The sequence below is a fragment of the Mastigocoleus testarum BC008 genome (assembly GCF_001456025.1).
GTDB lineage: Bacteria > Cyanobacteriota > Cyanobacteriia > Cyanobacteriales > Nostocaceae > Mastigocoleus > Mastigocoleus testarum.
Map to the genome: position 1 here is coordinate 57,672 of NZ_LMTZ01000108.1, position 43,172 is coordinate 100,843.

Consider the following 43,172-nt stretch of genomic DNA (forward strand, 5'->3'; position numbering starts at 1 on the left):
TTAATTTTGTTGCATTAATTTTAACTAATTCTCGTAATGCTTGGGTAACAGCACTGTTAGCATGTTTCGTCTATGCAATTAATCGGGGTTGGCGCATTTTAGTTGCTGCTGTAACTGGATTTACAAGTTTTGTATTATTAGCAGCTTTTGCACCTTTAGCGATCGCCAAATTCTTTCGCCGGATTGTACCAGAATTTTTATGGGCGCGTTTGAATGACCAAATGTATCCAGATAGACCAGTGGAGCTAATGCGTACTACTCAATGGCGATTTGCTTGGTCGTTAACTCAGGAGCGCCCTTGGACTGGTTGGGGATTAAGGAATTTTACTGCACTGTATCAAGCCAAAATGCAAATATGGCTCGGTCATCCCCACAATTTATTTTTGATGCTATCTGCAGAAACTGGTTTACCTGCAACTATTATATTTTGCAGTTTGATTATTTGGATTTTGGTTGCAGGAATTAAAGTATTTATCAAATTTATTAACTACCAAAAGGAAGACCGGCTAATATTTTTTAGCTATCTTGTGGTTTTGGGTGGGTTAATTTTATTCAATACCGTTGATGTTAGTCTTTTCGATTTACGTCTCAATACAATCTTTTGGTTGTTAATGGGTGCTGTTAGTGGAGTAACTTACAGGTATCAAAGAAATTAAGTAATAGTTAGAGAATAAGTAAAAATACTTCTAAGAAAAATCCCCCTCTAAGAAAATAATTAGGGGGATTATTAAATTCATAAAGGTAAGGCTGTTAAAGAAATCAAAGTATTACTACCAGGACTTACACAACTGGCATATTTTTCCTGTAGGGTGTGTGACGCTGTGAAAATATCTGAACGTAAGAATCAGACTTATAGCGTCACGCACCGACCACCAATTGTGACACTTGCGTAAGTCCTGACTACTTTCATTGGAGTCAAATAATTGTATTACCTGGAAGAATAGTGTCTGTTAAATTTGCACCAGTCAAGTCCGCTCCATTTAAGTTAGCTCCAGTGAAGTCAGCTTTGCTCAGGTTTGCATCAATAAGCAGAGCATTCATAAAGTCACCGTTGACTGCAATACCATCAACAAATGAGATCCCCGACAGGTCAGCACCAATTGTATCTGGGTCTTCACCATCACTTAATATGGCATTTGTTAAGTTTGCTTTTTCTAAAATAGCGTCTTGCAGATTCGCATCATCTAGTTGAGCGCCAGTTAAATTAACCTCTGTTAGGTCAGCTCCACTGAGATTGACTCCAGTCAGATCGGCTCCTGCGAGGTTTGCACCCTTTAATTTGGCTCCAGTCAGATCGGCTCCCGTGAGATCGACTCCACCTAAGTCGACTCCCTCTAGGAAAGCGTTATCGAGTTCAACTCCTCCGGTAAAACTAGCTCCAGTTAGGATCGCATTATTAAGATTTGCATTACTCAGGTCGGCTCCATTAAAGATAGCATCGGTTAAATCTGCATTTTCCAGAAAGATACCTTCCGCTGAAACGTCAGTAAAGTTAGCACCGTTGAGAACGGAGTCAGCCAAACTAATACCATCTAGGATAGTTTTTGTATTAGCGTCAAAGTCACGGAAGTCAGCACCACCAAGATTTACATCTTCAGCACTAAAGTTAGTTAAGTCAGCACCTCGAAAGCTGGAGTTTGTTGAAGTTTGTCCTCCTACTGGTAGGGTATCAGTCCATTGGACGCCACTGAGATTTGCCTTATCAAAAATAGAATTGTTGAGATTATTATCTGTGAAGCTAACTCCCGTAAAATCAACCCCTGTAAAGTTTGTGTTAACTATGATGTTAGCTTCAAAGCTAGCTCCTTGTAAGTTTGCGTCTGTAAAAATAGCATCTGTCAGGTCTGCAGCTTTGAGATTGGCTTCAGTTAAATTTGCTCTGCTAAAGTTAGCCCCTGTTAAATTTGGTCGATTTTCCTGTTCGCCGCTTAGTTCGGCTTTGAATAAGTTTGCGTCCTGTAATTTAGCGTTAGATAAATCGATTCCGTTAGTACTAATCTCTGATAGATTTGCTTCCCGTAGGTTAGCACCACTCAGATTAACATTCTCTAATGTTGCTTTAAAAAGATTTGTTGTTGGGAAGTTTGTATTGGGTCTAAAGTTGGCGTTACTTGCGTTAACGTTTAACCAACTTGTTTCTTCAAAGTTAGTTCCCCTAAGCAAAGTGCCAACAAATGAGACATCAGTTAAAGTAGCCTTAAAAAAGGTAGAACCATTTAGATTATCACCATCAAAATTATTTCCAACCAGATCTTGTTCGCTAAAATCGAGAACTGCCATGGCTAAATACCTTTAATTGTTGATGTTAGTTCGGACAATCAAAATAGGGAACTAAAAAGTAAAACATCCACTTGTTACAGTGGACGTTTAAGTGATTCAAAAGCATGGTTAAAAATAACCTATTAGGAATAGTAACTTGATGTTGAGCTCATATGCCAAATAAATCAGCCTTCCGAACTCGAATTTTATCGATTTATTATTACAATAAAATGTGTTTACTAAGCAAAGTAATAAATTTTCAAATCCACACTTTATAAGAGTTTTCAGGTTTATTGTTTGAAACAATCACATATACATCTAAAGCAAATTAATATACATTACACTTCAGATTTAACTAAAATAAATATGTGAAAAGACTCGCTTCATCTTACTTAACGCGCTATTTGCGATCGGTTTTATCTCGCTCTAGCACAAGTAAATTTTAATTACCTCACAAAGCTCCCATTAGCAATTAAATCACTATTAAAAAATTAGAGCTTACAACTTAATTGTTGTTTGACGATAGAAAAAATGAATAGTATTTATTGGAGTATTCTTATAGATAAATTATAAAGTAGATTAGGTTACGGCAAAAAAGAATTTTATTGTTGGAATAATTCAAAATCCGCCGTAATCTAGCGATGCTAGCTAGGTGATGCATCTGTACCGATTCAAGTTACTCATCGTTTGTCTCAGTGACAGCGAACTGTTTTTCTAGCTGCAAATATTTGGGGACGCCAATTAATTCTTGGAATTCTTGGAATTTTATAAAATCGGGAAAATTCGCTGTAGTTCCTTCTGCTTTCAACTGACTCAGACAAGCAGTCATCGTTTTTGTGACTGCTAATAAACCAGATAACGGGAAAAATACTATTTTAAAACCCATTTCTTGCAACTCAGAAGCTGAGAGTTGGGGAGTTTTACCACCTTCAACAATATTCGCTACTAAAGGTACATTGGGAAAAGCTGCAGCAATCTTTTGTAATTCATCTTTAGACTGGGGTGCTTCAACAAATAATACATCTGCTCCAGCTTTGATATATTCCTTCCCACGACAAATAGCAGCTTCGAGACCCAAAGGTGCGCGGGCGTCTGTGCGAGCAATCACTACCAAACAGCTGTCAGCACGGGCTTCTACTGCAGCACGAATTTTATTCGCATGTTCAGTTTCAGATATTACTCGTTTGTTTTCAAAATGCCCACATTTTTTGGGAGATTCTTGATCCTCTAAAATTACTCCCGCTAATCCCAATTGCACAGCATCCCTAACAGTCCGCATGACATTTAAGGCGTTACCATAGCCAGTATCCAAATCAGCAATTAGGGGAAGACTTATGGATTGGGCTATTCTTCCCACACTGTAGAACATTTCAGTCGCACTCAAAAAACCGTAATCTGGTAATCCTAAAGTCGAAGCAGCGATTCCAAAACCACTTGTTGCAGCAACTTCAAAACCAACCTGTTCCACTAGTTTGGCGCTCAGACAGTCATATACCCCCGGAATTACCAAAATTTCTGGACTTTCAAGTAATTTTCGTAGTCTATTAGCGGCAGATATCGGCATTTTGATTGTGAATATTTTGATTTATTTTGAAATATTTTGAATAATATTTAAGATATAGCGCTACGCGCAAGTCGAAAGTCGAAATATGACATGCTGTCACCTTGCGGATCTCCCGACGCCGCAGACTCTAGCTTGGCGTGTCCGTATGACAAATAGAATTTACAAATTTACAAATTTCCTAATCTTATTACGTGGTGCTACGAAATTACCCAGTACTATAAATTTGGATCGGTTACTTAATCTAAATTACTTAATATTTACTTTTTGTAGATAGTTTTGGGAATTTTATCAGTAACAGCAAACTCAGCATAAGCAAGAATTTTACTTTACTTTAAGTTAATCGGCTCAACTGGCAAAACCATGCAGAAGTTAGCACCTTCTCCCAGCTTGCTATGTAGTATTACCTTTCCATCATGAGCTTCTGTAATAATCTTGACAATAGATAATCCTAACCCAGTACCTTGGGAATTATAAATACTACTCGCGCGAGCAAAGCGTTCAAAAATCCTTTCGTGCTCTTGCTCATCAATCCCTTCTCCCGTATCGCGCACCCAGAATTTTACTGTATTTTGAGTAATTGAAGAACCAATTGTAATTTTATCAGTACTTTTTGTATGTTGGATTGCATTTTGTACCAGGTTCATAAAAGCTTGTGTTAGCCGTTCGGGATCTACTACAATATCTCCTACGGCAACTCGATCTACGCGCCAATTACGTTCTCCCGAAGCTTGAGCCTTAGCAAATAATTCTTCGCTGAAACTACTCACATCAACTGTTTCTACATTTAAAAAGTCTGGACGTTCCGCTTTCGCAAGTATTATTAGATCTTCTACAATTGAGCTCATTCGATCCAATTCATCGAATACCAACGTGACATTTTTTTCCACTTCTTCCGGAGCGTCATTACATATTAGCTGCAAATAGGCCTGAATAATAGTAATAGGGGTTCGTAGTTCTTGTCCTGCATCATTAATAAAATAACGTTGAGTAGTGAAAGCTGCTTCCAATCGATCCATCATGTCATTGAAAGTGCTTGCTAGATCTGCAAGTTCATCTTTGCCATATACTGGAACCCGTTGACTTAAGTCGGATTCACTAACAGAACGCACAGTGGTACTTAAAGAACGTAAAGGAGCTAATACCTTTCCAGAAGCAATCCAAGCAAGCATCAAAGCCCCTAACATAACCACGCTCATCACTTGAACGACAACTGTGGTCGCTTCAATTGTTTCTTGACGTTCGTCAGCTACAGTGTGAGCGATGACAAATACTCCTAAGTTCTTACCTCGTATTTTTACTGGTTGAGTTATGTAGATTAGACCACCTAATTTGGGGTCGGCTAATTCTTGCTCGCCTCTTTCTGGTTTAACTAATTTAGCCCAACGACGCATTAATACTGTATCTCTATCGAAAATTTCCGGTCGTCCTCGGGGATTTGATTTATAAAATTTTCCATCAACGAAAGTCATAAAAAATGTTTCATCTTCTGGAAGTTGTTCGCTCAAAAATAGATCGAAAAAATTTTTTAGTTCTTTATGGGAAGATGGACGCACAAAACGAGGATCGAAAACTTGACTTTTGCTGAAATTTGGGTGCTTTGCTAAATCTGATGCAGATAGCGAAGTATTAGCTTCATTTTCTATCAACGTATTAAATACAAGTATTCTTTTGACCAAGTCCTTACGAACTCGCTCATCAACGCGAATATACAATAATTCGCGAAATATTGGGATTGAGACAATAGAAATAATAGTGATAGTCAAAACATACCACACGAGAATGCGGGTTCGAGTCGCCCAAAATAAGCCCCGCTTGGGAGCAGAATCTTTTGCAATTTGTCTGTTATTAGACTTACTTGTAAATAACGCTGAATTTAAATGCAATTCCAATAATCCTATTTTTTCTTATAGTTTTTATGCTCCCACCAAGTATAAGTTTCCGACATCCGGTAGAATTTATAGCCTATGGGTAATATTTAATACCATAATACTTGTTAGGAAATCAATAAGAGGTAAATAACAGCGGAAAATCGTCAAACTCACTACTCAAAAGCTGGTTCGGTATATAGATTAATGTATTTTTTATACTGAAATTAGCGACTCAAAAGACAAAAAAAGAGATTAGTAAATGCACTTAAAAAACACAATTAAGTGCATCTCTTTAGTCACTTCGTGCCAGAAAATACTGCGAGTAAAATGCCCTATGGCTAATTCTATATGCCCAGCGCAGAATTTTTATGAATCTTTATTTTTAGAAATCTTTGTCAATAAATACCGTCGCACTTTTTGCAGATTCTAAAATTGTAATCAGTCCGCTACCAGGATGGACTGCACCACCAACCCAGTATAATCTTTTAGTATTATGAGAACGAATAGGAGGACGGAAAGGACCTAGTTGATTCCAGTTGTGGCTGAGATTAAAAACTGCACCGAGATGAACTTTATAGTCATCGACCCAAGTTTCTGCTGTATAACAAGTTTCGGTTACAATATGTTTTTCTACATCTTTGAAACCCAATAGATGCATCCTGTTGATAATGAAATCACGATATGATTTTTGTTTGCTTCCCCAATTTACATTATGGGAAGTATTGGGAATTGGGACTAATACATATAAGGTGCTGTGACCTTCAGGTGCGTTACCCGGATCGATGATGCTGGGATTACACACATAAAAAGAAGGATTTGTTTCATCTAGCGCCGAATCATCTAACCAAGGTTTTTGTCGTCTGCGAATGTGTTCGGAAAGATAAATTTGGTGGTGGGGTAAATCTTCATAGCGTTTATTTATTCCCAAATACAACATAAATGTGGAACAAGAAAATTGCATGTGATCGAGTTTTTTGTCAGTATAGCGGCGATCGCGGACTGAATCTGGCAGTATATTTTTCACAGCATGAGCAAAATCTGCATTTACCACTACCGCATCAGCTTGAATTTTGTTTCCTTCTTTTAGTTCAATACCCCGAGTCTGACCATTTTCAATCCAAACTTGTTTAATAGGACTTTGTAAATTAATGGTGACACCTAGATCTGTTGCAGCTTTACCCATCGCAGCTGCAAGATTGCGAAAACCTCCTTCAGGATGCCATACTCCATCAGCAAATTCCAAATAAGGAATCAAACTAAAAACGCTTGGGGAAAGAGTTGGATGCATTCCCAAATATTTGGAAGGGTAGCTCAAAGCATAAACTAAGCGATCATCTTGAAAAAAGCGCCAACAATGCTGATATAAACTTTCCCAAGGACGAAACGGTATTGCAGCAAGAATTTCATCAAGCCGTAAATAACCTAAGATAGAACGCGGTGGAGTACCCAAATAAGCGTCATAACTAGCATCGTATTTGCGAATATGTTCTTCATACCAACGTTCAAAAGCTGCGGGTAGATCGGGACGCATCGCTGCTAGTTGGGTTTTGAAAGCATCCAAATCGGATGTTAGATCGAGTTGAGTATTATCCCAAAAGCAAATCCGAGTATTGGGTTCTAAACGTTTAAAGCTAATATAATCAGATAACTTTAACCCCGAATCTGCGAATAAATCTTCGTACAAACGGGGTACTTGTAAAATTGTTGGTCCAGTATCAAATCCATAAGCTCCGTCATTAAAGCCGCGCATTCTACCACCGACTCGATCTGCTGCTTCGAAAATCTGTACCTTGTAGCCCAAATGAGCTAACCTCATGGCTGTGGCTAAACCGCCAGGTCCTGCACCGACAATAATGATTTGTTTGGATTGCTTGTTTGACATTTTGCTCGGATCGAGATCTAAAAAATTATAGACACGAAAGAATTACAAATAGAAAAATTCCTTTCCATCTACCTATAACTCAACTTTAACCGAGCAGGAGTCCTACACCTAAATTGTACTCAATTAGGTGTGCGGAGGAATGCCGGGACAAAAACGGTGCATCCTCCGACAAAATCAGCCTTTAGCCGATAGAGGAGAGAGGATAGCGCTGTTTTTGTCTATCTCCTTTTGAGAAGTGAGTCGATCCAGTCTTCGACCAAAGATGTAATAGTCTTATCTCTATCCGCCGCATAAGCCCGTAACTTATTTAATCTTTTCTCAGACATCCTGAGACTTAATCTCTTCTTTTCCATATTTTGAATAAGCTCATTCATGTGAATGAGGAATCGATCCCATCCAATACTAAATAATGGCATCTATCCTTACATGAAAACGATTTCTCTACTTGAACACCAGAATAAATAATTATTATTCCGAGAAAATACCATTAATTAAATATTAAATATTAATATAAAAACAATAAAAACTACTTACAAGCACTAATAATTACTTTGTTTTTGCTGCTTTAATTACAGTTTTTATTTTTATAGATAAAGTTGCCAAAATGGCAACCTCAACCAAAATTGGCAGGATATCTTATATAAAGATAAACGACTTCAAGGGTGTTGTTGTCAGGGTGTATCACACCATTTCAATAAATAGTTGATACATTGTCTACCTTTCTCAAAAATAAAGATTAGTCACAAAATCATCTAAATACTAAAATTTAGATAATTGTAAAACAATAATCAGGTTTGACATTTGCCGCGATGAGAATATCAAATATATACGAATGCTGTTCTTGACCCACACGTTAGCCCCCAAAATAAAGTACAGCATGGTTTATATAAATTCTCTACGCTTCAGCGACAAATGTCAGGGTGGGAGTTTGAAAGCGATTGATATGCTTCCTCCCACCTTTTTTTTTATTCATTAATACTGTCTAATATTTATGATTTTTATGAACAATAAAATTTGAAATAAATTATGTTTGACTCATAAGATTTAGACGTTGTCATGCAACGTCTTTTTTTTAGAAAATAAGATTCGATTAAATAAAATCAGTTCCCATTAAAAATTCAATAATTTCTTCATTAACGACCTCAGAAGCACCTGATGAAGCATCGTGACGACAATTTCTTAAAACTTTCAACTGAGAGTTAGGTAAACATTGATTTAACTTATAACCATGAGCAATAGGAAACCAACTATCTTGCTCTCCCCACAATATTAATGTGGGACAATCTACAGAGTTTAGGTTATTTTGTATCTTGCTTAATAAACCAGTTTTGTTGAACTTACAATTTTTGATTTCTCGATCTGCTATTTGTAGTTCTTCAGCTGCTTTGGTTAAAGTCCCGGGAAATTCAATAAACGGATAAGTTATCCAATAAATATCCTCAGGAGTTAATATTGATGGGTCAAACAGCACCTCACGTCGTTCAATCGCCATAACTTCTCTAATCAGGGGTGCGAATAAATACGTCAAACGCAAACGATCTATTATTTGAACTACTTCTAATGGGGTGTGGGAAAATAATCTCATGCCCCAATGAGGCAAAGCTTCTGTAAAGATTGGGACATTCACCACCACTAATCGCCCAATAATTTGAGGATGCTCTTGAGCAAGCGCTAAAGCAATCAACGCTCCTAAAGATTCTGCAACTACCGTCGCTGGTTCGTCACATAATTCCTTAATAATGCGCTCAAATTCAATCGCTTGGTGACCTTCAACCTCTCGACGATCTTGGGGTTTTTCCGAAAAGCCAAAACCTTTAGCATCAAAGCAAATTACCCGAAAATGTTGGGACAATGGCTCAATACTTTTACGCCAGTTGTAGCTCCAACTACCAATACCATGTAATAAAATTAGTGGCTTCCCTACTCCTTTTTCTCCGTAAGCTACTTGCATGGGATAGCCACTAGCATCAGTAATCGTTAAGTATTGTCTACCTTTGGGAAAGGTTTTTTGCCACCAATCTTGCATTTATTTAAAAAAATAATCTATTGTGTGTGCTTTATTTGCCTGTAAATAATCCTACCAAAAAGCTAGTTATCATTACTGTTAAGGAAACTAAACCGATAGTGAGAAGTAATAAGCCAGCTACCAACATTACAATAAACCATACGTTACGATCCCTTTTGCGACCGGGAAACTGTAAATGTTCTTCAACTAACTTGAGATTATAGTCGTTAGCTCTCCAGGTAAAATCAAACAGATCCCCCAAAACTGGTACTGCCCCGATTAGGGCATCTAAAATAATATTCAGGACCATCTTAGCTAGCATTCCAGCAGGAGCACCCAAACGTGCAGCTTCTACAACAATATAAGCGGAAAGTAAAATTCCTAGGAAATCACCACCTACGGGTAGTAGTCCTATAATCGGATCCAAACCAAGACCAATACCTGTTCCCGGAATTACGATCGCACTATCTAAAATACGACTTAGAGCACGCAAGCGTTTGAGAGCGCCTGCTTTACTATTTGGGTCTATAGTGGAAAATTTTGATGGAGGTAAGGACATAATAGGATTTGATCAGTGTATCTCCCCCACAGAGCATATCTTACATCATACTGAATCGTTAAACTGAATTTCTAAATATTACATAACAAAGTTTTCTACAATAGATTCGCGTACCACTTTAAGAATAAGAATTTAATAACCTGTAATTCTAAAGTTTGGAATGGTGCGTTACTGCAAGTGTTCTTCAAGTAGCTTAAGATTATATTCGTTAGCTCTCTAGATAAAATCAAACACGTCTCCTAAAACTGGTATTACTCCGATTAGGGTATCTAAAATAATATTTAGAAGCATTTTAGCTACTATTTCAGTAGAAGCACCTAAACGTAAGGCTTCCACAACAATATAAGCAGAAAGTAAAAGCCCCAAGATATCACCACCTACAGGTAGCAGCAATCCTATAATCGGATCCAGACCAAGACTAATACCTGTTCCCGGAATTACGATCCCACGATCTAAAATACGACTTAGAGTACGCAAACGTTTGAGAGCACCTGCTTTGCGATTTGAATTTATAGTGGAAAATTTAGATGGAGGTAAAGACACTATAGGATTTTCTCAGATCGTATATTGCACCTCTGAGTATAGAGGACGAAAATTTCAAAATCACCGCAATAAAGCTACATTATTTTTACTTTATGCAGACATATAACACAATACGGTTCAGATAAGACTAAATCGGTTGCTATAGACGTTGCATGCAACGTCTCTACATGCCCAAAATAATTATGGTTCAACCTTAACTGAACCGTATTGACATATAACAACCAAATGTATCTCTCAACGCCAATCATCAATAACAAAGACATCAGAGCGATTGTAAGCAGGTTGATTTGGTTTATGCATAGCCACAGCTAATCTATCAATTTTAAAACCAAGAGCAAGTATTTTTTTATAGGCGCGATCGCGTTCCGTACTCATTCCACAAATTAAACGAGATAGTTTTTGTTCCATAGCAAATTTTTCACACTCTCGTAAGAGTTGCTCGAACCACTGCTCAGTCTCTTTACCTGGACGCACAGCTGCAAACTTCACGTAACAAGTATCTTTACCTGCTTCTGTATTTTCTCCACAGTGACAAATTGCAAAACCTAACAAGGTATCATTACCCCAAAGCAGAATAGTATCGCCTAAATTTTTGCTGTTTACTGTAGTTATTTCACTTCTAACATCCAAATTATCGTAAATTGTATCTGTTAATTCATAACAACTTTGGAGAGATTCCATTTGCTCCAAATTACTTAATTGAGAATATTTAATTCTTTGCAAAGCTTGTTGGTAAGGTTGAGGTTGTTTGGAAGTAAATGCAATCAGAAAACGGGGGTAAAAACCAAATTTTTGATATAAGCACAAATGCTTAGGGCTGTTAGCAAATGTACAAAATCCTGCTTGTTTAATGTTCCAAGATTCAAAGCATGCGATCGCAGGTTCAATTAATTTTTTCCCAATACCTTGCTCCCAAAAATCTGGATGTACAATAAGGGGACCAAATAGTCCAAAACTACCCCAATTAGTAGCTATATTAACTCCTACTATTTGTCCATCAATTTCTGCTGCAAATGCTGCTTCTGGATTGTTATACCAACGATTCATATAGTTTAGATCGCTACCATAATTCTCCGGAATTGGATGTTTAACAAATTTACCAAAAGCAACCCGAAAAATATAGTTAGCTTGCATTAGTTCGCTTTCTTTGAGCAGACGAATAGAAATTGACATCTAAAGGAAGTGGGATTATTTAGTAATTAGTAATGGGCAATTTAGTAATTTTTTGTTATTTATTAACAAAGTTAATAAGCATTATAAGCTGTGTCACAGACACATAATATTCCAAATAAATAGATATGCTATAACGAATAAGGTGAAAGGAAAGAGGATAAATATTTTTATTCATACATTAAGGAAGAAACTTAGTTATTCCTTTCGACTTAACAATTATTAAAAACTTTTTGTTAAAATGATTTACATAAGTTAATTTCTGGTTGGAAAAATACACTTACCCTAGCATGACCCAAATAAAAACTAATATCCAGTCTGATGAACCAAAAGTTACTCGTCTATTTTCTCATTTAGAAAAGGATGGTAACCAACTAAAACATCACCCCGGTAGTGTTTTTGGAAGTGCGGCTTTGCTTGCAGGGAATACAGTTGGGGCAGGAATTTTGGCGTTACCAGCGGTCACTTTACCAAGTGGTATAGTTCCATCTACGGCACTGTTATTTGCAGTTTGGCTATATGTATTGATCTCGGGTCTTTTAATTGCAGAGGTCACCTTAAATAGGATGCGTGTAGAAGGACGTCCGAATTTAGGCTTCTTGTCAATAGTTGAAGGTACACTGGGTACATTTACTGGTAGGTTGGCTGGGGGTGCGTTCTTATTCTTTCATTACAGTTTGTTAGTAGCATATATAGCTCGTGGTGGTGATATTCTCTTGGGTGGAGCCTCTCACTTATTGGGTATGGATGGGGCTTTACCGACGTGGGTAGGAGCAATAATGTTTACCTCGCTTTTTGGTAGCATTTTGTATCTTGCAAGAGACAGATTTGTAGAGAAGTTAAATAGTATCTTTGTTGTTATTGTTGTTTTCTCCTTTTTAGGGCTAGTTTTTCTAGAGGGAACGCAGATTCACCCAGTACGTTTCTTATTTCAAGATTGGCGAGCTTTACCTGGGGCTGTTTCCGTAATGTTGGTGGCGATGTTTTTTCATAGCGTCGTACCAGTCATCGTTAGCCAATTGGAAGGGGATATACAAAAGATTCGCAAGTCAATTGTTATTGGCTCTTCGATCCCTCTAGTTATGTTCTTGGTATGGAATGCTGTAATTTTAGGAAGTATTAGTCCTCAAATCGTGGAGAATATTTCCTCGGGGGAAACAGTTTTCGACCCCTTACAGTTCCTCTACACCCATGGAGCACAGAATATTTTGGGAGTACTAATTCCTGTATTTTCAGAGTTTGCGATCGTAACTTCTTTTATTGGCTTTTTCTTTGGTTTACGGGATTTTTTCCAAGACATGAATTTGTTTGAGATTAATCAGCCCGTTCCCCGTTTACCAGTAATCTCATTGGTGATGTTTCCGCCGATGAGTTTATCACTAATTAATCCCAACATATTTTTTGGTGCTCTAGATTATGCAGGAAGTTTTAGTATCTCAATTTTAGGGGGAATTCTTCCAGCGTTGATGAGTTGGAAACAACGGGAAACTGATCGCGATTCAAATAACGACCATCAAATTCTTGCTCCTGGTGGAAAAATTACCCTAGTTTTAACAATTGCGATCGCGCTGGTAATTATAGTTAGGCAAATTTTACTAATGAGTCCCCAGTTTTAAAGTTCTAGTTGCTTGTAGAAATTTAATTTGCTTGTAGAGGGGTTAAGGAGGATTTACCCCTCCACTAGTTTCAATATTTCTGACTTCGGTGAGAAACAAACCACCAGAGAACAATGCATCACTAAGTAATATTTATAACTTAATCAATAAGATTAGTTGATTGAGATAAACTTATCCCATACTTCTTCCCCATTGATTGTAAAAGTATTTGTAGCAGTAAATTTTTTGATTAGGAAATAACCTTAACAACAAGGATGACGCTTTCTTAATACCCTCTTATACTTATAGCTGTCAAGACTAACAAGCATCAAATAACCTTGCTACTTGACTATAGTTCATTAGTACTATACTTTGGTTTTGGCGAGACTAAACTTCGCTAGGTTTCTTCACAGTATGGACTGTTTAAGTATCAGTGAGGAGTTTTTGTTCGCTGAAACGCCATAAATCAAGTTGTAACTTGTAATGTCTAAGGGTGAGGTTATATGGGACACAGATCCAATTTCGTTATTATCCAAAACAGGGAAATAAACATTTACTATTCTCATTGGGGTGCAATTTCTATTCCCAAAGATATTTTTTATGGTCCCCAAATTACCATTGACTATATTAAGTCTTTGCAACCTGTAGAAACCTTATTGGATGACCTATGGTGTGAAGGTGCAGTACTCGTAGATACTCATGAGAAACAGCTGATATTTTGGGGTGGTGATGGTTATGAGTATCCAGCAGTTCGTAAATATTTCATTTCCCTGCTCCAGTTAAATTGGGAAGGTTGGGGAATTCGCTGGGCTGAACAGGGAATTATTGATATAGCCCAATATTTAAGAATAGATATTTCGCAAGTACAAACAGATATTGATTATTATCACTGGAAAAATTATCGAGGTTGGTTGGAAAATAGCAAAACCGATTGTACTGAGACTCTTCTCACAGTTAAATATCATCCAGAACTGATTTTAGATTATAGATTTGATAATTATCTTACTGAGTTACTTTCCACCGGTTCAAGTTTATTTGAACTCCTTCAAAGTTGTGACCCAGTAGCAATTCCAGATGAAGAGAAAGTATGCAGTGGAGCATATTTAAATTTGTTTGAAAAAGAAATTTGGGTATGGTGGGGTAGACCAACAGATGAAAGAGTTGTAAGTAAAATATTAAGACACTGGGATGGTTGGACAGTCAAGCGTCACACAGAAGGTTTACCTTTTCAAGTAGAACTTTCAGGTCGTAGTTCAGATTTTATTCGGATGGAAGCAGAAACAGTAATTGAGCAAATATTAGATGACATAACTAAAAATGATAGATTCGACCCCAGAAAATGGATTGATACTATTGCATCTAATTGCGTTAATATCGAATATGCAGATATTTGGATCAATCCCGATACATTGAATAATTCTCAGCCAGAAATCACCGAGCGGGAAAAACAACAAGTTTTGCAGAGGATAATTAAATTATTGGAAGATTGAGCATTGAAAAATTTAAGGAATAGATAATGGGTAATGGGTAACAGGTAATTGGTAATAAAAACCTATCCATTACCCTCATCCCTTCTTGATACTCCAAAACTTCATAAATTTTTGATTAGCTATCGGTCAAAACAGTAAAAGGATGGGTTATCATCCATCAGTTTGAGCTTTAGATGCTTGCAGATTAGTCAGAGTTTTCCAGGTGTTTGCACTGGTATCGAAACATTTCCAAGTTTCCTTGCTTGGGTCTTTATAGCAAAATAAACAACGGTCATCAGCATCGAAGTCATCAGTCAAGTAGTAGACAATTCCGCGAAAAGGATAAGTTTTTCGACTCAGTCGTTTTGCAACTGCTTGATTAGGACATTCGACCACGAATACCGGTTCTGCTTTTAAATGAGCTAGAGAAAAAAAACACATTCTTAAGATAGCCCGAAGCCAACTTTCCGAATGCTCAAAATAGTCATCAATGATTTTATTCGTTAGAGCTTGCTCCAAAGATCGATCTTTTTCTTTAGAAGCATGAAAATCAGACATAGCAGCACCTATTGCTACACCATTGGTTCGAGATTAAACTAAAAGTCCGGCGAATGACAAGGGTATGAGGTAAAACAGGACATCGCCGGTAAGAGTAGCAAGGCAAGCAAACAGTGAATTGAAGACAAACATTCAGCATAAATGTTAAAAATTAAAATATTTGGACTTATTTGCTTATCCAAAGCTACCCATTCTCTATTCTTACCAAGAAAGTACTTAATTACCAACCGTATTCGAAATAGTTTGTCATCAAATATAAATTAAGTTTAGAGAAATCTCGATTTATTGTTGTTTGTAATTGGTAATTAATAAAATCGCTATTTCTTTTGAAGGTGCATCAATTCATGCAACCTAGCAAACCGTATCAGGACATGAAAGGCGACAACTTCTCAGGAAAGTATACGTTTCAATTATTCCAGTTAAGCAACCAATTTAAAGGACATTCAGTAGACAATTAACCCAAATAATGATAATCATTCTTGCAAATGTCTTTTTTTTTGTAAGTCCATTAAATTTTATTTAATATATTGATGGCAAACTTTAAGTCTTTTCAATTCTTCAGGGTGGGTAACAAAATAATCTTGAAGCCAAATACAACCATCATTAATTAGTTGCTCTAAACTAACCACAGACCACAGACGAGCAGTACCATCACGGGAACCAGTAACGATTTGTTTACCGTCAGGACTAAATGCAATACTATGTATCTGGTCACCATGTCCTACCAATTCTTGTCGCATAAAATTACTGTCTTTATCCCACAAGCGAACGGTGCCATCATAATAAGCTACTGCAAGTAACTGTCCGTTATTAGGAATGAAAGCAATATCTTTAATGCCATATTGGTAGATTTCTAATGCTTTGATAAATTTACCATTCTTATCCCACAAACGGATATTACCATCGCGGGAAGCTGCAGCGATGTAGTTTCCATCAGGACTAAACGCTAGACTTACTACCCAGTCTTTGTATCCTTCTAATACTTTGATAAATTCACCATCTTTATTCCACAAATGAGCAGTTTTATCGCGAGAACTAGTTATAAATTGTTTTCCATCAGGACTAAATGCAACACTTTCTACCCAGTCTGTATGTTTTTTTATTTGTTTGAGGAGATTACCGTTGTTATCCCATAAATGAATATTATTATCCCTAGAACCAGTTACAATTCTTTTTCCATCAGGACTAAATGCAATACTCAAAACTTGGTTATCATGACCATTTAAGACTTTAACCAATTTCCCTTCTAAGTCCCATAAACGAATCTTACTATCGCTTGAACCGGTAGCAATTTGATTTCCATCAGGACTAAAAGCAATGGTGTAAACTGATGGCGTTTTTTTTGTCATTGGCGATTCTGGAATTTGCCATTCCCTAATCAACTTCCTATTTTTATTCCATAAGTAGACTTTACCATTAGCTGATCCAGTAGCAATTATTTCTCCATTGGGACCACCAAAAGCAACAGTAAATATTTGACTGTCAATCTTTTGGAAAATATTTTTTGGCTTATTTTTAAATAATTCCCATATTCTTGCAGTCGTGTCATGTGATGCACTAATAATATGTTTGTTATCAGGTGTAAAGACAACACCATATACCCATTTTGTATGTCCTCTTAATACTTCTTTACTCGTATATAATTCCTGATCATCATCTTTCTTCCATAAGCGAACGGTATTGTCACTGGAAGCTGTAGCAATGTACTGACCATTGCGACTAAAGGAAACACCATTAACTATACTAGTATGTCCTTCCAATTCTTGAATAAAATCCTTTTGTAATTTCCGGTTTGGATCCCACTTCCATAGACGAACAGTTTTATCCCCAGATGCAGTTGCAATTAACTGACTATTTTTACTAAAATCAACACTTTTAACTTCATCTTTATGACCAATTAATTCTTGGATAAGTTTACCTTGCTCATCTAATAATTGAACATTACCTTTTTTTGAAGTTGTGACAATTACTAATCGATTAAGGGGAAATACAACGTCAATTACCTTTATTTGTTCATCTTTTTTCTGTAGAAGTGAAAGTGACGATTTTTTTTTATAATTCTGTGAATTCCAGGAGGTAATTTTATAGGTTGATTCATAGTCGTATTTATTCTCATATGAGACAGTAACAATGCGTTTACCATCAGGACTAAAAATAGCTCTGCTTACTTTATAATTTTGCTCATGTTTGAGTGTCCCAATTTCACTACCAAATAAGTCCCATATTTTAGCCGTTGTATCAGTAGAAGCAGTAATAATGTATTTGTTATCAGGACTAAAATTGGCTCTAAACACTACACCTTCTTTTTCTTTATGTTTAAGTAGAGCTAATTTTTTACCATTTCTATCCCATAACTGAGCAGTTGTGTCTGTAGAAGCAGTAACAATATATTTGCCATTAGGACTAATGCTGACGCTGTTTACTTCCCCTGTATTCTCTTGATGTTTTAATTGATTGCGTTCCTGAATATTATCTAATATATGTTGTAAAGCTGAAATAGGACTACTAACTGGATAACTCTCAAAGGAATGAATATCTTTGGTTAGTTTTTGTAATTTGTCCCCAGCTTGTATAGCAGATTTCAAAGCTTCTATTTGCCGATAAGCGAATAAATGTGACGCAAGATTTCCTAATGATTGTATAGTGTTGAACTCAAGGATTGCTTTTCTATTTTGTTCTGCTGAGTTGACAAATAAAGCAGAAATCATTATGGAAAAAGATAAAAATAGAACTCCAATTTTACTCCGTCGATTAGCTTTTTTATTTGCTTGTAGCAAAACTTCTTGAGCTTTTTTTCCTGCTTCTTTTACTTCTTTGTTTTCGTATGCTTGGCTTGCTGCTAAAAACTTATAGTCAATGATGCTAAGATTTTTATTTCTTGACCAATTTAAAGCAACCTGCAACGCTTGTCCTCTTAATAAGCGGGATTCATCTTTGTAACCCGATGCTAACCATCTATTAAAAGATTCTGAATAAGGTCTGAGATTTGCTAATTGCTTATCAACCCAACTCAAATTAAAAATATGTTTATAAATACGATTATAAATTTTCAAACTACCATTACATTTAATAACTAACCCCGATAAACATAATTCAAATTGTTCGGGACTATTATTTCTTGCAACTTCTCCATTTTGTAAAATTCTTTGATAAATTCCTAGCAATATACTAGAAGAGCTTTCATCTTTCAAAATCCTGTCTCTAATAGTTCTTAAATGTTCTGGTTCGTCTTGATACTCCCAATTATCAATAATCAAATTATTGATAATTTCACTCACTCTATGTTCCTCTAAAATTCCACTATTATCAGAAATATTATTGACAATCAAATTACATAATTTTTGTGTCAAAAATGGCTGACCATTTGTCCAGTACCATATTTGTTTTAATACTGCTTTTGGATTCTCTACTTTTCCTAACAATCCTTTAATTAAAGATGAAGAAGTAACTTCTTCTAAACTAAAAGGAGTCAATTCAATTGCTTGGCCAATATTAAATGGTGTACGTTTTCTATCCGCAATCAAATCTCTGGGTGTTGCAACTCCTAGCAAACAAAAAGTTAGACGATTATAAATCGGATTATCTGCACGCAGGTTATAGCATCCACGGATAAAAGCGAAAAAGTCATCGCAGGGAAATTTTAAACTAAGAATACTATCAATTTCATCGATAAAAATTACAATATTTTGATTTATTATTTGTAGCAATATCCCTTCAATAAACTTACTTAGTTGTCTAATGGGAGAAATATTTTTTTGTTCATCTAACCAAGTATCTAAATCAAAATCTAAATTAACTTTTTCTATCAAAGTATCAATAAAATCAGCATACCATTGTTCTGGTGAAGAAAAATAAGTATCAAACATGGAAAGGTCTATGCTGACACAAATTATTTCATCTTTTTGTAGTCTACGCATTGTCTGTACGCGCAAACTTGATTTACCTGTCTGACGTGAATTCAAGACATAACAAAATTTTCCTGCTTTGAGACTTTTATAAAGGTTATCGTCTGCTGGTCTTTTAATATAAGTAGAAGAATCTTCTGGTAAAGTCCCCGAAAATCTATATTCGTAAGCCATACCTAAAATTTTTTGATTGTAGTGTTGATAAATAAACTTAAATCTTTTAAGACAAAGTTAAACGACTGCTGAAATATTGACGATATAAATTACAGCGTGGTGTGACATAATTCCCTTGTAGTTTTACTAACCCCATTTTGTGTAACTTAAACGCTAGTTCCGGAGCTATATCTACAGGTTTTGATGAATTTACGCTCATTAATAATGCATTTGCAAGTTGGGGATATTTTCTTAAAGTTTGGAAATGTTTTCCTAAATGATTTTGAAATATTCCCCCGTCTGTAGGAGCCATTGTTAATAGTTTTTCAAGGGTCAAATTTTGATTTTTAACAGAATCAAAAGCTCTGCATATTAACGCTGGATGTCCTCCCAACATTGCTGTCAAATCTTCAACAACAGATACATCCCAATGCAACTCGTATTGCTTTGCTAAATAACGTACTTGTTCTGGGGTAAATTCCAATAACTCAAAAGGTAAACCCACACCAGCTAAGGGAGAAGAGTTAATATCCATCCCACCATATACTTCCGTAGAATGTACAAGTACCAACCGCATTTTTTTCCAAAGTTCACCAATATGGTCACTTTGCTTACTTTGGTCGTTCCAAGCTCTTAATAAACGACAAAAATCAGTAAATATTGCTGGTTGCTCAAATACCACATCCAAATTATCTAATCCCAGCACTAGGGGATTTTGAATTTCTGTCAGTATATATTTCTGAAAGTAACGAGTACAGTTTCTGTTAATTCCATACCTAGGTTTCCAATACTCGTCTAAATGGTCTTCTAGGTCAAATATGTCGGTTAAATTAACGCAAAACCATTGTAAAAAATCTTGATAATCACTCAATATTTGACTATCTGCTTGCTGGAAATCTAATTTTCTTGCTTGATAACCTTCCTCTCTAGCAGTATCAAGAATTCTTTCTAGCAATAGGGTTTTACCCATCTGCTCAGGTGCTTTGATACGTATTAAAGCTCCAGGTTTTTTTATCTCTTCATAACATTGGGATTCGTAAGGTTCTCGAATCACGTAAAAAGGAGAAGATTCAGTATTCTCAATTTCTAATTCAGTAACTTCTTCCCAATCTAATCCTAGTACCTGACAAAAAGCTTTGAAAGCGTCTAACTTTATATATTCTTTTCCTTGCAAAAACCGTTTAAAAGTAGCACGAGACACTCCATCAGCATAAGGACCGAACTCTTCCCATTTAATCTCTGGTTGTAATAATTTACTTGCTGCAACAAGCCACTGGGGATTTTCAATTGTCCATCCTTTTTTCTCTCTAGCCTTCTTAATTTTTGCTAATCCTTTCGGAGAAGCTTTCAGAGTAAGCACTGTGTACTTCCCTACTTTAAATAACTTGTTTACCTAAAAAGTATAACCCGAAAAACAATTATTTTTTATACCAATTTTTCTCAGTATTAGCCCAGTATTAGCTCATTATTATTTATCAAACTGTTTCTAGTGATTTAAAAACTGAGATAGAACTGTATCTGGTTGATTCATGAAATATAAATCATCATAAAAATGTCAGCAAGTTAAACAAACATGATTTTCTTTTATAACTCATGTTTTATCCAATTACTTGATGACGCAAATATATTTTCTTATTAATATGAACGGAGTATCACCATGAAAATATCTCGTAAACTTCGTAGAGAATTGATGTTAATTGCCTTCGATTTAGTTGATGGTCAAGTAGATGATTTAGAAGCAATGTGCGAAGTTCTAGAATCTATCGCAGCAGCGGGAAGAAAGGAACTAGAAGCAAATACATAATTATCAAATTAAATTTCCCTGTTGAAATTCCAAAATTTAAATCAGGACTTACGCAACGTTAGCACAGCGTGTCCGTAGGACATAGATTTGTCATTGCGACCGAAACACAGTGTAGGAAAGCAATCTCAGAGTTTTTGCGATTACGTCGCTATCGCTTTTCCTAAAGGAAACGCTGCGCTAACGTAATGACGCAATTACGTTAATTTTGCGTAAGTCCTATAAATAATAACAACAGGGAAAAGTTAAAGCATGAAATGGTAATTATTTCTTTCCCTAAAAACAAATTTATCCCACTGATTATCAAACCTCAAAATTTGTTAACTTCATTAAACCAAAAAATAATTAAAGCAAAAAACAATGAAACTACAAGAATTCTATAGTCAAAAACTAGAATACGGTCTGGAAACAGTAGCAGCCGATAAAGAATTAGCCAAGCATATTCAAGAAATTCTGATTTGGCACAAACTTCTTGCACCTCCAGCAGATGGTAAATTTGGACCAATATCTGCATCAGCACTTCGAGAATTTCAAGAATTAATGAAGTGCAACGAATCGGGATTTTTGGGACCCGATACCGCTAAAAAACTAATTGAAACACACCCTGATGAGTTACCACAAAGAGAACTAAACCTGAATAAAGATTTGGCTAGTCGCATTATTAAGTATATGTTAGCAAAAGGCTATCACGTTGATAGAAAAACTGGTGAATACAACATTATCTATGTTGAAGGAATGAATCCAGATGGAACGCTTAATTCTGATAGACCTAATAGCTTCAACGATTTACGACTAGTTATTCAAGTGGTCAGTAGAACTCCCAAAATTATCAGCATTTGGGAAGCAACAACCGAACCTGGCAAATACTATACCTATAATCCAATGAATTCCAAGGGTGCAGCCAGAATCAAATTTGGACAATACAAAGCATGGCGAGTGGGAACTCACGGTAATGCTGAACCCCATGAAGCACTCATTCAGGTGTCTGATATTACTGTTCACAGAGACTTTAATAAAGACATGATTCGCACAGGTGACAAGCTACATACTGGTTCTTTTTACATCAATCAGCACTATGGATATGACTATCCCCGTAACAATATCAGCTATGCCAGTGCTGGCTGTTTAGTAGGGCGTACTCGCAAGGGTCATCGTGATTTCATGAGATTGATTAAACAAGACTGGCGCTATCAAAGCAATCGTAACTATAAGTTTATGACAACCATTATTGCAGGAGATGATTTACTCAAATAATCTTTTGCTGTTCGTAGTTCATTTCTCCCAAAATTCTGTAGAGATGTTATACACAACATCTCTACAACAGGAGCTTACTTTTACCCGGTAATTCTAGGTTATTGGAGTAATCGGAAGCCGGTTGATTTATTGATTAATTTTGTTACTTTATTGAGGAATATCAAATGTTTAAATGGAATGATTTTGTAAAAGTTTTAGCCTCTACAAATATAGAGTTTGCACATCTCAAGGTAGCTCAATTGGCTCAAGCTATCTTGGAATCCGGTTGGGGTAAATCAGAATTATTCAAATTACACGCTAACCCATTCGGAATGAAGTATCGTCAGGAGATTCACATTGCTTTACCAGTTGAATATAAAGCTCATGATGGAATAGATATTTATTGCAAGTTTGCAACATTAGAAGATGCAGTTAAAGGTTATTGGATTTTTATTGATAGACCAGTCTATTCGGGTTGGCGTAATAATAGTGCAACCCCTGAAGACTTCATTCGTTTCATTGCTTTTGCAGGTTATATCGATGGACCATTTGACGGAACAGAATTTTCAAGACTCAGAAAAGAAAAATATATCAGTAAAGTTTTGAAGCTGATTCCACACGCTCAAAAACTTTTAGAAAATGCCGATTCTTCACTTATGGAAAAACCTATTTGGAAGAAAAAAGGTGTGATACTCGAAGTAGGACATGGTAAGAATCCCAAAACATGGGAACCAGGAGCAGTTGGAGTTAATGGTGTATATGAATATGATTTGAATTGGATAGCTGCTAAAGCTGCTAAAAGTCTACTTGACGAAGCGGGAGTACCTTGTGTAATTACAGATTTTGGTGGAATTAACGGTAAGGGTCTTTACGATATAGGTAAAGTTGCTGCTGATTACGATGTTTTTTGTTCTATCCACCATAACAGCGCTGATGAAAATGCTCAGGGAGCAGAAGTTCTCGTACACCACATTAAAGGAGATATTGAAGATTTAGAGCTATCATCCCTGATGAGTGCGGAAATTGCGAAGGAACTCGGAATTCGCGATCGCATTGCTAATGGTAGAAATTCTCGCGAAAAATTAAGTGTCTTGAATGGTGCTGAGGATACAAATGTCAGAGTGTCAGTACTAGCAGAATTGTACTTTATCCACGTACCAGTTCCCAACACCAAAGATTGGAGTACTCGTGGAGGAGAAGCTATTGCTAGAGCGATTCTGAAATGGCTGCGTCAAACATTATAATCAAACAAAGCTTGTATCCCTGGAGGTGAGATAAAGTGTCATTCTTAACTCAGGTCATTTTAATATCGCCTCCAGATAAATGATATGAGATACGTTAAAGTTGGAGTTATATATTTTTTTGTACAGACAAAAGCTTAGCTGGAAAGGCTTATATCCCACACCATAACTTTTAATTTAGTGTAGGATATAAGCCGAATAAAAATGCTTCAAATATTTTGCTAGCAATCTTAAATATAACTTAACTGCAGAGTTTACAAAATCTCGCTCGCTCTCATTTTACCTGTTACCTTACTCATTACTGTGCGCTTGCGCGCCCCGCTTGCGCTAACATTACTCATTACTTATTACCCATCACTAATAATCCCCAATAATCACAAAATCTTTCAATGTATCGCCTTTGGTTGAGATTTTGAGTACTATTGCTCCATGGTGAAAAACATTACACCCTTGCCTAGCAGCATAATATCAAATGATCGACCGTCGAAATTTTATAGTTGGTTCAGTTGCCGCTACCACTACTTGTATTTTATCTTCTTACTTACAGTCGGCGGATGCAGTAGGTTCGCCTACCTTAAGTTCGCCTTTAAAACCTAAACGTTTAAAACCTGGCTCCGTTGTAGGAATTGTTAGTCCTGCTAGTGCAATATTTCTCAAAGAAGATTTAGATATTGTTCGAGACGTAGTTAAAGCTTTAGGTCTTGTCCCCCGTATAGCACCCCATGTCATGAAAAGATATGGTTACCTTGCAGGAACAGATCGACAGCGCGCATCTGATATCAATGAATTTTTTCGCGATCGCACAATAGCTGCAATTTTACCAATACGTGGGGGGTGGGGCTGTAGTCGGCTTTTACCTTATTTAGATTATGAATTGATTCGCAAAAATCCGAAGATTTTGCTTGGTTTTAGCGATTTAACGGCTTTAATTCTGGCAATCAATGCAAAAACTAACCTGGTAACTTTTCATGGTCCCAATGGCTTAACTTCTTGGAATTCGACCCAAACAGAATATTTTCGTCGGCTTCTATTTAAAGGTGAAGATTTAACTTTTGCAAATTTGAAATCTGCTGCTGATTCCGACCGTTTAATGCAAGTAAAGTACCGCATACAAACAATTACTCCAGGTAAAGCCAAAGGAAAGCTCTTTGGTGGAAATCTTTCCGTACTTTCTGCTTTAGTTGGTTCGCCTTATCTACCGGATTTTAAAGGTGCAATTTTATTTTTAGAAGACGTCCAAGAAAATATTTATCGCATAGATCGAATGATGACTCATTTAAAATTAGCAGGTGTTTTCGACCAACTTGCAGGTTTTATTTTCGGACAATGTAGTAGTTGTAACCCTGGTGACGGCTACGGTTCTTTAACTTTAGAAGAAGTCATCCAAGACCACATTAAACCATTGAAAATTCCAGCTTGGTTTGGCGCAACTATCGGTCATATTGAAACTATACTTACATTACCCATAGGTTTGGAAGTAGAAATTGATGCCAATACTGGAACTATTGGAATGTTACAACCTGCGGTGATTTGAGAAGTAAGGAGTCAGAATTCAGAAGTAAGGAGTCAGAAGTCAGAAGTCAGGAGTCAGAAGTCAGGGGTCAGGAGTCAGGAGTCAGGAGTCAGGAGTCAGGAGTCAGGAGTTAGGAGCAAAAATTTACTCATTACTCATTACTCATTACTTATTACTCATTACTTATTACTCATTACCAATTATCAACAAAAAACAATGAATAAAAACAATCTCCGCTCTTATTGGCGTAAAAATACAGCTTTAATTCGCAATCTTTTAATAGTTTGGGGTATTGTCTCCTTACTTCTTAGTATTTTGCTGGTAGAACAATTAAATAATATTTCTTTCTTTGGACTACCTTTCGGTTTTTGGATGGCACAGCAAGGTTCAATTGTAATATTTGTGATGTTAATTTTTATATACGCCTTCCAAATGGATAAATTAGACCGCAAACATAATATCCGGAGATAAGGAAAAGTGACTGTTGAATTTTGGACGATTTTATTTGTTGCAATTTCCTTTTTGCTGTACCTCTACATTGGATGGAGATCGCGGGTTAAAGACAGTAAAGGTTTTTTTGTCGCTGGACAAGGGGTACCAGCAATTGCAAATGGTGCAGCAACAGCAGCTGACTGGATGTCCGCAGCTTCGTTTATTTCCATGGCGGGGCTAATTTCTTTTTTAGGTTACGACGGTTCGATTTACTTAATGGGTTGGACTGGAGGCTATGTACTATTAGCACTGTTGCTTGCTCCCTACTTGCGCAAATTTGGTAAATATACAGTTCCAGACTTTGTTGGCGATCGCTATTATTCTCAAGTTGCTCGTTTAGTCGCCGTTGTGGCGGCTATTTTTGTTTCTCTTACCTATATTGCTGGACAAATGCAAGGGGTAGGAATTGTTTTAAGCCGCTTCTTACAAGTTGATATTACCAGGGGTGTAGTTATCGGTATGGTAATTGTCGGCTTTTTCTCAATTTTGGGTGGGATGAAAGGTATTACTTGGACGCAAGTTGCCCAATATTTTGTTTTAATTGTTGCTTATTTGATCCCAGCATTTGCAATCTCTTGGAAACTTACCGGAAACCCCATCCCCCAACTGGGATTTACTTTTAGTAATATTGCTCAAGACCTCAATGGTATTCACGAAAGCCTTGGTTTTGGTGCTTACACTAGTCCTTTCACCAACAAATCTATGTTGGATGTTTTGTTTATCACTATTGCTTTAATGGTGGGAACGGCAGGTTTGCCCCATGTAATAGTCAGGTTTTACACGGTTCCTGATGCTCGTTCGGCACGCTATTCAGCAGCATGGGCGTTATTATTTATTGCCATTCTTTATACTACTGCCCCAGCTCTTTCAATGTTTGCCCGCTACAACTTAATTGATTCTTTGAATAACCGTACCATTGAAGAGGTACGCAAACTAGACTGGGTAAACAAATGGGAAAACGTCGAATTACTCAAATTTGAGGATAAAAATGGCGATGGACGTCTTCAATTCACCCCAGACAAACAAACAAACGAACTTGATGTTCACCGAGATATTATTGTACTTTCTACTCCTGAGGTCGCTCAATTACCTCCCTGGGTCGTAGCTCTGGTTGCAGCAGGAGGTCTAGCTGCAGCATTATCCACAGCATCGGGTTTACTCTTAGTGATTTCTAGTTCTATCGCCCATGATGTTTATTATCGGATGATAAATCCAGGTGCTTCGGAAGCTAAACGTTTGCTTGTAGGTAGAATCACGATTGGACTATCCTTAATTGTGGCTGGGTACTTTGGGATCAATCCTCCTGGCTTTGTGGCTCAAGTTGTTGCTTTTGCTTTTGGTTTAGCTGCAGCTAGTTTCTTCCCAGTAATAGTGTTGGGAATTTTTGATAAGCGTACCAACAAAGAAGGTGCGATCGCTGGAATGCTTGCAGGTTTAATTTTCACTGCAACTTATATTATTGGTGTTAAATTTGGCGGTATGTCACCTTGGTTTTTCGGAGTTTCAGCCGAAGGTATAGGTACGGTTGGTATGGTAATTAACTTGCTTGTAACTGTGGTTGTTTCCCGTTTCACTCCAGAACCACCAGCAGAAATTCAGGCTTTAGTTGAAGATATACGCACTCCTAGCACAAATATAGAGGATTTACCAGTGAGTTAAATTTAAATTAACATTACATACATAAATATATTAGAGGCGTTCAATCGAACGCCTCTAGCTATAGAAATTTTAATAATGATTTCAATAAACTAAAATTTTCTCTGATATGCATATTCATTAATCATTCATTTCCAGTACGCTAGTACCATGTGTCCATTCTTGTTGCTCAAACCAATGCTGTTTGTTTTTCAGCATTTATGGTAAGAGCAAGCTAAAATCTGTTGATTTTGATTTGAGACTTTGAGACTTGGAGGCTTTGATCGTTCAAGATTTCAAAAGTTTGAGAATTTTAGAATTGGAGAAATTGAGAAGTTGACAGTTTGAAAAAGTTAGACTTTGGGAAATTAAGACTTTGAGAAATTGAGACTTTGAGAATTTTAGACTTTGAGAAATTGAGAAGTTGACAGTTTGAAAATTTTAGAATTTGAGAATTTTAGACTTTGAGAAATTGAGAAGTTGACAGTTTGAAAATTTTAGAATTTGAGAATTTTAGACTTTGAGAAATTGAGAAGTTGACAGTTTGAGAATTTTAGACTTTAAGAAATTTAGACTTTGAGAAATTGAGACTTTGAGAAGTTGAAAGCTTAAAAAATTGAGAAGTTGACAATTAGGATTTAATTCTGTTCTTGTTTGTCATTATTAACGACAAGATTCAAACAGGATTGCAATTCCCATCAGTAAGAGAATTGTAATTCCCAAACGCCAGAACAAGTTTATCAAGAACCAAAATATTGGAACGGAAGTGAGCGGAACACTAAAGCCTGCAGCAATTACATAGGAAATTGCAAAACCAACACTTCCAAGAAGGAAATATTTGAGAAATCTGGAAGTCCATATGAAAAAAAAGCTATGTTCGCTAGTGCTAGTTTTCATGATTCTATTTCAAGATAGATGAGTATTCGATAGACCCTGAGTTTCTAATTAAAATCGCGATAATTTCCTGTATTAAGCTGAATTATTACTCTTATCGCAGAATTTAAGAGACAGGAGTCAGAAGTTAGAATTCTGAATTGTGCGCGGTAGCGCACCGCTTCTTTATGCAGTTATACCAAATCCGATTTTTAAAACCCCTTTCTTTATATCTTTTGGGATTTTCTCCCACACTTCCCACACTTCCCTCTCTGATTCTGAAAAGGGATAATTAACCCGGACTTAGTATTACTCATAGGGGAAACCCCCAAAACTGCGCTGCATCATTTTGCTAACAGAAGCCAGAAAATAGGAATGAATGCTCTTTAAACCTGAATTTTAGCTCTTTAGGTTTACTTTACTTACTTAGATTAGCTAGAACTCGAAGCGGTTTAAATTAAGGCTACTTAAATCAAGTTTACTGACTCTAAGAAATTGATTGTAGTTCTTGAATCGCGGGTTGCATTTCGCGTTGCGGTTCGGTTATTTGAGAATGATTATTCACTAATAATATTATGCAACTAATCAACGCTCCCAATAGTAAAAAAGTATTAAGTCTATACTTGCGGAAAGAGTAATCTTGTCCACATTTCACACACACTTGTCTGTAAGCATCTAAAGGATCTGCCATAAATGGACAATAACCCCGATCGCATTCACGATTATCGCAATTTGGTGAATTCATCGCTCCAGCCTCTTTCAAATTTGAATAAGGTTCTTGTAGCTTGAACCATTCATATATTTAATAGTGACAGACAAAAATTACTTGTTCGGTTCATTTTTTGGCTCATTTCTTGGGCTCAGTTATCATTGATGCGATTTTTACGATCCCCAGAGCCATTTTGGTATAATATTTTTTTATACTAGTTTGTTATATTTTTTTACGTTTTACTGCTTAGATCTCATTTTTGGTATAAATTCACCTTTTCACGACAAATTTTCCTTTACCGTCCGTAAAAGCACGACATAATTTTCTTTAAAAAATTAAAGAAAAAGATGATTTATGACCTACTAGTAACTGCTCAAATGTAACATAAAAATAGTGTGTTATTCAACAAGTTCAGTATGGCTGATTCTGTGAAAGCATCTACACAGGGTTTAGAAACCGTTGATCTAGCTAGACGTAGAAAGGGGTGGAATAAATTAGCTAAAATTTGGTACGAAACTGCATTGACTTCAAAGGCAACTTTAAAACGATTTTGGGCTAGAGAAGCCATTAATCGCGAAACTTTTATTAGAATCTGCCAAACAGCAGGACTCATAAGTTGGGAAGATATTGTCGAACGTTATCAAACTCCAAAAATCCCCTTAGACCCAGATTTTGTCGGTCGTGAAGACGCAATTGCTCACCTTAACGTTTTAGTTAATCAAGGAGCAAAAATCATTGTTATTCAAGGTGAAGGGGGTATTGGAAAAACGAAGCTAGCACGCAGGTACTTCAAAACTCACGGCTTTGATTTTTTAGTATTATGGATGCCTACAGAACCCCATCACATTATTTCTGTAGAAAGCTTACTAGAAGAATGGTTGCGGAGGGATTTTCATGAAGAACCAGGACGGGAATTGTGGATAAACTTACAAAGACTCAAGCGCAAGCTCCAAAACGGAGAGAAAAAAATTTGTATTCTGATTGATAACCTCGAGTCAGCTTTAGACAAACATGGAAGGTTAATTAAATCTCGACGTTCTTATTTTTATTTATTGCAAACATTAGCAGACCCTAGTGTCAACTCACTAACCTTGATTACTAGTCGAGAACGTCTATGCGAGTCTGGAATCGATGTAAACTCATACACTCTCAAAGGTTTAGATAGTCAAGCTTGGAAGCAATTCTTCTCTAGTCGCAAAATTAATAGTGACTCTCCAGCATTGAGTGAAATGTGCAAAGCTTATGGTGGTAACGCCAAAGCAATGAAAATCATTAGCGGTGCTGTCATAACTGATTTTGAGAAAAATATTGATGCTTACTGGAATTCGACAAAGGACGATTTATTGATTGAGCAGGAATTAGAAAACTTAGTTGTTAGTCAGTTTAACCGCTTAGAAAAAATCGATCCCGAAGCATATCGTCTGTTGTATCGCTTGGGTTGTTACCGCTATCAAGATGAAGATGTACCTTTTGTTAACATTGAAGGACTTTTGTGTTTGTTATGGGATGTTCCTCTCTCAAAGCGTCGTAGAGTAGTAAATCGTCTTTGTGACAGGTCTTTAGTAGAATGCCGTAAAGGAAGACATTGGTTACACCCAGTAATTCTTGCAGAAGCTATTACCAGGTTGCAAACTAGCAGTGACTGGGAAATAGCTCATCGACGAGCTGCAACTTACTGGACTAACAGTGTAGTCACCATTAAACATACAGCTGATGCTCTCAAAGCTTTGCAAGCTTACCATCACTACGTAACAATCGCAGACTTTGAACGAGCTGCTGATGTCATTATCAAACCCAGGATCAATCAATGGGGAATCCAAGAATCCTTAGCAAGGTCATTTTATAAACGTGGATTACTCGAACAACTGAAAACAGCAGTTGTTAATATAATAAATAAACTCGATCCTGGTTATCGTAGCGCCAGACTTTATCGTACTTTAGGTAAAATTAGTTTTTTTTCAGGTAATCTCGATCTCGTAATCAAATATTGCGAAAAATCCCAACAGCTACTTAAAAACTACTTACAAAGTACCTCAAACGTTAGCACTGATACTTTGAATAAACTACAACTCATAGAAGTCAACTGTTTATCAACTATTGGATTGAGTCAGATTGGTTTGTGGGAATTAGAAGCAGCCGAAAAAACCTTACTGCGGGTAGTTAAAATAGCCAAACAAGATGATTACGAAAAATACGCGCCTTCAGCTTTGTTTTATTTAGCATACTTAAATTCACATCAGGGAAATTGGCGCAAAGCTTATGATATTGCTAATTATCTTTACAAGCGCTTACCAGAGGAAGGAATTCCTTCATGGGGTAGAGAATATAAGCTATATTATTTATCCCTAACGTACAAAAGTTTGGGAGAAACTGAAACATCCTTCAAGCTTCTTGAGCGGATTATATTATATAGTGATAATCCCTATACTCAAGCAAAAAGTAAAGCTAAATGTGGTTTAGCACAGTTATATCGGGATAGAAAAGACTATTTCAAAGCGCTAGAGTTTCACGAAAAAGCTATTAATGCCTTCGCTGAAATTGGCGCTAGATATGATTTAGCAGAAGCTTACTTTCAACGAGCATTAACTTACAAACAAATTGGGGCGATCGCCAAAAGTCGAGATGATTTTAATAAAGCAATTAACCTGTTTAAAAAAATGCGAGCTATCAAGCAAGTTGAAAAAATTAAATTAACAATGGGAAATCTTTAAAAATAGAATTCTCAAGATATAACTCTCAATGTCGAGTTCTCAAGAGAAAGTACTGGGGATAAATTTCTAAAGACAAATAGGGGAGCGGGAACTAGAAACAAAGGATTGGGGACTAAAAACTAAGAGCTGGGAATGGGTGAAATACGTATATTAAATTTTAAAATTAAAATATTATACCTAAAACCCAAGTTTTAATACTTAGTTTATCAAACCTATTCCTAATCCCTATACCTTAGTAGGAGAAGAAGAAAACATGAAAAATTCTTCAATAACTTCCGAAGAATTCTCTTTAGAAAAATGGATGCGCAATCCTCTTGAGGAAATACAAAATTTAGATAATTTAGATCGTTCAGATAACTTCAATCAATTAAATGAAATTAATTCGGAGCAACTTGAGGAAGGATTCGAAGAAGAACTAGATCCTACTCAGGTAGTACATCAAGAATTTGTTGATTCTAAGGTTATAACCCTTAAACAGCGCCGTATTCAAGGAAATATTTACTATCACTGGCGAAACTTTAATGATTCCCATCAACAACGCGGACAAGTATATACAGATGTACCATGTATTGCTGACGGTGAAGAATGGCAGCCATCTATAGCTTACCTAACGCCGCAATTATTAAAACATTATGGCGAACCAGATATATTTCCCCAAAGTTTTCCGTTGATCGCTGAGATTGTTTCCCTTACAGATTTAGCAGAGGAAGTAATTGCTAAAGCTCAAATGTACTTGCACAGTGGTTCTGAGGAAGTATGGTTAATCTTCCCAGAAAATCGGTGGATTATTGTCACCACATCATCTCAACAGCTAGTTTTTACTTCTGGTGAAATTATCTACACTCAACGAGTACTTCGAGGTTTCACTGCAGCAGTAGATGATTTATTGGTTTGAAGAAGAAGTCAGGAGTCAGGAGTCAGGAGTCAGGAGTCAGGAGTCAGAAGTCAGGAGTCAGGAGTCAGAAGTCAGGAGTCAGGAGTCAGAAGTCAGGAGTCAGGAGTCAGGAGTCAGGAGTCAGGAGTCAGAAGTCAGGAGTCAGAAGTCAGAAGTCAGAAGTCAGAAGTCAGGAGTCAGAATTCGTAGAGACGTAGCATGCTACGTCTCTACAGGAGTGATAAATCAGAATTGAGTAGTTGTAAATCTGTAAAATCAAGGGTTCGAGTCAGTTACTTCATAAAAATTAAAAAAAAACCCCCACTTCTACGTTTAATGTAGATGTGGGGAGGGAAGGGGGTTTTTGTTTTTCGTTTGACTTGATATAACTTTAAAGCACCGATAGTGACAATCTTGTGACAAAAATCTGAAAAAAAGAAGATTTTTGTAAAAAACCCAAAATCTTTTCTCATTTTACGGTTCAATGTGCTTAATTTAAGCTTGATGAGCGATCGTTGGACCCATACAAATATTTTTGGAGTTGAGTTATATTACATTGCGCTCCATTATTCTAAAGCGATGATATAAGGCGTACTCAACTTGTAAGTATTGCAAAACGTACTCTTTACAATACATAGTTTTTTCCCCGGACCCGGTCTTTAACGCCACAAATTTAAGATCCACAATTAAAGATTTATATTAATTACACATCTTTTCAGGAAAAGAAGAGATATGTTCCAGGTATTGGCAACGATCGTAGAATTAATGTACGAGCACTTGCAGGAAGTTTGATTCCTTCGTATCTAGAACGAATTAATCTTATTTCTGCTTGTAACAACTTCGAGAAATCCATTCGAGGATGTCGATGCTTACCACAGTAGCGAACTTATTTCTGTTCATTTGCACTTTGCTTTATTTTGCACTCAAAATAAAACGAAGTGCAACTGCATTGAATTTGCAACCCACACAAGAAAGCGACGCGCCAAATGATCGGGTTTTTCAAGAAACAGAGATTAGCGTAGCTGATTTACATCAATTTTTTAGTAAGTATTTAGGTGAAACTAGCGATGCGATCGCTGTAATAGATACTGAATATAAGTTTATCGCTGCAAATTCTAGAATGCAGCAAGACTTTGAGCAACTTTTTGCTAGAAAACATCAGTTGGGAGTAAACGTACTTGATTTGCTTGCTCACATTCCCAAACGACAAAACTTAGCTGCTACGTACTGGGGTCGCGCGCTCAGTGGTGAGAGCTTCAGTATTACAGAAGAATTCATCGCGACCAATTCTAAGAAACGTTACTATGAAATGAAATTTAGTCCGATAAGAGATAAAGCTAATAATGTTAATGCGGCTTTAATGATAGCGCGAGAAATTACAGAATCTGTCGACGTGCAAATGAGACTTCGTGACAATGAAGCTAAATTATTAGCCGCTCAAAAAGTTGCTCGCGTGGGGACTTGGGAATTTGACGTAGCAACTTATAAAAGTACTCTATCGGAAGAAATTTATCGGATTTGTGGTCTCGAACCTAATGAATCGGAAATAAGTTATGTTGAACTATTATTTTTGATTCATCCCCAAGATTGCTTCCGAGTTAAAGAATTAATCGAACGAGCAATATTCAACGGTATCTATGAAGAAATAGAATTACGGGTTAGACGTCCTGATGGTTCAATCAGACATGTGCTTTCTCGAGGGGAAGTAATAAAGGACGAGCGTGGTGAAGTAGTAAAAATCTTCAGTGCTAACGTTGATATTACTGAGCGCAAGCAAACCGAAGAAGCTCTCCTTTGCGCTCAAGATGAATTGGAAATGCAGGTACAGCAAAGAACAGCACAGTTACGGCATACAAATGAAGTGTTGCGCACGGAAATTAGAGAACGTAACTTATCAGAAAAAGCTCTCCGCGAGAGCGAAGCCCGCTTTCGCCATATCTTTGAATCCAACATGATTGGTATCGGAATGTGGTCGGGTGAAAAAATCATAGATGGTAATTCCGCCCTATGTAAACTTTTAGGATATGAACCTGAAGAATTCCATTCTGGATTAATTAGTTGGCGCGAAATTACCCCAACAGAATACCGAGAAGCAGATAATCGCAGTATCGCCGAAGTAAAAGCTAATGGCTTTCTGAATTCATTTGAAAAAGAATATTTCCGTAAAGATGGTAGTCGTGTTTCCGTAGTAATTGGTGGTTGTTCTATTGGAGATAATAGTTCTCGTGGTTTTTTCTTTGTGTTAGATAATACTTGGCGGAAGCAAGCAGAAGTAGAATTAAGAGAAAGTGAGGAAAGATTTCGCGCCACTTTTGAGCAAGCTGCAGTGGGTATTGCTCACATTGCATCCGATGGAAGATGGTTACGAGCCAACCAGAAAATTTGCGAAATTATCGGCTATAGTCGCGCCGAACTTCTATCAAAAACTTTTCAGGATGTTACCTATCCCGACGATCTCAAAGCTGACTTGGAATGCTTTCAGCAAACCTTAAGAGGTGAAATACCCTCATACTCAATTGAAAAGCGTTATATCCGCCAATATGGAGGGGTCGTTTGGGGAAATTTAACTGTTTCTCTGGTTAGGAACGCAATAGGTGAACCTAAATACTTTATTTCTGTGCTAGAAGACATTACTTCACGCAAGCAATTAGAAGCAGCATTACGCAAATCCATACAACGTTTGCGAAATTTACATGAATTGGATCGAGGAGTGATAAAACAACAAAAACCAAATGAAATTGCGGCTATTGCGATTCATAAACTTGGACAGATATTACCTTGTGCTCGCGTAACTATTAATACATTCGATATCAAAGCTCAGACCGCAAAAATACTAATGACTAAAGGAACTGGCGAACACATCGCCGGTACGGGTTATGAAATAGAACTGCAGGCACTTTCAAATATTATTCAGAAATTGCAGCAAGATGAAAATGATTATGTAACGGGTAACCTTTCCATGATACCCGCTTCATCCCAGATTCAGAATTTACGTTCGGAAGGACTATATAATTTTCTCAGCTTTCCTTTGCGAATTGGAGATGATTTGCTAGGTACTCTAAACTTGTGGCTAGATGACTCTCAAGTTTTAACCCACGAAGAATTAGATATTGCTTGTGAAGTTTGCGACCAAGTTGCGATCGCAGTATATCAGGCTCGTCTCTATCAAGAAATACAGCATTATACTAAGAAACTAGAACAGCGAGTAGCCGAACGCACTGCGCAATTAGAGGAAGTTAATCAAGAGTTAGAAGCTTTTACTTACACAGTTTCTCACGATCTCAGAGCGCCCTTACGAGCATTGGAAGGTTTTGCAACAGCAATCTTAGAAGATTATGCAGAGAACCTCGATGATTTGGGTATTGAATATGCTCAAAGATTAGTCGATTCCGCTAGGCAAATGGATAAACTTATTCAAGACTTGCTAGCCTATAGTCGTTTGAGTCGAGCTGATTTGCATTTGGGTCCTACTAGACTATCACAAATAGTTGCACAAGCAGTCGATTCACTAGAAGCAGAAATTGAAGAAAAACAAGCACAAATTACTGTCTGCAAAGCATTAGGAGAAGTTTACGGCAGTAGTATAGTTTTAACCCAAGTAATCAGTAATTTGATCTCTAACGCCATTAAATTTGTTGCTCCCCACAAGCAACCTGCGATCCGAATCTGGAGCGAAGAACGCAATAATAAAGTCCGTCTCTGGGTAGAAGATAAAGGTATCGGAATTAGCAAACGTCATCAAGAACAAATATTCCATGTTTTTGAACGCTTACATGGTAGTGAAACTTATCCTGGGACGGGAATAGGTTTAGCGATTGTTAGTAAAGGTATGGAAAGACTTGGCGGTTGTGCTGGTGTAGAATCCGAGCTTGGTCAAGGTAGCCGTTTTTGGATAGAAGCTCCAAATCGTGTATTTATTCCTAAAGAATAGTTTCTAATAGATAGATCCATACACAAAGGTAAAAAAAAACTTTACTTTTTGTAGAATTTGTAAATTATCAATAAATAATTAGTAATAAAAATTTAAAATAAATCCTAGTCTAAAAGACTAGTTCCAAGGAAGCATGAGTTCCCACCTTTCCTCAATATTACTTGTGGAAGATAATTCCAATGATGTGCTTTTAATTAAAAGAGCATTTAAACAAGCTAAATTAAAAAATCACATCGAAATTGTCCCCGATGGAGAAGCAGCGATTGCTTATCTTAGTAGAGGGGAACCTTATGCAGATTGCGAACGCTACCCGATGCCAACTTTAATATTGCTAGATTTAAAGCTTCCCCGACGCCACGGCTTAGAAGTTCTCAAGTGGTTGCGACAACAGCCCGAACTGAAACGTATTATAGTAATTATACTTACAGCTTCCCGCGAAAACCCAGATATTGTCCGAGCCTACGATCTAGGAGTTAATTCTTATCTGGTTAAACCTGTTGGTTTTACTAAGTTAGTTGAATTAATAACCCAAGTAGATAAATATTGGTTTAATTTAAATGAAAAGCCGTTGTTGTCCAATGGCTGGAATCCTTAAAATACCCCAATATATGTATTTTTTTTCCAGTTTTGCGCTATAACCTTTTGAACTTTAGTATACTTTCAAAACTCAAATGAGATTTTTAATATTGGTTTATAAATTTAATTAATATCTTATATCTCAGGCTTAATATTCCAGGCTTGTATTTTCACTTTTATCTCAGCCAGACGTAAGCACTGCCACCAAGTATAACTACCACTCGTCGTAATTTAGGTGTAGGACTTCTCTCCCTTAACACTAAATTGTATAATCTATTTATTAGCTTTAAAGCTGATTTATTAAGTCCGCTCGAACCCTGGCAGGTAAAGAATTAATTTTAGAACTCTGGTATTTCAGGTACTCAAGCCCTAAAAAATAGACGCTCTTCGGGTTATACTTTATTGCTCTCGCTCATTAATGCCTACTTTATAAATCACCTCTGAGGCTCTAAACAAAAATTTAAGAAAAATAGCAATTTTTGCCACGCAACTGGACAGATTTTGGAAAACATTTATGGTAGGTGAAAATCTGAGAGCGTTGCTAATTGACGATAACCCAAATGACCGCATGTTGGCATTACGGGAGTTAAAAGAGCAATTCTTCCAAGTAAAGACAACTCAAGTAAGTAATAGTAGAGAATTTGCCCAAGTACTAGAGCAGAAAAATTTTAACTTTGTCATTACAGACTATCAACTTCGCTGGACAACAGGACTCGATATATTACGAACAATTAAAAAAAAATACCCTGACTGTCCGGTAGTTATGTTTACTGGAACGGGTAATGAAGAAATTGCTGTCGAAGCAATGAAGTTGGGTTTGGATGATTATATAATTAAGTCGCCCAAACACTATACAAGGTTAGCAATCACTGTCCGTTCTATCTGGGAACGAGAGCAAGAGCGAAAAGCAAGATTAGAGTTAGAAAAGCGTTACCGCCTTTTATTTGAAGGTGTACCTATTGGTTTGTATCGTCTTACCCCAACCGGAACAGTTTTAGAAGCAAACTCGACTTTGATTAAATTGCTTGGCTATCAGGACGGGCAAGAAGAATTATTACGAAATCAAAGAATAGATTTTTATGTCGACCCCACAATCTACCTTGAATGGAAAGCCAAACTTGATACGGTTGGGATTCTCAAAAGTGATGAAGTTCAGCTTCGTCGCTGGAATAATGAGTTAATTTGGGTGCGTCATAGCGCTCAAGCAATTCGTAGTGAATGGGGTGAATTACTTTACTATGAAGGCGTAATTGAAGACATAACGCAGCAGAAACAAGCAGAAATTGAGCGCAACCAACTTCTGGAGCGCGAACAAGAAGCTCGCGCCGAGGCAGAAGCAGCCAACCGCATTAAAGACGAATTCTTAGCTACACTTTCTCATGAATTACGGACTCCACTGAATGCAATTCTTGGGTGGGTGCAAATTATTAACCGCCCTAAAATCGGCCCAAAACAAATGGCTCGCGGTCTGGAAATTATTAAACGTAATTCCAAAACTCAGGCTCAATTGATTGATGATTTACTGGATGTTTCGCGAATTATTCGCGGTAAATTAGAATTGCAAGTTGCACCAATTGACCTAGGGAAAGTAATTAATGTCGCATTAGATACGGTGTCTTTATCTGCTCGTGCCAAAAGAATAAATTTAAGATTTGAGAAAAATTCAGACTTAGAAAATATTTATGGCGATTTTTCTCGCTTGCAACAAGTTATATGGAATTTACTAGTTAATGCAATCAAATTTACACCAATTGGAGGTACGGTTAATATTAATCTCGAAGAAATCCAAAGTTACGCTCAAATCCGAGTTATTGATACGGGGATAGGAATTGAAGCGAAGTATATTCCCTATATCTTTGATCGTTTCAATCAGGTAGAGGGGACTTCCAAACGCAAATATAGCGGCTTGGGATTGGGGTTAGCAATTGTGCGCTACATAGTGGAAGGGCACGGAGGAGAAGTGTTCGCTGAGAGTCCTGGTAAAGGCAAAGGCAGTACATTTACCGTAAAGTTACCCCTACCAGTTACCAGCGATACTAGCAGTAAGGAACAGCCGTTTTTGTTAGCAGATCCCTTAAATGAGTTTCCAGATCTGAGTAATTTAAATATACTCTTAGTAGAAGATGAGGATGATTCTCGTGAGTTTGTGACGATAGTGTTGGAACAATGCGGTGCAACAGTTACTTCCACAAGTGGAGTTAGAGAAGCTTTGGAAGCATTCGATCACCAGCCTCCGGATATTTTAATTAGCGATATAGCTATGCCAGAAGAAGATGGTTATGATCTAATAAGTAAAATTCGTCAACGGTTGGGGGAGAACGAAGCTAAACTTCAGGGAAATAAAACGCGCCTACCATTCGCGACGGTCGCTTTAACCGCTTACGCCCAAGAAGAAGATAAACAAAAGACTCTCAATGCTGGGTTTGATCTACATCTATCTAAACCTATCGACCCGACAGAAATAGCTGTAGCAGTTGCTGAGTTAGTTTTGCTAAATCGAACAAACTGATAGAGATTGGCTCTTTAAATTCAAGGTTTTCTTCAAATATGAACTTTACTGAATGCAGGTGTGCTGACACTGACAGATGTATCTTTCATACAGTAAAAAAAGTATTTTTTATATAAATCCTGCTTTCAAATCTCCTTTATAACTGTTGGGACTTTCCCCACACCCCACACTTTCCATTTCTCCTCCTCTTCTCTTATCCTTAAAAGAGGTGCAACTAACTCAGATTTAGGTTTAGTACTACCACATGTACTTACAGCTAACTCCAGCCTGAAATTTGGCATTTCCTGACGACAATGGATGCATAACCAATAAGTTCTACCTTGAGCAATATGACGTAATAACAGGTTAGAACAACAAGGGCAAATATTCATATTTAATCATTAACTCAAATTTAATCTATTAGTAATTTAAGTTTAAGAAAAATAAGGGGATCGTTTATCTGTCTTGAAGACTAGGGTTACTCATCGAGAGATATAAACACGAAGTTAGGAATAAAAAATAGTAGAATTCTAGTTATGGTATAAGTTTAATATCCTTTGATAAAACGACTAATCATTACCCTTAGTCTTACAGTAATTTCCAAACTTAAGAAAATATTAAAAAAATATATTTTCAAAATAGCTACACCAAAACCATATCAATTTTTTCTTATAGACCTTTTATTTTTCATGCATAATTATGCAAAATTTGCTCCGCAAACTAATTGACTTCTGGTTTTCTCGCGTACATCCTCATTTGATTTCTCTGATTGCTACCGTTGGAGTTACCGGTTTAGCTACTTGTTTATTAGTTATTTATCTTTTAGCACAACTTTCAGAAGAAGTTTGGGAGAAAGAAGCCTTTGCTTTTGATAAAGCCATTTTGTTATGGATACATCAGTATGCTAATCCCACATGGGATAGCATCATGCTTAGTATTACAAAAATAGGCGATCCGATCATACTTGTAACTGTCGTCGGCGTTACGTTTATTACGCTATTGTGGAAAAGGTATCCCCAAGAAGCCAAAATATTTGGTTTTCATGTTCTTGGAGCTACAGTTCTCAGCTATAGTTTGAAATTCGCTTTTAGCAAACAACGCCCGCAACTTTGGGAGCAATTAATTACGGAAAAGTCTTACAGCTACCCCAGCGGTCATGCCTTAGGTTCAATGGTATTGTATGGTTTTATAGCATATTTGCTCGCTTCCCATTACCCAAAATTTGCCATCATCATCTATAGTTTCGCCGTTATTTTGATTGGCGCTGTAGGTTTAAGTCGGCTGTATTTAGGTGTACACTGGCCCACGGATGTGTTTGCTGGTTACGGGGTCGGTTATTTGTGGGTGATGTTTTCTATTACTGTGCTTAAGTTACAAAAATTACGACAGCCTTCTGAGATTTAGCTTCTAGCGATCGCCTTAGAAGTCCATCAAGATGAGTAATTGATAAAGGTGTTTGTTCTTGGACTATATTAACACTCAGTAAATCTACTGGAATTTGCAATAAGCTGATAGATATATCTTTCCAAAGGAAGTAATTATTGATTGGGATATCCAAAAAACTATAAAAACTTTATTTACAATTCGAAAAACGTTACATTAACCACAATATTTTAGCCAGCGCAGTCTTAAGAATAAAATACGAAATTGGAGAAAAGGTCTTACGGTTTATGAAATATCTGCCCATGAAGTATCCTTGGTTCAACTTACTTCGTAAAACTATACTCGTAACCGCTTTGTGTACATTGATATTTTCTGCAGCTTCTTGTACCAACACTCAAACAAATCCACCCCCAAGGGAATCTGCTTCTACACCCACACCTACTGAAACCCCCAACTCATCTCGGAATCAAGAATTACCGTCAGATGTCCAAAGTGCAGTTTTAAGCGATGCAGCAAAGCGTAGCAGTAAAACCGTAGCCACACTTCGGATAACTGAAACGCAAAAGCAAAGTTGGGGGAATAGCTGCTTGGGTTTAGCACAACCTGGAGAAGTTTGCGCTCAAGTAATAGTTCCCGGTTGGAAAGTTGTAGTGAGTGACGGACAACGGGAATGGGTTTATCGGACTGATGAGTCGGGTAAGCAGGTGAAACTAGAAGATTTGCAAACTTAAGAAAAAGTAGAACGCGAATCAGTAAACTATGTTAGATTCTTTCTTACTTGTTTTTCGATACGCCTATCTACAAAAACTTGTATATTAAACCTCTGCAGATTTGTCAGTGGGTAAATCCTGTAAATATTCTACAGAGCCTGCAGTTTCGGCTTTGCTTATGTCAGTCGCACGAAGTATGTAAAGGAATAATAAATCTCTTTCTAATGATGGAATCAGAGGTACTAATTCGAGACTAATCTAAATAAAGAAACTACTTTATATTACTAAATTTTGGCTTGCGCTTATTTTTTGTTATTAACTAATAAATTAATAAGCCGTGAATCTTAGCTTAAATTGAAATGAAATGTTTATGCCGTGGCTAAAGCGCTTAATTACTACTTTGTTTGCCAATTTTGAGTTCAATTTTAACTGGGGTGTTATTAATTTTTACTATACTTGCTTGGAAGAATAAATACTAGTCTGTTGTTAGGCGGCTTCATTACTCTTTGATTGCATTTGTATCCTTGGCTTTTATTCCTTTTTTAGCTTATTGGAATTTACTGGGATTCCACTTTTAAGTAAGCTCTGTATTTAGTTGAATCGATGGCATACATAATATTATTAGCGTTCGCACCACTGTTATATAAGGATAGCCAAATAAACAATTAGAGAGATTGCATAAGCCAAAGTTGAGGTGAAAATTACTGGTGCAAAAAACATTAGAGTTACGCTGGTTTGTAAAAGGTATACCTCCTACAGTAGTACGACACTGGTTTGAGGTTGAATGTCCGGGGGAACTATTCCCACAAGTCGAAGTTAGAGAAGATTTATATTTTCACGGTCACGTTAAGAATTTTCAGAAATTTCGCTTACTTAACCTCGACCTAAGGAGAGATGAAGAATTTAATCTCAAATCGCGTCAGGGAAATTTAGAGCTTAAACTACAGCAGCAAGAGCTAGGAACCCGTGATTTCAGCAATATAGATGGTAAGACAATATGGAAAGGGAATATCGAACAATGGTGTAAATGGGTTATCGATAACTTAGAGAGTGAGTTTTATCTCAACTCCATTAAGATAATTCCTAAAAATTATTGGATTCCCGTCCATAAAGAACGTCAACAGCGTCAAATTCAGGATGTGAAAAGCGAATTAACTTTAATTAGGGTTGAGAATTCTTTGTGGTGGAGTATCGCTTTTGAGATGATACAAGATGAGAAGAGTAGACAAAAAGATAGCTATTTCTACCGCGCAATTAATTTAGCTAGTCAAACTTATTGCGGACCGGAACTATCAACTCATAATTCTTATGGCTATAGTCGCTGGCTACTTCAGCTTAAAAAGGGATTGCTACAAACTATTCCTTAAGAATAAAAGTATTTTTTTACTTAGGGCTTGCTGAAAAAGTAAGATACAGATTGATTCGTTATTCGAGGAAAAACAAAAAATAAGTTTTGAACATATTAAGGCAAC

General features: G+C 36.8%; 33 protein-coding genes (1 of these 33 only partly in view). 18 read left to right on the top strand and 15 right to left on the bottom strand.

Annotation, left to right across the window (positions count from 1 at the left end; all coding sequences use genetic code 11):
* On the top strand, positions 1–656 hold the final stretch of the coding sequence (locus BC008_RS26630; RefSeq protein ID WP_027842914.1) for an O-antigen ligase family protein. It extends 703 nt beyond the left edge of the window; only the last 656 of its 1,359 coding nucleotides appear in the window; the start codon falls outside the window, past its left edge; the stop codon is at positions 654–656.
* 259 nt (positions 657–915) lie between these two features.
* Here BC008_RS26630 and BC008_RS26635 read toward each other — a convergent pair whose 3' ends face one another.
* The 8 genes from BC008_RS26635 to BC008_RS26675 form a co-directional block, all read right to left on the bottom strand.
* On the bottom strand, positions 916–2,280 hold the full coding sequence (locus tag BC008_RS26635; protein ID WP_058182957.1) for a pentapeptide repeat-containing protein: 1,365 nt from the start codon (positions 2,278–2,280) through the stop codon (positions 916–918).
* Between the two features lie 655 nt (positions 2,281–2,935).
* Positions 2,936–3,823, bottom strand: a complete 888-nt coding sequence (locus BC008_RS26640) for an isocitrate lyase/PEP mutase family protein (protein WP_036265232.1) — start codon at positions 3,821–3,823, stop codon at positions 2,936–2,938.
* A 326-nt stretch (positions 3,824–4,149) separates the two neighbouring features.
* Complete coding sequence (locus tag BC008_RS26645) at positions 4,150–5,706, bottom strand: HAMP domain-containing sensor histidine kinase (protein WP_027842912.1); 1,557 nt, start codon at positions 5,704–5,706, stop codon at positions 4,150–4,152.
* A gap of 367 nt (positions 5,707–6,073) precedes the next feature.
* Positions 6,074–7,573, bottom strand: a complete 1,500-nt coding sequence (locus tag BC008_RS26650; RefSeq protein ID WP_027842911.1) for a phytoene desaturase family protein — start codon at positions 7,571–7,573, stop codon at positions 6,074–6,076.
* A gap of 1,090 nt (positions 7,574–8,663) precedes the next feature.
* Positions 8,664–9,599, bottom strand: a complete 936-nt coding sequence (locus tag BC008_RS26660) for an alpha/beta fold hydrolase (protein ID WP_027842910.1) — start codon at positions 9,597–9,599, stop codon at positions 8,664–8,666.
* A 31-nt stretch (positions 9,600–9,630) separates the two neighbouring features.
* Complete coding sequence (locus BC008_RS26665; RefSeq protein ID WP_027842909.1) at positions 9,631–10,137, bottom strand: DUF4112 domain-containing protein; 507 nt, start codon at positions 10,135–10,137, stop codon at positions 9,631–9,633.
* Between the two features lie 216 nt (positions 10,138–10,353).
* Entirely contained in the window at positions 10,354–10,680 is a 327-nt protein-coding gene (locus BC008_RS26670; RefSeq protein ID WP_063800726.1) for a DUF4112 domain-containing protein, read from the bottom strand.
* A gap of 234 nt (positions 10,681–10,914) precedes the next feature.
* Positions 10,915–11,853: a GNAT family N-acetyltransferase gene (locus BC008_RS26675; protein WP_027842908.1), complete on the bottom strand. Its 939-nt coding sequence runs from the start codon at positions 11,851–11,853 to the stop codon at positions 10,915–10,917.
* 287 nt (positions 11,854–12,140) lie between these two features.
* Between BC008_RS26675 and BC008_RS26680 the strand changes: the two genes are divergently transcribed.
* Positions 12,141–13,466 (top strand): amino acid permease, encoded by a 1,326-nt coding sequence (locus tag BC008_RS26680; RefSeq protein WP_036265230.1) that lies wholly within the window; start codon positions 12,141–12,143, stop codon positions 13,464–13,466.
* Positions 13,467–13,948: 482 nt separating this feature from the next.
* A complete protein-coding gene (locus BC008_RS26685) occupies positions 13,949–14,935 on the top strand; it encodes a hypothetical protein (protein ID WP_027842906.1) in 987 nt (328 codons plus the stop codon).
* Between the two features lie 150 nt (positions 14,936–15,085).
* On the opposite strand, the gene BC008_RS26690 is transcribed toward BC008_RS26685, so the two are convergent.
* The 3 genes from BC008_RS26690 to BC008_RS26700 form a co-directional block, all read right to left on the bottom strand.
* On the bottom strand, positions 15,086–15,472 hold the full coding sequence (locus tag BC008_RS26690) for a hypothetical protein (protein ID WP_027842905.1): 387 nt from the start codon (positions 15,470–15,472) through the stop codon (positions 15,086–15,088).
* A 515-nt stretch (positions 15,473–15,987) separates the two neighbouring features.
* Complete coding sequence (locus tag BC008_RS26695; RefSeq protein ID WP_027842904.1) at positions 15,988–19,551, bottom strand: WD40 domain-containing protein; 3,564 nt, start codon at positions 19,549–19,551, stop codon at positions 15,988–15,990.
* Positions 19,552–19,597: 46 nt separating this feature from the next.
* Positions 19,598–20,890: an AAA-like domain-containing protein gene (locus BC008_RS26700; RefSeq protein WP_058182958.1), complete on the bottom strand. Its 1,293-nt coding sequence runs from the start codon at positions 20,888–20,890 to the stop codon at positions 19,598–19,600.
* 297 nt (positions 20,891–21,187) lie between these two features.
* Between BC008_RS26700 and BC008_RS49705 the strand changes: the two genes are divergently transcribed.
* The 6 genes from BC008_RS49705 (at position 21,188) to BC008_RS26725 (ending at position 27,469) form a co-directional block, all read left to right on the top strand.
* Entirely contained in the window at positions 21,188–21,334 is a 147-nt protein-coding gene (locus BC008_RS49705; protein ID WP_161938060.1) for a hypothetical protein, read from the top strand.
* Between the two features lie 357 nt (positions 21,335–21,691).
* The gene (locus BC008_RS26705) at positions 21,692–22,585 is read left to right on the top strand and encodes a peptidoglycan-binding domain-containing protein (protein WP_027842903.1); all 894 of its coding nucleotides are present in this window, start codon (positions 21,692–21,694) and stop codon (positions 22,583–22,585) included.
* Between the two features lie 164 nt (positions 22,586–22,749).
* Positions 22,750–23,808, top strand: coding sequence for an N-acetylmuramoyl-L-alanine amidase (locus BC008_RS26710; RefSeq protein ID WP_027842902.1), 1,059 nt, complete (start codon positions 22,750–22,752; stop codon positions 23,806–23,808).
* A 469-nt stretch (positions 23,809–24,277) separates the two neighbouring features.
* On the top strand, positions 24,278–25,339 hold the full coding sequence (locus tag BC008_RS26715) for a S66 peptidase family protein (protein WP_027842901.1): 1,062 nt from the start codon (positions 24,278–24,280) through the stop codon (positions 25,337–25,339).
* 195 nt (positions 25,340–25,534) lie between these two features.
* Positions 25,535–25,789 (top strand): DUF4212 domain-containing protein, encoded by a 255-nt coding sequence (locus BC008_RS26720; protein ID WP_027846909.1) that lies wholly within the window; start codon positions 25,535–25,537, stop codon positions 25,787–25,789.
* 6 nt (positions 25,790–25,795) lie between these two features.
* Entirely contained in the window at positions 25,796–27,469 is a 1,674-nt protein-coding gene (locus BC008_RS26725; RefSeq protein ID WP_027846910.1) for a sodium:solute symporter family protein, read from the top strand.
* A gap of 639 nt (positions 27,470–28,108) precedes the next feature.
* Here the strand turns inward: BC008_RS26725 and BC008_RS26730 are convergent.
* Both BC008_RS26730 and BC008_RS26735 read right to left on the bottom strand, forming a co-directional pair.
* Positions 28,109–28,342, bottom strand: coding sequence for a hypothetical protein (locus BC008_RS26730; RefSeq protein ID WP_058182959.1), 234 nt, complete (start codon positions 28,340–28,342; stop codon positions 28,109–28,111).
* Between the two features lie 463 nt (positions 28,343–28,805).
* Positions 28,806–29,063 (bottom strand): hypothetical protein, encoded by a 258-nt coding sequence (locus BC008_RS26735; RefSeq protein ID WP_058182960.1) that lies wholly within the window; start codon positions 29,061–29,063, stop codon positions 28,806–28,808.
* A gap of 380 nt (positions 29,064–29,443) precedes the next feature.
* Between BC008_RS26735 and BC008_RS26740 the strand changes: the two genes are divergently transcribed.
* The 6 genes from BC008_RS26740 (at position 29,444) to BC008_RS26765 (ending at position 39,628) form a co-directional block, all read left to right on the top strand.
* Complete coding sequence (locus BC008_RS26740) at positions 29,444–31,738, top strand: tetratricopeptide repeat protein (RefSeq protein WP_027846560.1); 2,295 nt, start codon at positions 29,444–29,446, stop codon at positions 31,736–31,738.
* Positions 31,739–31,991: 253 nt separating this feature from the next.
* Positions 31,992–32,633, top strand: a complete 642-nt coding sequence (locus BC008_RS26745; protein WP_027846559.1) for a Uma2 family endonuclease — start codon at positions 31,992–31,994, stop codon at positions 32,631–32,633.
* Positions 32,617–32,868 carry a hypothetical protein gene (locus BC008_RS26750; protein WP_161938161.1) on the top strand — a complete coding sequence of 84 codons (252 nt, stop codon included), beginning with the start codon at positions 32,617–32,619 and terminating at the stop codon, positions 32,866–32,868. The genes BC008_RS26745 and BC008_RS26750 overlap by 17 nt, the downstream gene beginning before the upstream one ends.
* A 609-nt stretch (positions 32,869–33,477) precedes the next feature.
* The gene (locus BC008_RS26755) at positions 33,478–36,543 is read left to right on the top strand and encodes a PAS domain S-box protein (protein ID WP_058182961.1); all 3,066 of its coding nucleotides are present in this window, start codon (positions 33,478–33,480) and stop codon (positions 36,541–36,543) included.
* Positions 36,544–36,676: 133 nt separating this feature from the next.
* The gene (locus BC008_RS26760) at positions 36,677–37,138 is read left to right on the top strand and encodes a response regulator (protein ID WP_027845384.1); all 462 of its coding nucleotides are present in this window, start codon (positions 36,677–36,679) and stop codon (positions 37,136–37,138) included.
* A 495-nt stretch (positions 37,139–37,633) separates the two neighbouring features.
* On the top strand, positions 37,634–39,628 hold the full coding sequence (locus tag BC008_RS26765) for an ATP-binding response regulator (RefSeq protein ID WP_036267291.1): 1,995 nt from the start codon (positions 37,634–37,636) through the stop codon (positions 39,626–39,628).
* Positions 39,629–39,753: 125 nt separating this feature from the next.
* Here the strand turns inward: BC008_RS26765 and BC008_RS50770 are convergent, their stop codons facing one another.
* Entirely contained in the window at positions 39,754–39,999 is a 246-nt protein-coding gene (locus tag BC008_RS50770) for a hypothetical protein (protein WP_072207669.1), read from the bottom strand.
* 307 nt (positions 40,000–40,306) lie between these two features.
* On the opposite strand from BC008_RS50770, the gene BC008_RS26770 reads away from it, so the two are divergent.
* Complete coding sequence (locus BC008_RS26770; RefSeq protein ID WP_321170063.1) at positions 40,307–41,011, top strand: phosphatase PAP2 family protein; 705 nt, start codon at positions 40,307–40,309, stop codon at positions 41,009–41,011.
* Here the strand turns inward: BC008_RS26770 and BC008_RS49710 are convergent.
* A complete protein-coding gene (locus BC008_RS49710; RefSeq protein ID WP_161938062.1) occupies positions 40,974–41,165 on the bottom strand; it encodes a hypothetical protein in 192 nt (63 codons plus the stop codon). The two genes, BC008_RS26770 and BC008_RS49710, sit on opposite strands and share 38 nt — an antisense overlap.
* A gap of 112 nt (positions 41,166–41,277) precedes the next feature.
* Between BC008_RS49710 and BC008_RS26775 the strand changes: the two genes are divergently transcribed.
* The gene (locus BC008_RS26775) at positions 41,278–41,721 is read left to right on the top strand and encodes a hypothetical protein (RefSeq protein ID WP_153009500.1); all 444 of its coding nucleotides are present in this window, start codon (positions 41,278–41,280) and stop codon (positions 41,719–41,721) included.
* Positions 41,722–42,407: 686 nt separating this feature from the next.
* Positions 42,408–43,067: a hypothetical protein gene (locus BC008_RS26780; RefSeq protein WP_027845387.1), complete on the top strand. Its 660-nt coding sequence runs from the start codon at positions 42,408–42,410 to the stop codon at positions 43,065–43,067.
* Positions 43,068–43,172: the final 105 nt, after the last annotated feature.

Coding starts and splice junctions, on each gene's coding strand:
- BC008_RS26635 (WP_058182957.1), bottom strand. CDS start 2,280: ATGGCAGTTCTCGATTTTAGCGAACAAGATCTGGTTGGAAATAATTTT.
- BC008_RS50770 (WP_072207669.1), bottom strand. CDS start 39,999: ATGAATATTTGCCCTTGTTGTTCTAACCTGTTATTACGTCATATTGCT.
- BC008_RS26775 (WP_153009500.1), top strand. CDS start 41,278: ATGAAATATCTGCCCATGAAGTATCCTTGGTTCAACTTACTTCGTAAA.
- BC008_RS26675 (WP_027842908.1), bottom strand. CDS start 11,853: ATGTCAATTTCTATTCGTCTGCTCAAAGAAAGCGAACTAATGCAAGCT.
- BC008_RS26705 (WP_027842903.1), top strand. CDS start 21,692: ATGAAACTACAAGAATTCTATAGTCAAAAACTAGAATACGGTCTGGAA.
- BC008_RS26740 (WP_027846560.1), top strand. CDS start 29,444: ATGGCTGATTCTGTGAAAGCATCTACACAGGGTTTAGAAACCGTTGAT.
- BC008_RS26760 (WP_027845384.1), top strand. CDS start 36,677: ATGAGTTCCCACCTTTCCTCAATATTACTTGTGGAAGATAATTCCAAT.
- BC008_RS26640 (WP_036265232.1), bottom strand. CDS start 3,823: ATGCCGATATCTGCCGCTAATAGACTACGAAAATTACTTGAAAGTCCA.
- BC008_RS26765 (WP_036267291.1), top strand. CDS start 37,634: ATGGTAGGTGAAAATCTGAGAGCGTTGCTAATTGACGATAACCCAAAT.
- BC008_RS26745 (WP_027846559.1), top strand. CDS start 31,992: ATGAAAAATTCTTCAATAACTTCCGAAGAATTCTCTTTAGAAAAATGG.
- BC008_RS26690 (WP_027842905.1), bottom strand. CDS start 15,472: ATGTCTGATTTTCATGCTTCTAAAGAAAAAGATCGATCTTTGGAGCAA.
- BC008_RS26730 (WP_058182959.1), bottom strand. CDS start 28,342: ATGAAAACTAGCACTAGCGAACATAGCTTTTTTTTCATATGGACTTCC.
- BC008_RS49705 (WP_161938060.1), top strand. CDS start 21,188: ATGAAAATATCTCGTAAACTTCGTAGAGAATTGATGTTAATTGCCTTC.
- BC008_RS26750 (WP_161938161.1), top strand. CDS start 32,617: ATGATTTATTGGTTTGAAGAAGAAGTCAGGAGTCAGGAGTCAGGAGTC.
- BC008_RS26665 (WP_027842909.1), bottom strand. CDS start 10,137: ATGTCCTTACCTCCATCAAAATTTTCCACTATAGACCCAAATAGTAAA.
- BC008_RS26715 (WP_027842901.1), top strand. CDS start 24,278: ATGATCGACCGTCGAAATTTTATAGTTGGTTCAGTTGCCGCTACCACT.
- BC008_RS26770 (WP_321170063.1), top strand. CDS start 40,307: ATGCAAAATTTGCTCCGCAAACTAATTGACTTCTGGTTTTCTCGCGTA.
- BC008_RS26680 (WP_036265230.1), top strand. CDS start 12,141: ATGACCCAAATAAAAACTAATATCCAGTCTGATGAACCAAAAGTTACT.
- BC008_RS26720 (WP_027846909.1), top strand. CDS start 25,535: ATGAATAAAAACAATCTCCGCTCTTATTGGCGTAAAAATACAGCTTTA.
- BC008_RS26710 (WP_027842902.1), top strand. CDS start 22,750: ATGTTTAAATGGAATGATTTTGTAAAAGTTTTAGCCTCTACAAATATA.
- BC008_RS26695 (WP_027842904.1), bottom strand. CDS start 19,551: ATGGCTTACGAATATAGATTTTCGGGGACTTTACCAGAAGATTCTTCT.
- BC008_RS26755 (WP_058182961.1), top strand. CDS start 33,478: ATGCTTACCACAGTAGCGAACTTATTTCTGTTCATTTGCACTTTGCTT.
- BC008_RS26650 (WP_027842911.1), bottom strand. CDS start 7,573: ATGTCAAACAAGCAATCCAAACAAATCATTATTGTCGGTGCAGGACCT.
- BC008_RS26735 (WP_058182960.1), bottom strand. CDS start 29,063: ATGAATTCACCAAATTGCGATAATCGTGAATGCGATCGGGGTTATTGT.
- BC008_RS26685 (WP_027842906.1), top strand. CDS start 13,949: ATGGGACACAGATCCAATTTCGTTATTATCCAAAACAGGGAAATAAAC.
- BC008_RS26660 (WP_027842910.1), bottom strand. CDS start 9,599: ATGCAAGATTGGTGGCAAAAAACCTTTCCCAAAGGTAGACAATACTTA.